Annotated in this window: 61 protein-coding genes, 1 tRNA gene, 1 other RNA gene, 2 pseudogenes and 1 riboswitch (2 of these 66 only partly in view); of the genes and pseudogenes, 29 read left to right on the plus strand and 36 right to left on the minus strand. The window is 40.4% G+C overall.

Features of this window, described 5'->3' with window-relative positions; translation table 11 throughout:
• The 4 genes in view from L5B71_RS02565 to L5B71_RS02580 are tightly spaced (at most 58 nt apart) and all read left to right on the plus strand, a layout consistent with a single transcriptional unit that may run on beyond the window.
• Positions 1–326, plus strand: the 3' portion of a protein-coding gene (locus tag L5B71_RS02565; protein ID WP_265756826.1) for a thermonuclease family protein. Its footprint begins 208 nt before the window's first position; 326 of the gene's 534 nt are visible here — the last part of the coding sequence; its start codon lies off the left edge, out of view; it ends in the stop codon at positions 324–326.
• Positions 316–1515, plus strand: a complete 1200-nt coding sequence (locus L5B71_RS02570; RefSeq protein ID WP_265756827.1) for an aminotransferase class V-fold PLP-dependent enzyme — start codon at positions 316–318, stop codon at positions 1513–1515. Before L5B71_RS02565 ends, L5B71_RS02570 begins: the two co-directional genes overlap by 11 nt.
• Positions 1516–1519: 4 nt before the next feature.
• Positions 1520–1909, plus strand: coding sequence for a SufE family protein (locus tag L5B71_RS02575; protein ID WP_265756828.1), 390 nt, complete (start codon positions 1520–1522; stop codon positions 1907–1909).
• 58 nt (positions 1910–1967) lie between these two features.
• Positions 1968–2576: a hypothetical protein gene (locus L5B71_RS02580; protein WP_265756829.1), complete on the plus strand. Its 609-nt coding sequence runs from the start codon at positions 1968–1970 to the stop codon at positions 2574–2576.
• Between the two features lie 54 nt (positions 2577–2630).
• Here the strand turns inward: L5B71_RS02580 and L5B71_RS02585 are convergent, their stop codons facing one another.
• The gene (locus tag L5B71_RS02585) at positions 2631–3557 is read right to left on the minus strand and encodes an ATP-grasp domain-containing protein (RefSeq protein WP_265756830.1); all 927 of its coding nucleotides are present in this window, start codon (positions 3555–3557) and stop codon (positions 2631–2633) included.
• Between the two features lie 201 nt (positions 3558–3758).
• Between L5B71_RS02585 and L5B71_RS02590 the strand changes: the two genes are divergently transcribed.
• Positions 3759–4022 carry a GrxA family glutaredoxin gene (locus L5B71_RS02590; RefSeq protein WP_265756831.1) on the plus strand — a complete coding sequence of 88 codons (264 nt, stop codon included), beginning with the start codon at positions 3759–3761 and terminating at the stop codon, positions 4020–4022.
• A 123-nt stretch (positions 4023–4145) separates the two neighbouring features.
• On the plus strand, positions 4146–5459 hold the full coding sequence (gene argA / locus L5B71_RS02595; RefSeq protein WP_265756832.1) for an amino-acid N-acetyltransferase: 1314 nt from the start codon (positions 4146–4148) through the stop codon (positions 5457–5459).
• Positions 5460–5514: 55 nt separating this feature from the next.
• On the opposite strand, the gene L5B71_RS02600 is transcribed toward argA, so the two are convergent.
• Positions 5515–6963: an NAD-dependent succinate-semialdehyde dehydrogenase gene (locus L5B71_RS02600; protein ID WP_265756833.1), complete on the minus strand. Its 1449-nt coding sequence runs from the start codon at positions 6961–6963 to the stop codon at positions 5515–5517.
• A 389-nt stretch (positions 6964–7352) separates the two neighbouring features.
• Between L5B71_RS02600 and dksA the strand changes: the two genes are divergently transcribed.
• From dksA to treR, 4 genes are all read left to right on the plus strand, one after another.
• Positions 7353–7790, plus strand: coding sequence for an RNA polymerase-binding protein DksA (gene dksA / locus L5B71_RS02605; protein ID WP_265756834.1), 438 nt, complete (start codon positions 7353–7355; stop codon positions 7788–7790).
• A 241-nt stretch (positions 7791–8031) separates the two neighbouring features.
• Entirely contained in the window at positions 8032–9408 is a 1377-nt protein-coding gene (pcnB, locus tag L5B71_RS02610) for a polynucleotide adenylyltransferase PcnB (RefSeq protein WP_265756835.1), read from the plus strand.
• Positions 9405–9902 carry a 2-amino-4-hydroxy-6-hydroxymethyldihydropteridine diphosphokinase gene (gene folK, locus L5B71_RS02615; protein ID WP_265756836.1) on the plus strand — a complete coding sequence of 166 codons (498 nt, stop codon included), beginning with the start codon at positions 9405–9407 and terminating at the stop codon, positions 9900–9902. The genes pcnB and folK overlap by 4 nt, the downstream gene beginning before the upstream one ends.
• A gap of 31 nt (positions 9903–9933) precedes the next feature.
• Positions 9934–10905: a trehalose operon repressor TreR gene (gene treR, locus L5B71_RS02620; RefSeq protein ID WP_265756837.1), complete on the plus strand. Its 972-nt coding sequence runs from the start codon at positions 9934–9936 to the stop codon at positions 10903–10905.
• Between the two features lie 391 nt (positions 10906–11296).
• Here the strand turns inward: treR and L5B71_RS10610 are convergent.
• The 3 genes and pseudogenes from L5B71_RS10610 to L5B71_RS02630 all read right to left on the minus strand — a co-directional run.
• Positions 11297–11362: pseudogene (locus L5B71_RS10610) on the minus strand (type I restriction-modification system subunit M N-terminal domain-containing protein); the annotation flags it as partial.
• Between the two features lie 62 nt (positions 11363–11424).
• Positions 11425–11910, minus strand: coding sequence for a hypothetical protein (locus tag L5B71_RS02625; protein WP_265756838.1), 486 nt, complete (start codon positions 11908–11910; stop codon positions 11425–11427).
• 332 nt (positions 11911–12242) lie between these two features.
• On the minus strand, positions 12243–13196 hold the full coding sequence (locus L5B71_RS02630) for a GlxA family transcriptional regulator (protein WP_265756839.1): 954 nt from the start codon (positions 13194–13196) through the stop codon (positions 12243–12245).
• Between the two features lie 151 nt (positions 13197–13347).
• On the opposite strand from L5B71_RS02630, the gene L5B71_RS02635 reads away from it, so the two are divergent.
• Positions 13348–14202 carry an MBL fold metallo-hydrolase gene (locus L5B71_RS02635; protein ID WP_265756840.1) on the plus strand — a complete coding sequence of 285 codons (855 nt, stop codon included), beginning with the start codon at positions 13348–13350 and terminating at the stop codon, positions 14200–14202.
• A gap of 150 nt (positions 14203–14352) precedes the next feature.
• On the opposite strand, the gene L5B71_RS02640 is transcribed toward L5B71_RS02635, so the two are convergent.
• Both L5B71_RS02640 and L5B71_RS02645 read right to left on the minus strand, forming a co-directional pair.
• A complete protein-coding gene (locus L5B71_RS02640; protein WP_265756841.1) occupies positions 14353–14781 on the minus strand; it encodes a hypothetical protein in 429 nt (142 codons plus the stop codon).
• Positions 14782–15012: 231 nt separating this feature from the next.
• Entirely contained in the window at positions 15013–15627 is a 615-nt protein-coding gene (locus L5B71_RS02645) for a cation diffusion facilitator family transporter (protein WP_265756842.1), read from the minus strand.
• 69 nt (positions 15628–15696) lie between these two features.
• On the opposite strand from L5B71_RS02645, the gene L5B71_RS02650 reads away from it, so the two are divergent.
• Positions 15697–16095, plus strand: a complete 399-nt coding sequence (locus L5B71_RS02650) for a MerR family transcriptional regulator (RefSeq protein WP_013746097.1) — start codon at positions 15697–15699, stop codon at positions 16093–16095.
• Between the two features lie 136 nt (positions 16096–16231).
• Here L5B71_RS02650 and L5B71_RS02655 read toward each other — a convergent pair.
• The 3 genes and pseudogenes from L5B71_RS02655 to L5B71_RS02665 form a co-directional block, all read right to left on the minus strand.
• A pseudogene (locus L5B71_RS02655) lies at positions 16232–16858 on the minus strand (IS1595 family transposase).
• A gap of 103 nt (positions 16859–16961) precedes the next feature.
• Entirely contained in the window at positions 16962–17621 is a 660-nt protein-coding gene (locus L5B71_RS02660) for an NAD(P)H-dependent oxidoreductase (RefSeq protein ID WP_265756843.1), read from the minus strand.
• Between the two features lie 95 nt (positions 17622–17716).
• Positions 17717–18778, minus strand: coding sequence for an NADH:flavin oxidoreductase/NADH oxidase (locus L5B71_RS02665; RefSeq protein ID WP_265756844.1), 1062 nt, complete (start codon positions 18776–18778; stop codon positions 17717–17719).
• 351 nt (positions 18779–19129) lie between these two features.
• On the opposite strand from L5B71_RS02665, the gene L5B71_RS02670 reads away from it, so the two are divergent.
• Positions 19130–20023, plus strand: a complete 894-nt coding sequence (locus L5B71_RS02670) for a LysR family transcriptional regulator (RefSeq protein ID WP_265756845.1) — start codon at positions 19130–19132, stop codon at positions 20021–20023.
• 55 nt (positions 20024–20078) lie between these two features.
• The gene (locus L5B71_RS02675) at positions 20079–20204 is read left to right on the plus strand and encodes a hypothetical protein (RefSeq protein WP_265756846.1); all 126 of its coding nucleotides are present in this window, start codon (positions 20079–20081) and stop codon (positions 20202–20204) included.
• A 673-nt stretch (positions 20205–20877) separates the two neighbouring features.
• On the opposite strand, the gene bioB is transcribed toward L5B71_RS02675, so the two are convergent.
• From bioB to thiB, 4 genes are all read right to left on the minus strand, one after another.
• Complete coding sequence (bioB, locus tag L5B71_RS02680; RefSeq protein WP_265756847.1) at positions 20878–21900, minus strand: biotin synthase BioB; 1023 nt, start codon at positions 21898–21900, stop codon at positions 20878–20880.
• A 39-nt stretch (positions 21901–21939) separates the two neighbouring features.
• Positions 21940–22593: a thiamine ABC transporter ATP-binding protein gene (gene thiQ / locus L5B71_RS02685; protein ID WP_265756848.1), complete on the minus strand. Its 654-nt coding sequence runs from the start codon at positions 22591–22593 to the stop codon at positions 21940–21942.
• 76 nt (positions 22594–22669) lie between these two features.
• Positions 22670–24241 (minus strand): thiamine/thiamine pyrophosphate ABC transporter permease ThiP, encoded by a 1572-nt coding sequence (thiP, locus tag L5B71_RS02690; protein WP_265757775.1) that lies wholly within the window; start codon positions 24239–24241, stop codon positions 22670–22672.
• A 35-nt stretch (positions 24242–24276) separates the two neighbouring features.
• Positions 24277–25281 (minus strand): thiamine ABC transporter substrate binding subunit, encoded by a 1005-nt coding sequence (gene thiB / locus L5B71_RS02695; protein WP_265756849.1) that lies wholly within the window; start codon positions 25279–25281, stop codon positions 24277–24279.
• A gap of 42 nt (positions 25282–25323) precedes the next feature.
• Positions 25324–25412, minus strand: a riboswitch (TPP riboswitch).
• Positions 25413–25529: 117 nt separating this feature from the next.
• Between thiB and glnE the strand changes: the two genes are divergently transcribed.
• The 5 genes from glnE to L5B71_RS02720 all read left to right on the plus strand — a co-directional run bounded on the left by glnE (position 25530) and on the right by L5B71_RS02720 (position 32579).
• The gene (gene glnE, locus L5B71_RS02700) at positions 25530–28511 is read left to right on the plus strand and encodes a bifunctional [glutamate--ammonia ligase]-adenylyl-L-tyrosine phosphorylase/[glutamate--ammonia-ligase] adenylyltransferase (RefSeq protein WP_265756850.1); all 2982 of its coding nucleotides are present in this window, start codon (positions 25530–25532) and stop codon (positions 28509–28511) included.
• A 125-nt stretch (positions 28512–28636) separates the two neighbouring features.
• Positions 28637–29752: a spermidine/putrescine ABC transporter ATP-binding protein PotA gene (gene potA, locus L5B71_RS02705; RefSeq protein WP_265756851.1), complete on the plus strand. Its 1116-nt coding sequence runs from the start codon at positions 28637–28639 to the stop codon at positions 29750–29752.
• Positions 29739–30599, plus strand: a complete 861-nt coding sequence (gene potB, locus L5B71_RS02710; RefSeq protein ID WP_103855555.1) for a spermidine/putrescine ABC transporter permease PotB — start codon at positions 29739–29741, stop codon at positions 30597–30599. Before potA ends, potB begins: the two co-directional genes overlap by 14 nt.
• Positions 30599–31366, plus strand: a complete 768-nt coding sequence (gene potC, locus L5B71_RS02715; protein ID WP_265756852.1) for a spermidine/putrescine ABC transporter permease PotC — start codon at positions 30599–30601, stop codon at positions 31364–31366. The genes potB and potC overlap by 1 nt, the downstream gene beginning before the upstream one ends.
• Positions 31367–31502: 136 nt before the next feature.
• Entirely contained in the window at positions 31503–32579 is a 1077-nt protein-coding gene (locus L5B71_RS02720) for an extracellular solute-binding protein (protein WP_265756853.1), read from the plus strand.
• 73 nt (positions 32580–32652) lie between these two features.
• On the opposite strand, the gene L5B71_RS02725 is transcribed toward L5B71_RS02720, so the two are convergent.
• From L5B71_RS02725 to L5B71_RS02735, 3 genes are all read right to left on the minus strand, one after another.
• The gene (locus L5B71_RS02725; RefSeq protein ID WP_442780732.1) at positions 32653–33228 is read right to left on the minus strand and encodes a 5-formyltetrahydrofolate cyclo-ligase; all 576 of its coding nucleotides are present in this window, start codon (positions 33226–33228) and stop codon (positions 32653–32655) included.
• A 15-nt stretch (positions 33229–33243) separates the two neighbouring features.
• Positions 33244–33438: non-coding RNA, 6S RNA (gene ssrS, locus L5B71_RS02730), on the minus strand.
• Between the two features lie 95 nt (positions 33439–33533).
• Positions 33534–33842 carry a cell division protein ZapA gene (locus L5B71_RS02735; RefSeq protein ID WP_265756855.1) on the minus strand — a complete coding sequence of 103 codons (309 nt, stop codon included), beginning with the start codon at positions 33840–33842 and terminating at the stop codon, positions 33534–33536.
• Positions 33843–34038: 196 nt separating this feature from the next.
• Between L5B71_RS02735 and L5B71_RS02740 the strand changes: the two genes are divergently transcribed.
• From L5B71_RS02740 to L5B71_RS02775, 8 genes are all read left to right on the plus strand, one after another.
• Positions 34039–34584 (plus strand): YecA/YgfB family protein, encoded by a 546-nt coding sequence (locus L5B71_RS02740; RefSeq protein WP_442780738.1) that lies wholly within the window; start codon positions 34039–34041, stop codon positions 34582–34584.
• Between the two features lie 11 nt (positions 34585–34595).
• The gene (pepP, locus tag L5B71_RS02745; protein ID WP_265756857.1) at positions 34596–35912 is read left to right on the plus strand and encodes a Xaa-Pro aminopeptidase; all 1317 of its coding nucleotides are present in this window, start codon (positions 34596–34598) and stop codon (positions 35910–35912) included.
• Positions 35913–35938: 26 nt separating this feature from the next.
• The gene (gene ubiH / locus L5B71_RS02750) at positions 35939–37150 is read left to right on the plus strand and encodes a 2-octaprenyl-6-methoxyphenyl hydroxylase (RefSeq protein WP_265756858.1); all 1212 of its coding nucleotides are present in this window, start codon (positions 35939–35941) and stop codon (positions 37148–37150) included.
• A complete protein-coding gene (locus L5B71_RS02755) occupies positions 37147–38316 on the plus strand; it encodes an FAD-dependent monooxygenase (protein ID WP_265756859.1) in 1170 nt (389 codons plus the stop codon). The genes ubiH and L5B71_RS02755 overlap by 4 nt, the downstream gene beginning before the upstream one ends.
• Before the next feature lie 230 nt (positions 38317–38546).
• Complete coding sequence (locus L5B71_RS02760) at positions 38547–38888, plus strand: autotransporter domain-containing protein (protein ID WP_265756860.1); 342 nt, start codon at positions 38547–38549, stop codon at positions 38886–38888.
• A 523-nt stretch (positions 38889–39411) separates the two neighbouring features.
• Positions 39412–39750 (plus strand): preprotein translocase subunit SecG, encoded by a 339-nt coding sequence (gene secG / locus L5B71_RS02765; protein WP_265756861.1) that lies wholly within the window; start codon positions 39412–39414, stop codon positions 39748–39750.
• A gap of 15 nt (positions 39751–39765) precedes the next feature.
• A tRNA-Leu gene (locus L5B71_RS02770) sits at positions 39766–39851 on the plus strand.
• 203 nt (positions 39852–40054) lie between these two features.
• Positions 40055–41263 (plus strand): integrase arm-type DNA-binding domain-containing protein, encoded by a 1209-nt coding sequence (locus L5B71_RS02775; protein ID WP_265756862.1) that lies wholly within the window; start codon positions 40055–40057, stop codon positions 41261–41263.
• Between the two features lie 150 nt (positions 41264–41413).
• Here L5B71_RS02775 and L5B71_RS02780 read toward each other — a convergent pair whose 3' ends face one another.
• From L5B71_RS02780 to gpU, 19 genes are all read right to left on the minus strand, one after another.
• Positions 41414–43234 carry a DNA primase family protein gene (locus L5B71_RS02780; protein WP_265756863.1) on the minus strand — a complete coding sequence of 607 codons (1821 nt, stop codon included), beginning with the start codon at positions 43232–43234 and terminating at the stop codon, positions 41414–41416.
• Positions 43218–43637 (minus strand): hypothetical protein, encoded by a 420-nt coding sequence (locus L5B71_RS02785; protein ID WP_265756864.1) that lies wholly within the window; start codon positions 43635–43637, stop codon positions 43218–43220. Before L5B71_RS02785 ends, L5B71_RS02780 begins: the two co-directional genes overlap by 17 nt.
• Positions 43630–43860, minus strand: a complete 231-nt coding sequence (locus L5B71_RS02790; protein ID WP_265756865.1) for a hypothetical protein — start codon at positions 43858–43860, stop codon at positions 43630–43632. The genes L5B71_RS02785 and L5B71_RS02790 overlap by 8 nt, the downstream gene beginning before the upstream one ends.
• Position 43861: 1 nt before the next feature.
• Positions 43862–44056 carry a hypothetical protein gene (locus L5B71_RS02795; RefSeq protein WP_265756866.1) on the minus strand — a complete coding sequence of 65 codons (195 nt, stop codon included), beginning with the start codon at positions 44054–44056 and terminating at the stop codon, positions 43862–43864.
• On the minus strand, positions 44049–44285 hold the full coding sequence (locus L5B71_RS02800; RefSeq protein WP_265756867.1) for a hypothetical protein: 237 nt from the start codon (positions 44283–44285) through the stop codon (positions 44049–44051). The genes L5B71_RS02795 and L5B71_RS02800 overlap by 8 nt, the downstream gene beginning before the upstream one ends.
• Complete coding sequence (locus tag L5B71_RS02805; protein WP_265756868.1) at positions 44278–44874, minus strand: host cell division inhibitor Icd-like protein; 597 nt, start codon at positions 44872–44874, stop codon at positions 44278–44280. Before L5B71_RS02805 ends, L5B71_RS02800 begins: the two co-directional genes overlap by 8 nt.
• A 169-nt stretch (positions 44875–45043) precedes the next feature.
• Positions 45044–45712 (minus strand): Rha family transcriptional regulator, encoded by a 669-nt coding sequence (locus tag L5B71_RS02810; RefSeq protein WP_265756869.1) that lies wholly within the window; start codon positions 45710–45712, stop codon positions 45044–45046.
• Complete coding sequence (locus tag L5B71_RS02815) at positions 45712–45918, minus strand: helix-turn-helix transcriptional regulator (protein WP_265756870.1); 207 nt, start codon at positions 45916–45918, stop codon at positions 45712–45714. Before L5B71_RS02815 ends, L5B71_RS02810 begins: the two co-directional genes overlap by 1 nt.
• A 188-nt stretch (positions 45919–46106) precedes the next feature.
• Positions 46107–46904 carry a DUF6387 family protein gene (locus L5B71_RS02820; protein ID WP_265756871.1) on the minus strand — a complete coding sequence of 266 codons (798 nt, stop codon included), beginning with the start codon at positions 46902–46904 and terminating at the stop codon, positions 46107–46109.
• A gap of 280 nt (positions 46905–47184) precedes the next feature.
• On the minus strand, positions 47185–47643 hold the full coding sequence (locus L5B71_RS02825; protein WP_265755476.1) for an HK97-gp10 family putative phage morphogenesis protein: 459 nt from the start codon (positions 47641–47643) through the stop codon (positions 47185–47187).
• Positions 47644–47719: 76 nt separating this feature from the next.
• Positions 47720–49384, minus strand: a complete 1665-nt coding sequence (locus tag L5B71_RS02830; RefSeq protein ID WP_265756872.1) for a terminase large subunit — start codon at positions 49382–49384, stop codon at positions 47720–47722.
• Entirely contained in the window at positions 49385–49753 is a 369-nt protein-coding gene (locus L5B71_RS02835; RefSeq protein WP_265756873.1) for a phage terminase small subunit P27 family, read from the minus strand.
• Between the two features lie 270 nt (positions 49754–50023).
• Complete coding sequence (locus L5B71_RS02840) at positions 50024–50386, minus strand: HNH endonuclease (protein WP_046098031.1); 363 nt, start codon at positions 50384–50386, stop codon at positions 50024–50026.
• A 9-nt stretch (positions 50387–50395) separates the two neighbouring features.
• Positions 50396–50719 (minus strand): head-tail connector protein, encoded by a 324-nt coding sequence (locus tag L5B71_RS02845; RefSeq protein WP_265756874.1) that lies wholly within the window; start codon positions 50717–50719, stop codon positions 50396–50398.
• Positions 50706–51062: a phage head closure protein gene (locus tag L5B71_RS02850; protein ID WP_265756875.1), complete on the minus strand. Its 357-nt coding sequence runs from the start codon at positions 51060–51062 to the stop codon at positions 50706–50708. The genes L5B71_RS02845 and L5B71_RS02850 overlap by 14 nt, the downstream gene beginning before the upstream one ends.
• A complete protein-coding gene (locus L5B71_RS02855) occupies positions 51046–52260 on the minus strand; it encodes a phage portal protein (RefSeq protein ID WP_265756876.1) in 1215 nt (404 codons plus the stop codon). The genes L5B71_RS02850 and L5B71_RS02855 overlap by 17 nt, the downstream gene beginning before the upstream one ends.
• A gap of 1 nt (position 52261) precedes the next feature.
• Positions 52262–52822, minus strand: coding sequence for an HK97 family phage prohead protease (locus L5B71_RS02860; protein ID WP_265756877.1), 561 nt, complete (start codon positions 52820–52822; stop codon positions 52262–52264).
• A gap of 45 nt (positions 52823–52867) precedes the next feature.
• Positions 52868–54055: a phage major capsid protein gene (locus L5B71_RS02865; RefSeq protein WP_265756878.1), complete on the minus strand. Its 1188-nt coding sequence runs from the start codon at positions 54053–54055 to the stop codon at positions 52868–52870.
• Positions 54056–54060: 5 nt separating this feature from the next.
• Complete coding sequence (gene gpU, locus L5B71_RS02870) at positions 54061–54480, minus strand: phage tail terminator protein (protein WP_265756879.1); 420 nt, start codon at positions 54478–54480, stop codon at positions 54061–54063.
• Between the two features lie 806 nt (positions 54481–55286).
• On the opposite strand from gpU, the gene msrP reads away from it, so the two are divergent.
• Both msrP and L5B71_RS02880 read left to right on the plus strand, forming a co-directional pair.
• Entirely contained in the window at positions 55287–56243 is a 957-nt protein-coding gene (msrP, locus tag L5B71_RS02875) for a protein-methionine-sulfoxide reductase catalytic subunit MsrP (protein WP_265756880.1), read from the plus strand.
• 19 nt (positions 56244–56262) lie between these two features.
• Positions 56263–56625: the 5' portion of a ferric reductase-like transmembrane domain-containing protein gene (locus L5B71_RS02880; RefSeq protein WP_265756881.1), read on the plus strand. The gene runs 246 nt beyond the window's last position; 363 of the gene's 609 nt are visible here — the first part of the coding sequence; its start codon is at positions 56263–56265; its stop codon lies beyond the right edge, outside the window.

Consider the following 56625-nt stretch of genomic DNA (forward strand, 5'->3'; position numbering starts at 1 on the left):
AAACCTTAGCAAACTTAATTCATAAGCAAGCGGTTCAGCTACAAATTGTGGGCTATGATCGCTATCAACGCACGCTTGCGACGGTATATAACCAACAAGGGCAAAATGTCAATCTTGCAATGGTAAAACTAGGAATGGCGTGGGTGTATGAACGTTATGCAAGGGATCAACGCTATTTTAGTGCACAGCAACAGGCACGCGCACAACGTGTCGGTTTATGGCAAGATCCGCAACCGATTTACCCTGAACAATGGCGAAAAATGCAAAGCGAACAACGTAAACAAAAACGCCAACAAAAAGAAAAAGGATCATTCTATGGCTTTTAACCCCGCTGAATTTCGGAAAAATTTCCCTTATTTTCAACAACCTAACGCAGCCGTTTATTTAGATAGCGCAGCCACCAGCTTAAAACCACAAGCCTTGATTGATGCTACCGTTGCCTTTTATCAATCCGCAGGATCGGTACATCGCAGCCAATATGATGAACAACAAACCGCACACTACGAACAAGCACGCACAAGAGTGAAAAAGCTGATCAATGCCGAAAGTGAACAAAGTATTATTTGGACATCAGGCACAACGCACGCCATTAATTTAGTGGCGAACGGTCTGCTGCCACAGCTTAGCCCACAAGATGAAATTATCATCAGTGAAGCAGAACACCACGCCAATTTTGTCAGCTGGCAGCAGCTAAGCCAAAAAACTGGAGCAAAATTGATCATCCTGCCATTGCAGACTAACGGCGTTATTGATGATCGTACATTAAAAAGTGCGGTACAAAAAAACTGCAAAATTGTTGCCTTGACTATGATGTCCAATGTAACGGGCGTGGTGCAGCCTTTGGCGGATTTAATCCCGATTATTCGCCGCCAAAGTGACGCACTCATCTTAGCCGATGCGGCACAAGCGATTAATCATCTTTCCATTGATTTACAACAGCTTGACGTCGATTTTCTCACCTTTTCCGCACACAAAATTTATGGTCCAACAGGGCTTGGCGTTTTAGCAGGAAAATTGACCGCACTTAACCCACTTCAGCCCTTATTATTCGGTGGTAAAATGGTGCAGAAAGTCAGTGCACAGCAAACAGAATTTGCCGAATTACCTTATAAACTTGAAGCTGGCACACCCAATATTGCTGGTGTAATCGGCTTTAATGCAGTGCTAGAATGGCTAGAAAAATGGGATAACAATGCCGCACATCAGTATGTCGCGCAATTAAGCAAAAAAATCACCGCTCGCCTGCAACAATACCCTGCCTGCCATCTTTTTGCTTATGGCGATCACAGCCCAATTATTAGCTTTTTATTTAAGCATATTGATCTTTCTGATCTCGCAACCCTGTTGAGCGAACAAAATATTGCCCTGCGCGCTGGCGAACATTGCGCTCAACCTTATTTGGCAAGGCTCGAACAACGTGGTACATTACGCCTTTCCCTTGCCCCTTACAATAATGAGCAAGATATTGAACACTTTTTTAACGCGTTGGATAACGCCTTAGCCTTGTTAGATTGACGCAATGAGAACAGAAATTAAAAACGCCCAAAATTGGGAAGATCGCTACCGTTTCATCATTCAAAGCGGAAAAAATCTCTCTCGCCCTGATGAACAAGCTCTCGCCCAAATGCAGCCTATTTCAGGTTGTGAAGCCAAGGTTTGGTTCAAATTTGAACCCAAAAACGACCGCACTTTTATGTTTAATGCCTTTAGCGAAGCACGCATTATTAACGGTTTACTTTGGCTAATTCTGCAAGAAATTAATGGCAAAACCGCAGAACAATTACAATCCTTTGATTTGACCAATTATTTTGATGAACTTGGCATTGCTCAACGATTAAGCAGCACCCGCTTAAATGGTTTAAAACAAATTGAGCAAATTGTGCGAAATTTATCAATTTGTACAAACTAAATCTGTCAAAAATAAAAAACTTGCTATAATCGCCACAAGCAATTTATCAGGAAGAAGAATGAAAAAAAAACTTGTCGCATTTTTAATTTCTACCTTATTTTCCACCGCACTTTGGGCGGATTGGGAAATGGTGGGCAATGCTGATTATAACTGGGGACCATTTCAAATTTACACCCTAAGTCTCTATTCAGAAACGGGGAATTATCAAGAAAATCAACGCCCTTTAATGCTCTCCTTCAACTTTGACAAGCCCGTAGAAGGCAAAAGTTTCGCCATTAGTTTAATCAAAGAAATGAAATCCCTTAACGTGGAAGGCGATACAGATAATTGGCTAGATGAACTACAAAAAATCTTTCCCGATTTCTCGCCTAAAGATGTGTTGAGCTATATTGCCTTACCCCAAAAAGGCTATTTTATTTTAAATGACACAGTATTAGACAAAGAATTTGGCGATGATTTTAACCGTGCTTTTATCAGCAGTGTGTTATCACCAAAAGGCAGTTACAGTAAAATCTTGCCACAGCTATTAGGCAAAGAAAAAAGCCCACATAGTGAGAATGAAAGGCTCTTACCAACCCCTGAGGTGGAAAAACTTAATGAGGATGAAATCAACCCTCAACTTCCGCCAACATTTGAGATGAATCCACAAATAAAAGAAAACAGCTAATATCGTCTAATCACAAAAAAGCACGCTCAAGCGTGCTTTAAAAACACCATTTTTTCACCGCGCTGTAGTATTATGATTAGGTTTTGTACGAATTTTTCTTTCTAAATACAAGATCATTTGTAACGCAATATCCAGACCGCTGGTTTTTTCGATCATTTCTAGTCCGGGGCTAGCATTCACTTCTAATACTAATAAGCCTTCACTTGAACGGATCAGATCCACACCTGCAACATCTAACCCTAGAGCTTGGCTCGCTGAAAGGGCAATTTGTTTTTCTTGCTTACTTAATCGCACTGGCACTGCGCTTCCTCCGCGATGAATATTAGCTCTAAACTCACCCGCTTGCCCTTTACGTTCCATTGTGGCAATAACCTCAGTACCAATAACAAAACACCGAATATCACCACCTTGTGCCTCACTAATAAATTTTTGCATTAGTACTGATACACCAGAATGATTGAGTGTCTCGATAATGCTACTAGCGCTACTTCTACTTTCCGCTAAGATCACACCAATGCCTTGCGAGCCACTTAACGTTTTCAAGATGGTCGGCGAGCCAATCAATTCAAGGCTTTCTTTCGCCCGCGTTTCACTGCCAGCCAGTAAAGAAGGCGGAACGCCAATACCGTGCTGAACTAAAATCTGCAAGCTCCGCCACTTATCACGCGCTTTAAGAAAAGGCTCAACGTCATTTAAGCAAGCCACACCTTTTGCCTGAAAATGCTGCAACACGGCACACCCCATTTGTGTACTCGCTGCTCCAAACCGTGGCAACACAGCATCATAATCTGGCAATAAATAAGGCTCAGCTTCGTGATTTGGCTGATAATATAAATCAAAGTGCGGTGGCTTTTCACTGAGTTTTAGCATAAAACGATTTGGATCGAGAATATCCATTTGATGCCCACAACTTTCTGCTGCTTCTTTTAAGCGCTGACAACTATAAAGGCGTGGTTCTCGGCATAACATTAATAATTTCATTTTTTATACTTCAACTAATCATATAAGGCTCTCAAATTGTCGTTTTGATATATTACACCAATTACAGCAATGCTAAAAAACTCCTTTATTCTTTTTGCCATAATCAGTACAATTTGCACAAATTTTTATCTCGCTAGGCATTTTGTCTATTTTGCATTTTTATTTAGCCAATATGCTTGGCCTCAACAAAAGGAAATGATTATGTTCGTTGTTATTTTTGGTCGCTCAGGCTGCCCTTACTGCGTGCGTGCGAAAGAGCTTGCAGAAAAATTAAAAACAACCCTATCTGATTTTGATTATCGCTATGTTGATATTGTCGAAGAAGGAATCAGCAAAGCTGACTTGTCTGCCTCTGTGGGCAAACCCGTTGAAACTGTGCCACAAATTTTCATTGATGAAAAACCAGTAGGCGGTTACACCGACTTCGCTGCGTTAATCAAAGAACAATTCAACGTGGTAAACTAATTGCTAACAACACAAAGTGCGGTGAAATTTCACCGCACTTTTTATATCCGCAAAATTTCCCTTGCACATTTTTAAAAATGAATATAAATTCATTTTAAAAGAATAATTATGGGAAAGAATATTATGCGAAGCACAGAACTAGTACAATGGTTTAGACAATCTAGCCCCTATGTGAATATGCACAGAGGCAAAACCTTTGTGATTATGCTTGATGGCGACACCATTGCCAGCCCAAATTTTATCAATATTATCAATGATATTAGCCTACTCCACAGCCTTGGCATTAAATTAGTCATTGTGTTTGGTGCAAGATTGCAAATCAATCATCTCCTTGAACAGCAAGGTATTACACCCACTTATCATAAAAATATTCGTATCACCGATCCTCATAGCCTTGATGTGGTGAAACAAGCGGTGGGCAAATTAAATTATGATATTATCGCACGCCTTTCTTTGCGCCTACCCCATTCTGCGGTTATTAATGTGGTAAGTAGCAATTTTATTTTGGCACAACCCATAGGCGTAGATGACGGGGTAGATTATCAACTCAGTGGAAAAATTCGCCGTATTGATAGCGAGAAAATTCAGCAACAATTAGATCAGGGATCGATAGTACTACTTGGGCCAATTGCTCCTTCTGTTACGGGAGAAACCTTTAATTTGCCTTTTGAAGAAGTGGCAACGCAGGTGGCGATCAAACTTAAGGCTGAGAAATTGATCGCCTTTTCTAATACGCAAGGGATTTTAAATGATCAGCAAGAAACCATTACCGATTTATTGCCACAAGATGCCGAGCTATATTTACATCGCTTTATTTCACAAGATCAATACCACAGCTCACAAGCCCGTTTCTTGCAGGCTGCTATTGAAGTGTGTCGTGCCGGCGTGAAACGTTCTCACTTATTAAGTTATCAAGAAGATGGCTCATTGCTACAAGAGCTCTTCACTCGAGATGGCGTGGGAACACAGCTCTCAATGGAAAATTCAGAAAGCATTCGTCTTGCAAATGTGGCTGACATTCCAGCCTTGTTGGAACTCATTCATCCATTGGAACAGCAAGGAATTTTGGTCAAACGTTCTCGCGAACAGCTAGAAATGGACATCGCCAACTACACTATTATTGATCGTGATGGCGTGATCATTGCTTGTGCTGCGCTTAACCTTTATCCACAAGAAAAAATGGCAGAAATGGCGTGCGTTGCCGTTCACCCAGATTATCGTAATTCTTCCCGTGGTGATATTTTATTAGAAACTATTGAAAAACGTGCAAAAGAACAGCAGATTAAGCAACTATTCGTACTGACCACGCGCACCGTACATTGGTTTCAAGAGCGTGGATTTTCTTTAGCGCAAGTAGAAGATCTCCCCGTAGAAAAAAGAGAAAAATACAATTACCAGCGTCGTTCTAAGATTTTGATTAAAGATCTAACGGTATAGCAAAATAACAAAGGGGCCACACAGCCCCTTATTTTTTATTTTATCTTTAGCCTATTTATTTTATGCCTAAGCAAAGGTATTTTAGCTCTAAAAACTCATCAATGCCGTAGTGTGAGCCTTCGCGCCCAATGCCAGATTCTTTCACGCCGCCAAATGGGGCAAATTCGTTGGTCACCAAGCCTTCGTTAATGCCTACAATGCCATATTCTAAGGCTTCTGACACGCGCCAAATGCGGTTAATATTTTGCGTGAAGAAATAAGCCGCCAAGCCGAATTCCGTGTCATTTGCCATTGCAATGGCTTGTTCTTCCGTTTCAAATTTAAAAATCGGAGCTAAAGGCGCAAAGGTTTCTTCTTTAGCGACTAACATTGTCTGATTAACATCTTTTAAAACAGTAGGTTGGAAAAATGTCCCACCAAGATCTGATGGTTTACCACCAAGCACCAGTTTAGCACCTTTTTGTAGGGCGTCATCAATGTGACGTTGTACTTTCTCCACAGCACTTTTGCTGATTAAAGGCCCCATTGTGACATCTGGTTGATTGGCTTCACCCAGTTTAATTTGTTGTATTTTTTCACAAAATTTTTGCACAAAGGCTTCATAAATTCCTGCTTGAACATAAATACGATTGGTGCAAATACAGGTCTGCCCTGCGTTACGGAATTTAGAGGCAAACACCCCCTCCACCGCACTGTCTAAATCTGCATCATCAAACACCAAAGCAGGCGCATTGCCTCCTAGTTCTAAGGATAATTTTTTCACCGTACTCGCCGATTGTGCCATTAATAATTTGCCCACTTTGGTTGAGCCAGTAAAGGTCAATTTGCGAATAATTGGGCTTTCTGTCAGCACTCTGCCCACTTCCACCGCTTGTGTAGTAGGAATGACATTCAGCAAGCCTTTTGGCAATCCTGCTTGGGTGGCTAATTCTGCTAAAGCTAAGGCAGATAATGGCGTTTCTGGCGCAGGTTTTAACACCACGGCACAGCCAGCTGCTAAGGCGGGTGCAGCTTTTCGTGTAATCATCGCATTTGGGAAATTCCAAGGCGTAATGGCTGCCACCACACCAACAGGCTGTTTCATTGCCATTAAGCGATGATTGCTTTTATCTGAAGGCAACATATCCCCTTGAATTCGCTTCGCTTCTTCCGCAAACCATTGAATAAAACTTGCCCCATAAAGTACTTCACCACGGCTTTCGGCAATAGGTTTTCCCTGTTCTAAACTAATAATTTGTGCAAGTTCTTCTTGATGCTGTAACACCAGTTCATACCAACGGGTTAAAATATTGGCTCGCTCTTTCGGTAATCCCTTTTTCCATTGTTTTTGCGCTTGTTCCGCCGCTAAAATGGCTTGTTCCGTTTCTGCAACGCTTAAATCTGCCACTTGGCAAATTTCTTGTTGCGTTGCCGGATTCAACACCGCAAAAGTTTTCCCATTTATATTTTCTACATATTCACCATTAATATAACCTTTTGTTTTTATCAATGAAAATTTTTGCATTTTTGCCCTCTCTTTTTATTAAAAAGATCATTCTTAAAAGATACTCGCCTAACTCAAAAGTTGTCTAGTCTTTTTATGTTTTCGCTGACAATAAACCATTTTGCACATTTGCACATATATATTTTGTTAACTAGGTCTCAAAATTGAGATTTATTTTGTAAAAATTTTTTATCTTGCGTAAATTTATTTGCTAATTTCTCAAAGTTTTGATATTTATACCGCTCTTTAAAAAAGAGACTGATTTTGAAATGGGATTAGGCTTTCCTCAAAAAGTCTTAACTTGACGCAAAAGTGCGGTCAAAAATATAGCTGAATTTTGCTATTCCTATGGCGATAATAGGGTCAGTTATACTAAGTTAAAATGGATGAATTACGATTAGGAGAAACGAATGGCTCAATCCTCTTTAAGTTTATTAGCCTTAGCTGGAGTGGAATCTTATCAGCCCAAAAAAGATGAAGAATATATGAATGATGAGCAGATTCTTCATTTCAAAAAAATTCTTGAAGCTTGGAAAAAGCAAATTCAAGAAGAAACCTCTAGAACCGTTGCTCATATGCAAGATGAGGCTTCTAACTTTCCAGATCCAGCGGATCGAGCAACGCAAGAAGAAGAGTTTAGTTTAGAATTACGCACTCGTGATCGTGAGCGTAAATTAATGAAAAAAATTGAACATACACTAAAAAAAATTGATACTGGCGATTTTGGTTATTGCGATTCTTGCGGGATCGAAATTGGTATACGCCGCTTAGAAGCTCGTCCAACTGCCGATCTTTGCATTGATTGCAAAACCTTATCTGAAATTCGTGAAAAACAAATGGTAGGCTAATTGCCTATATAGATAATTTTGTCGAACTAAAAAGTGCGGTAATTTTTAACCGCACTTTTGATTAATATCATTTTCACTTTTACTTAAGGGGTTCGCTATTTTAACCTTAATCAAAAATCTGTTTAAGAAAAAAGCAGATAACACAACGAAAGAAGTCGCTATTAAAGCACGTTCTGGTAAACCGACGCATAAAAAAAATACCTCATCCTATCATAGCGAAACAGGAGCTTCTCCAGCTTTAATGGAAAAGGCTATACCTGCTAAAAATAAATCACAAGACAAATCTTCTCGTCGTTATCCAAAGCACATTATCAAAGCCTCACAGTATGGTATTCACCCTAGAATGATCAATAAAAATGCCCTTACGGTGGTGCAAAAACTACAACGTAATGGTTATGAGGCCTATGTCGTAGGTGGTTGTTTGCGGGATTTGTTGCTCGATAAAAAACCAAAAGATTTTGATGTTGCCACCAATGCCCGTCCTGAACAAATTCAAGCGATTTTTCAACGCCAATGCCGTTTGATCGGGAGACGTTTCCGTTTGGCACACGTTTTATTTGGACGTGATATTATTGAAGTGGCAACTTTTCGCGCTAGCCATTCTGAGCATAATAACGAACGCCAATCCAAACAAAGTGGTGAAGGAATGTTGTTACGTGATAATGTGTACGGCACGCTAGAACAAGATGCAGAACGCCGTGATTTTAGTGTAAATGCCCTTTATTACAATCCGCAAGATAACACTTTGCGTGATTTCTACCACGGTATTGAAGATATCAACGCAGGCAAATTGCGTTTAATTGGTGATCCCGTCATTCGTTATCAAGAAGATCCCGTGCGTATGCTACGCGCCATTCGCTTTATGGCAAAATTAGATATGTTTTTGGAAAAACCAACCGAAGCCCCAATCAAGCAAATGGCACACCTATTGCGCAATATTCCGCCTGCTCGCTTATATGATGAAGTACAAAAATTATTGCAAACAGGTAATGGCGTAAAAACCTATCATTTGCTACGTCAATACGGTTTGTTTGAACAGCTTTTCCCAACGCTAATACCTTATTTCACGGAAAAACACGATAGCTTTGCAGAGCGAATGATTTTGACTGCGCTCACTTCAACAGATGAACGTATTGCTGACAAACTACGCATTAATCCCGCCTTTTTGTTTGCTTGTTTCTTCTGGTATCCATTAAGAGAAAAAGTAGAAGTGCTGAAAAACGAGGGCGGCTTAAATAATCACGATGCCTATGCTTTAGCCAGTAATGATGTGCTCGATCAGTTTGCAATAAGTCTTGCCGCACCGCGCCGCCATACTGGGGTGATTCGTGATATTTGGTTCTTACAATTACAACTACTAAAACGTAATGGCAACGCGCCAATGCGTGTAATGACACACTCCAAATTCCGTGCCGCCTTTGATTTGCTCGCAATGCGCGCACAAGTGGAGGGAGGCGAATCCATTGAGCTCGCAGCTTGGTGGCACGAATACCAATTTAGTAATGAAGAACAGCGTAACGCCTTGATGAAAAGCTATCAAAAACTTCACCCAACGCCAAAGAAAAAACGTTATCGCCCAAGAAAACGTAAAACGCAGAAAGAGTCAACCGTACAATGAAACAAGTTTATATCGCTTTAGGCAGCAATTTAGCCACCCCTGTGCAACAACTAGAAAATGCACTACAAGCGTTACAGCAACTGCCCCATTCGCAACTGCTGGCAGTTAGCCATTTTTATCAAAGTAAGCCACTCGGGCCACAGGATCAGCCTGATTATGTCAATGCGGTCGCTTGCTTAGCTACTGCATTAGCACCATTAGATTTGCTCGATCAATTACAACGTATTGAGCAAGAACAAGGGCGTGTGCGCCTGCGCCGTTGGGGCGAACGCACGTTAGATTTGGATATTCTGCTTTACGGTGATCAAATTATTCAGTCTGAACGCTTAACCGTTCCCCATTATGATATGCAAAATCGGGAATTTGTTATCGTACCATTGTATGATATTGCGCCTAACTTAACCTTGCCCGACGGCAAAAACGTGGTGGATTTAGTACAACAATTTCACCATCACGAAATGAAAATTCTGCAAAAAAGCTCCGCACTTGAATAGTTAGGATATTCCCTATTAACAGGATCGAATAATGGCAAAAAAACTCACGATTAAAGATATTGCTACCTTGGCCGGCGTAGGAAAATCAACGGTTTCCCGCGTGTTAAACCAAGATAGTAAAGTGAGTGCAGAAACCCGAGCGAAAATTCAAGCCATTATTCAAGCAAACAACTTTACCCCTTCACAATCCGCGCGGGCAATGCGTGGGCAAGGTAATCCAATGATTGGCATTATCGTCACGCGTTTAAGTTCCAATGCGGAAAACCAAGCCCTTTCAGCAATGCTGCCCCTACTCTACGCAGCAAATTGCGAGCCGATTATTGTAGAAAGTCAAATGGAAATGCACCGTCTGCAAGAACATCTCAAGTTCTTTCAGCAACGTCGTGTTGATGGCGTAATTTTATTTGCGTTTTCAGGACTGGAAGAACAAGATCTGCAAGGTTGGCAAAAAAATTTAGTGGTCATCGCACGCCACTACCCGAAATTTTCTTGCGTATACTATGACGAACAACGTGCCGTCACCTTGTTGCTAGAAAAACTGCTTCAACAAGGTCATCAAAAAATTGCTTATCTTGGTGTACAAGAAAGTGATATGACCACGGGTTACTTGCGTTACCAAGCCTATCTTAGGTTTTGCCAAACCCATCAGCTTTCGCCTTATGCGGTGCTAGGTGAATTGAGCTATGACAGTGCTTATCAATTAGCAAGTGCGGTAGATTTTTCACAAGTTTCTGCCATAGTCTGTGCTACCGATACACTAGCAATAGGGGTTGTAAAATGGTTACAAGAAAACAATACCACAAACATTGCTGTGGCTGGTATTGGTAACAATCCTCTACTACGCTTTTTATTTCCCGAAATTCTAAGCATAGATCTCGGTTTTACCATCGCAGGAAAACAGGCGATTGCACAGTTATTTAATTTGTTGAACAAAGGAAAAATTGAAGTCAATTGTATTGAGTGTAAATTGGTCAATAATCATTCATTTAATAATGATCATTAACACATTAACAATTGAAGCGTTTTATCATATATCTACTGGGTAATTTTTATCAGCCACCGGTACTGCTTAGAATTCCCCCCCCAATTTCTTTAAATTTCTCCACAAGTGCCACAAGTTTTTGAAATGCCATTTACTTTTTGGTGTGGTATTTGGGCTTTAGTAGGCTAAGTTTTGGCAAAATGTCGTTTAACTCGGTGCCATTTTCGCTGGCGTATTCGTGTTTTAACGAGGTTTTTGGGTAGCATCTACTAGCTTCTTCGTTAAGCACTTCGCTGGCTATCCGTTCTTCCACCTTTTCCTGTTGTACTTCCCTAGTATAGCTGAAAACCTGCCCAATCATAGTTACTTTAATGAAAAGAACCTGTCAAGGACTATTATTTTAATGAATCACTACAACATACTGCTTAAAATCCCAGCCGTCTACTGAACCGCGGACATCATTAGCAATCTGCCAGATTCGGCGTTGGAGTTCGGCGCGTTGTTAGGTTTGGGTCATTATTTAATACCTTAATTTAAAATTTAAGTTGGGCTATGTGCAATGGCTTGTGGCAATGCACAGCCTTTGTAGCTTTTGTTGCCATAGCGAATCTTGGCGGTGAAGGGATACGCTTTGCCTTGTTCGATGCATTTTTGGGTGCGGATGTTTAACACAACCTCTTTGCCTTGCACATTGCCATAAAATTCTACACCACGGGCATAGGCTAAACGCCGTGCCTCAATCTGACTAACCGGTAAATCGCCTTCTAGTGATAAGGTGTTGCCGTTTTCCTCTGCATTGCCAACTACTACAGCACGCCAAGGGGCTGGGCTATTGCCAAAGGCGGTAAAGGATTTGACCGGGCCATCATAGGCTTTGGTGGCGATTTCGGTTTGCGTGGCGGTGGGTGCGGTGGTAGCCGAAATAGTGGGCGATGATGGTGTTGATGGACTGGCTGTTTGGCTAGGTGCGTTGTGATAACAAGCGCTTAGGCATAAAGTGATAGCAGTTAAGATAAGGGGTTTCATCGATTTTCCTCCAAGTGATTATCTGCAAGATGCACCAACTTGTGATGAGATGGTGGGGATTGTAGCAAGTCGGGTTAAGTTTAAAATTGTTATTCATCTATATGAAAATAAAGGCATAATATCGTTATCATTATAATAGCATTTTTAAATACCAACAATGTATACATCGCTAGCAAATGTAACACTATATTAATAACATTGATCATTTCTGAAATTAGACAAGGCAAATAATAAGAAAATATAACGACATTGTTCGACAATTTTCCCCTTTTGTTAAAGGGTAGGATTCTTTCTGTATGGTCTCACTGTATGGTCTCAAAATACTATACAGATTATCCTCCTCTCCCAAACCTCTTTCGCCACACTCGTGGGCTAAGCTGGTGTTTGTGTTTAAAATGCTGGCGAAAGGCGGTGTCAGAGTGAAAGCCAATTTGTTGGGCAATTTGCTCAATGCTTAAGTCGGTGCTTTCTAATAATTCTCGTCCTCGTTGTAGCCGAGTTTCAATCAGCCATTGTGTGAACGCCATTCCTGTCGCTTGACGAAAATGACGCGTAAAGGTGCTACGGCTCATATTTAGACGCGTGGCAAGGGTATCTATATGATAATTTTCTGCCAAATGTTGTTGTATTTCAGCCAGCAATTGATTGATGTTTTCACTGGCTGATACGCGGGCTACTGGGCGTTCAATGAATTGTGCTTGTCCGCCTTCACGGTGGGGTGAAACCACGAGCATTCGAGCAATTTGGTTGGCGATTTTCACGCCATATTGACGGCGAACAATCGCCAAACAGCAATCTAGCCCAGCCGCCGTGCCAGCAGAGGTCATCACATTGCCATCTTCTACATAAATGGCTTGAATATCCAGACGCACTTGAGGGAAACGCTGCCTGAAATCCGCTTCACCAAGCCAATGGGTCGTGGCTTTTTTGCCGTTTAAAATGCCACTATATGCCAACGGATAAGCGCCATAACACAAGCCAACCATCAAGGCACCACGCTGATAGGCTACCTGAAAAGCTTGCTGCATTGCCAAGCTAGGGGCTTCGGCCACATTGTGCCAGCCAAAATGGATAATAATATCCGCCGTTTCCAATAAGCTTAAATCCCCCTCTGCGGGTACATAAATCCCGCCTTCGCCATAACAACTTGTTTTATCTTCGGCAATAATTTTTAGTTCAAATAAGGGTTTTTCAGCGATTTTCATTGAAAATACCATATTCGGAATTGCAAATTGAAAGGGGCTAAAATTTGGGTGCAACACCAAAGCTACGCTTGGAATGGGCATCGGATATTCCTTTTTATGTCAATGCCATAAAAGTGCGGTGGTTTTTTGTCAAATTGAGCCAATTTTTATGATTTTTGACAAATAAGTCAATATTTTTGTTTTGTTGGGCAGGGCATAATATCGTTTCTATTTTGAACACAGAGGAACTATTATGTCTTTTAAAAAAATCATCTTTTCAGCAATCATCAGCACAGCGCTTGCCACACAAGCCTATGCTGCTGATGTCTATCAACATATTCGTAACGCCACTGCCAAAGTGGATTACGCTGGCGAAACTTTTTTAATTGACCCGATGTTGGGAAAAAAAGGGGCGTATGAAGGCTTTGCGCAAACGCTCAATAGCCAGCTTCGCAACCCATTGATTGAACTACCAATGCCTGCTAAAGAAGCTTGGAAAGGCGTGGATGCGGTGGTAGTAACCCACACTCATCTAGACCATTGGGATCCTGCGGCGCAAAAATTATTGCCTAAAAACCTACCCATCATTGTGCAAAATGAAGCTGATGCCAAACTGATTCGCGAACAAGGCTTTAAAGATGTACGCGTCATCGGCGAAAGCACCACCATCGGTAAAGTAACCCTACACAAAGCAGGCGGTGCACACGGTACGCCAGAGATGTATGCCGTAGCACCTTTAGGCAAACTATTGGGTGATGCAATGGGCGTGGTGTTTACAGCCCCACAACATAAAACCCTGTATGTGATGGGCGATACTTTATGGACGGCTGATGTGAATAAAGCGTTAATCAACCACAATCCAGAAGTATTGGTGATGAATACAGGTTCAGCACGCACGAATGCCTTCCCAAATGACGGCATTATTATGGGTAAAGAAGATGTTGCTCACGCCTATCAGGCAGCCCCTAATGCCAAAATCATCACGGTGCATATGGACGCAGTTAATCACGGTGCGGTCAGCCGCCACGATATGCGCGAGTATGTGAAACAGCATCAATTTGGCGACCGCGTCAGCGTGCCAAATGATGGCGAGAAGATAGCGTTTTAATCGTTAGCTTTGATAAAAACCGTCTGAATTTTGGACGGTTTTTTGCTATTAGAAATTGACTTTCAGGCAGTCTGAAAACTACGCCATTGACTATGCATATCGATAACAAAATGACTTAGCACTCACCGCCTTAATTACTTATCACCTCTCCTATTTTTGCGCAGATGGTAAGCTATTAAACACCGACTCCACAAACCGCTCTGGGCTAATTAGCTGATTGGTATAGACGCTGTCCCACTGTGCGATGGGTTTGCTGGCTTGGATTTGAGCGAGGGTTTTGCCTTGTGCTTTTTGTTTTTGCACTGCATCACGCACTGAAACCAGCATATTTAGATACTCTTTTAAGCCAGCTTGATTGGTGGTTTTGCCGTGTCCTGCAATAATTTTTGTCTGTTCATCTGCCAAAGCAATCCCGCGCTGCACACCCTCAATCATTCCATTGATGCCACCACCTGCATTTACATCAATGTAGGGATAACGCTCATTAAACAAAATATCGCCCATATGAATCACATTGGATTTAGGCAGATAGACCAGCACATCTGATTGGCTGTGGGCATTAGGAATATACTCTAGCAATATCGGCTCTTGTGCGTCGTGCAGGGTAAATTTGTCGCTAAAAGTTAAAGTTGGCAACGGTGGTGGGCGTGTTGGTTGAAGTGCCTGTGATGTTGTCGCTGGTGTGGTGGATAAACCGAAAATCGCTGGAAAATAAAGGGATGTAGGTTTTTCAGGCTGCCTGAAAGTTATTTTGCAAAATTCTCAAACAAAAACACCGCTTGAAAATCAAATTCAAACGGTGTTTATAAATTAACTGACTTTTACTTCCACCCAAGCCCTTTTGATGATTTCTTGACTGGCTTGTAATGCTAAAAATGCCAAAATAAACGCCACAATTAAATCAGGATATTTTGATTGAAAAAAATAAACTGCTATGCCAGCCAAAATCACCGCCACATTACCAATCGCATCATTGCGAGAACATACCCATACACTTCGGACATTACTGTCGCCATCACGGAATTTTAATAATATCAACAATGCCGACACATTCACCAATAACGCCAAAAATCCCACAATACTCATTTCGCTATAACTGGGAATTTCCCCATAAAACGCACGATAAATGGTTGTAATTAAAATAAATAAGCCAAAAACGCCCATCGTTAGTCCCTTAACCATAGATGCTTTGGCACGGTAACTTAATGCCATTGGCAAAACAATCAAACTTATCAAATAATTGGCACTATCGCCCAAGAAATCCAAGCTGTCCGACAACAGCGAAGTTGAACCCGATTTAATCCCCATTACAATTTCCACAAAGAACATTGATAAATTTAATATCAAGGCAATCCACAAGGCTTTTTTGTACTTGGGTGATTGATGAATGGGCTGATTTGAACTGCAACAACTTTGGCACGCCATAACAAACTCCGAAAGATGATTGAAATTTGCTATAATATAAACTCCGTAGTTATTACAGAGTCAAGTACAATGTCAAAAATTTTTCAAATTAAACAAGCCAGTGAACAAACAGGCGTGCATTTAGAAACCATTCGTTATTATGAAAAACAAGGCTTAATCAAGCCAACTTTTCAAGCTAATGGCTACCGAGTTTTTGATGAAAATCAGCTAGAACAATTACGCTTTATTAAAACTTGTCGCAATATCGGTTTTTCTTTAAATGACATTCAGGTCTTATTGACATTTCAAACAACTCCCAATCATCAATGTGATGATGTTGATGAATTAACCCAAAAACATTTATCACATATCAACGAACAAATTAAGCAATTACAAGAAGTTAAATCATTTTTGGAACAAATTATTGGTTGTCAAAATAAAGAAATTGAAAATTGTCAAATCATTAAAAGTATTAAAGATAAAGGATAATGTTTTTCAGGCAGCCTGAAAGTTCATTTTTGCAAAATTTCCACACAAAAACACCGCTTGAATTGCTCCAAACGGTGTTTTAAACAAATATTTAAGGGGCTGTACTAGATAACTAGGATAAATTCTGCTTTACTAATTATTTTAAAATAGAAAACTGAACTTTTATCTCGCTGTTATTGAAACGCCACTCGCACTCTTTCAAATACAGCTCAAAATGCTCTTTAGGTATGCCATTAAACTTACGCAAATGCCGTTTCACTTGATTCCAAAAGTTCTCAATTCCGTTAATGTGATTTTGTTTTTCACCAAAATGGGTACGGTGATTAATCCGATAATGGGCAAATTCACTCACATCAAGTACGTCATAACTGCGGTAGCAATCGGTGTAAACAATACTGTCCGGCTTAACCTGTTCACGAATAATTGGCAACAAAGTAGCAGTTTGAGTGTTCGGTACGGAAACTGTATAAACCTTGCCGTTTCGTTTCAAAAGCCCAAATACTGCGATCTTTGCTACTGCCCCACGACCGCGTCTGCCTTTTCTGTGTCCGCCAAAATAGCTTTCATCGACTTCAACCTCACCATCAAACATTTCTAGATGTGAACTATTTTGAAAGATGAGTAAACCTAAACAATGAAAATAATAAGCTGCGGTGTTTTTGTTTACATCAACTCATTCTGCTGCTGTACGGGCAGTTACACCTGCTACGAAAAGTTCAATGAGTTTATTTTGTTTGTACTGACTTAGACGACTTTTTCTCATAAGGGAAATTCTAACCTAAAGTTTAATTCCCTTGTTATCTAGGACAGCCCCTTTTAATTTCATCTTTTATTACTCCTAAATCATTTTTTAATTATTAAGTTTATTACTCTACAAACTTCACGACTTCTTCAAAATCTTTACGGGCTTTTTTACGGATTTCTTTATCACGGTAACCAAAAGTTACCATCACAGATACCGCCCATTCACTCGGGTCAAACAGACCGCTCTTAGCCAAAATCTCATTCACTTTTTGATAATCAAAGCCTTCAATCGGACAAGAGTCCACCCCAATCATCGCAGCGCCCGTCATCATATTGGCTAATGCTATGTAGGTTTGTTTACTCGCCCAATCAAATAGACTGCGTTCGCTGTCCAAAATGGCTATATCTTGCTCTTGGAATTTTTGATATATCGCTAATGCTTTTGCCTTGGCTTCACTCTCCAGTCCACGGCGAGACATTATTTCAGCAAAATAGGGGCTGTCATAACGGGCATTTTTCTTAGCTAAAATCACCACCAAATGACTGGCGGTTTCCATTGTGGGAATGCCCCAGCAGTAAGGTTTGATTTTTTGGCGAATATCGGCATTTTGCAATACCAAAAACTGCCACGGTTCTGACCCCACCGAACTTGGGCTTAACCGCCCCAGCTCCAAAATGTAGCGAAAATCTTCATCACTGATTTTTTTAGTGCCATCATAAGAGCGAGTAGAAGCTCGATAGTGAAAGGCATTTAACACATCGTCTTTATTAAAAAATTGCATATAAGCTCCAGAAATAAAAATTGGTCTATAAATAACTTAGAAACACACCGCCCAATCTATACAAGCGGTATGTTTTTTCCTTATTTTGCAAATGGTTATGCAAACCCACGCTCATATTGTCTTGGCACAAACTGCATTTCACTGCCATCTACCGCATTTTGCTGATATTGTGCGTTTAGCACCCAGTAAGGATCTCGCAATAAACCGCGTCCGACTGCCACCAAATCCGCATCGTCCACGCCTAACACGTGATCTGCCACCGCAGGATTATCCAGCATCCCAACCGCAATCACAGGCTTGCCTGTTGCCTCTTTCACTTTTCTGGCAAACGCCACCTGATAACCTGCATAAAATTCAGGGTGATTACCCTTATGCAACACGCCATCGCCACCGCCACTCACATCTAGCACATCAGCCCCCGCGTCCGCAAAGCGTTTTGCCACTTGCACGCCGTAATCAATATCAAAGCCGTTTTCGCCATATTCTTGGGCAGAAATTCGCACAATCAGTGGCATATTCTCAGGCATCACCGCACGGGCAGCCTGAATCACCTCCACCCCAAAAAGCGCTTTGTCTTGACCGTATTCATCGGTGCGTTGATTGGATTTTGGTGAATAAAATTGATGAATCAAATAGCCGTGCGCGCCGTGAATTTCAATGGTATCAAAACCAGCATCTACCGCTCTTTTCACTGAATTTTGAAAGGCCTGTACCAAGTCTTTAACTTCTTCGGTGCTTAACTCTTTTGGCGTCACCAAATTCTGCCCAGCATAATCCAATTCACCATAATGAATGGCACTTGGCGCAACCGCATTGGGTTCATCTTGAGCCTTACGCCCAGCGTGAGCAATCTGTACACCGATTTTTGCTCCGTGTTTGTGGACGCTATCGGTCAGTTTTTTAAACGCCGCTTGCTGCTCATCATTCCACAACCCCAAGCAGTGCTGCGTAATCCGACCGTTGGGCGCAACATTGGTCATCTCCACAATAATCAAGCCAACACCGCCGACCGCACGGCTGCTGTAATGCAATAAATGCCAATCATTGGGCACGCCGTCCACCGCTGAATATTGACACATTGGCGGCATCACCACGCGGTTTTTTAGTTCAAGATTTTTGATTTTAAAAGGGGTTAATAGTTTTCTAAACTTTGCCATCACACACTCCTTACAGGTAAGTAAAAATAAGTGACGCTTATGATAAAGCGCCCCTACTATTTATTCAAATCGATTATTTTATATACTGTTATAAGAATGAATGATATTAGAATCCTTGATTTTCGCTTCATTGACTGGGATATATAGCGACTGAGTTACCAAACAAGGCTTGTAAAAAAGTCAATAGCACTAAAATAATAAACATCAGGCTACCTCAAAAAATATATTTCCCTTTTTAATCATCAAACCATTTCCCCATCACGGCAACATACCCCCACACACCACTTGAATTCCATCATTGGCAAATGCTACTATTTGCTAAATTAATTGTATTGATGCTTAGTTATAATAATGACTGATATTAGAACCCTTGACTTCAACCTACTCAAAGCCTTTGTTGTGTTGCTTGACGAATGCAATGTCAGTCGAGCAGCAAAGCGCCTATCCATCACCCAACCTGCGATGAGCGGTATCTTAAACCGCCTACGAGAAAGCTTTGACGACCCCTTGTTCGTGCGAGTACAGCACGGTATGCAGCCAACCGACAGAGCCTTACAGCTTGGACAAAGTGCCAAAAAAATCCTTCAAGAAATCAGTGCAATGCTTCAGCCCCCCGTCTTAAAGCCTGAACATCTCACGATGACTTTACGCATTGCCGCGATGGATTATGTTCAGCAAATCATCGCCTTGCCCCTGATTTTGCGGTTAAGACGGCTTGCCCCAAAAGTCAAAATAGCCCTACTGCCCGTACAAGGACAAAACATCAACAGATTGTTTGAAGAAAATAAAATTGACCTTGCCCTCGTCAGCCAGCAACATCTCTGTGCCAATCTCCCCCAAATGATGCTCTATGAAGAGCGTTATGTCTGCGCGATGAGCAAAACCCACCCTGTTGCCAATCAAACCCTGTCTTTAGAGCAATTTTGTCAATTGCCTTTTGCGATGCTGTCTTATAACGGCGGAGAATTTAGTGGCGCCACTGACCTTGCCCTGCAAAAACTCGGACGGCAACGCAAAGTGATGGTATCCGTCAACCACATTTCCCTACTGCCCCAACTACTGCAAGATTCAGACTTAGTGGCGGTGTTGCCCGAACACCTCGCCCAAACCCTGCCCAATGTTCACCTGCAAGCCCCGCCCATTGAGGTGCAAGGCTTCACAATGATGATGGCGTGGCACGAACGCACCGAGCAAGACATCGCGCATCAATGGTTGAGAGAAGTGTTGGTGGAGATGGTGGGATAAGTTTTTTAACAAGGCTAATGATTTTGTCTAAACAGGATATCTATCTGATTTTTCTATGATTAAACAGTTTGGCTTATTTATCTTTGGCTTGGGTATGAAATCAAATAGCCAATCATTATTGGATTCTGGCGAGCAGAGAACGGACTTGCTTAGCCCTTATCATAAGCATCAATTAACTTGAGACCTTTGCAAAATTCCATTTTACACGAATTTTTACTATACTCGTTCAAGTTTGAAATAAGACTAGGCACGCCGACGAAGACTACAGCAACCAAGCCAACCGTAAGCGCCTGCAAGAAAGAAGCTTAAAAGCAAATTGTAAAATAAAGTAATACATAGGAAATTCTGATTAATCTCTCCAAAATATTAAGAGACAATCAGCATTGCCTAGTAAATAATGCTTATCCTGTAACTTTGCCAATAGGATTTATGATGACTGATAAAAATAAGGATAAATATATCCAAGATAAAAATAAGATTAAATACATTCAAGAACTGGTTGAAAGTTATTTAAATTCTATGTGATACGAAGAGAAATAAAAAGAACATCAATTAAATAATTTCGCTAGAATGGCTAGTTTTTAATGTTAGCTTCATTTGCTAATTTAATGTTAGTTGGCCGAAATGTTTAACGTTATACTTCGGATTTATTCAGTCGCATTCCTCAAATAATATTGTCACTATTATAATGACTTTTTAATGATACATTGAGCTTTCAGGATATGCGCAAGTTTTTGAAATAGCATCAGTTTGGAGACCTTGTCGGCGTATCAAATGATGGCGAAAATATTGCACGGTCCCCCAAATAAGGGGCAGATTAAATTAGCCCCTCTATTTCATTTATAATTACCAGATTACTGTTCGCTAACCTTCTCTTTCAGAAAACGAGTTTCTTCCGTTTCTGGCTCAAGATCGAGTTTTGCCATAAGCAGTTGATCGCCGTCTTCTTCTGGATTTTCGGTAACCAATAATTTATCACCGTAGAAAATGGAGTTTGCACCCGCCATAAAGCACATTGCTTGCATTTCTTCCGACATACCCTGACGTCCTGCGGATAAACGCACATAGCTTTTTGGCATTACAATACGCGCAACGGCGATGGTGCGAACAAACTCTGTCCAATCTAATTCTGCGGCTTCTGCTAATGGCGTACCTTCGACTTTAACTAATTGGTTAATTGGCACAGATTCTGGTTGTGGGTCAAGGTTGGCAAGGCTGGCAATAAAGGCTGCACGCTCTTTGCGAGTTTCGTCCATTCCCACAATCCCTCCACAACATACTTTTAAGCCTGCTTTACGCACTTTGCCAAGTGTGTTTATGCGATCATCAAATTGGCGTGTGCCAATGATTTTTTCGTAATGTTCTGGCGCAGTGTCGATATTATGGTTGTAATAATCTAGTCCGGCTTTTTTCAGATCTTCTGCCATTCCATCTTGCAATAAGCCAAATGTGCCACAAGTTTCTAAGCCAAGATCTTTCACTGCTTTAATGATGGTGGTAATTTTTTCAATGTCTTTTGGTTTTGGTCCACGCCACGCCGCCCCCATACAGAAACGGCTTGCACCACGGGATTTCGCCACCTTCGCCTTTTCTACAATTTCATCAACATCAATCAGTTGCTGATTTTGCACGCCGGTTTGATAACGCGCCGATTGCGGACAATAACCACAATCCTCTGGGCAACCACCTGTTTTAATTGACATTAAGGTGGAAAGTTGGATCGCGCGTGGATTGAAATTCTCACGATGAACCTGTGCAGCACGGTACACAAGCTCTAAAAAAGGCGTTTCAAATAAAGCTTCCACTTTACACACTGACCAGTATTCTAGCGTTGGATGCGGTGTTAAAGAGGGAATTTGAATGTTTGTGGTTGTCATAAATTATCCTTGTTGTAAAAAGTGCGGTCTATTTTAGACTTAAATTTTTAATTCGGGTAATGGTTTATCACTAATCCTACCATTTTCAACCATCAAAAGGCGATCAATTTTTCCTGTTAATTCATCAGGTTGATGCGTCACAATAAGCAAGGTCAAATTTTTCTGCTGGCATAACTTATCCAATAAATACAGCATTTCTTGGCGTAAATGGGGATCAAGGGCGGAAAAAGGTTCATCAAGCAATAAAATGGGTTTATCGCGCAACAGACAACGCGCCAAGGCGACACGTTGTTTTTGTCCACCTGAAAGGGCGTTGGGCAAACGTTCTAAAAAATCCCCTAATCCCACCGCACTTGCGACTTCCGCCACTTGTTTTTTTTCTAACTCGCTAAGATTTAGGCTTGGCTTTAGCCCTAAAGCAATGTTCTGCGCTACCGTCAAATGGGTGAACAAATTATTCTCTTGGAACAACATTGAAACAGGGCGTTGATGGGGTGCGCTAAAGGTGTGATTTTGCCCATCAAGCCAAATCTCCCCTTTGTCCGCCAATTCAAATCCTGCAATAAGGTTGAGCAAGGTACTTTTGCCTGCTCCACTCGCCCCCACAATGGCTGCCCGTTGTCCTGTGGGAATATGCAGCTTAAAGTGCATCGCTTGATTGGGGTAATGAAAATAAGTATCCAGTTTAATCATCGTGTTGCCTAAATCATAAAACGAAAGAATGCGGTAAACATACCAAAATGCAAAGATAAAGTGCGGTGCAATTTTTTCAAATTTTATCTTTGCCCTGCTTTTGTGAACGCTCAATCAGCACAAATAACGCGCCACATAACAATAATAAAAGCAAGGCGGTTACGCTCGCTTCTTGCATACGATATGAGCCTAATTGCTGATAGAGCAAATACGGCAGAGAAATAAAATCTTGATTACCAAATAAAGCAATGGCGGTGAAATCCCCCAAAGATAAAGCACAAGCCAAGGCGAAAGCATATCGCATTGGCGCATTGAGGGCTTGCCATTCCACCCATTTCCAGCGTTGCCAACCTTGCACGCCAAGAGATTGGCAAAGGCGATCATATTGCCTATTTTGATACATTGGCACAGAAAGCGTGCGGATCACAAAAGGCATCGCCAAAATGCCATTACAAAATGCCACAATCAGCAATAAATGCCACGGCTGAAAATCTATTTCTCGTAAACGAATAAACAACCCTAGCGCCACCACCAAGGTGGGGATCGCAAGCACGATCATTCCCATATTGCTAATTAAATTGGCACAATAACGGTGATGTTGCCAAGCTAAACGGCGAGCCAAAAAGAGCAATGCCATTGAAAATAAAATCGCAAATAACGCAGAACATAGGGCGATACTTAAAGAATACCCCAAGGCGCGCCATAACTGGGGATTGACAGCCACTTTCTGCCACGCCTGCCAATCTAAGCCAGCCACTACCATATAAAGTAGCGGAGAAAAGAGAAAAATCAGCACACTGCTCACACAAAAAACTTGCCAAATTTGCACCGCACTTGTTTGTTTTTCTCGCCAAAAATGACGCAAATTAAGCTGGCTCGGATCTTTGCTGTTAAACAAACTGCTGAGCGCAAGCAACAGTACGCAAAACCCACATTGTAATAACGCGAGCATTGCGGCTTTCGCTAAATCAAATTCAAACAAAATCGCTTGATAAATTGCCACTTCTAAGGTGGTGTAAGCTGGCCCGCCGCCAAGGGTTAGCACAATGGCAAAACTGGTGAAGCACAGCATAAAAATTAAAGTAAACGCCGGCAAAAACTGTTGGCGTAAATAAGGTAATTCGATCAAACGGATAAACTGCCAACCGCGAATATTCAGTTGTGAACTGAGCTGCCGTTGCTGATTGGGAATGCTTGAGAGCGCCTGCAAAAATAAACGACTTGCCAGAGGAATATTAAAAAATAAATGGGCGATTAAAATACCACTCAAACCGTAAATATTGGGTTTCCAATCAATCTCAAGAGCGGAAAATAAAGTTGCCAGCCAGCCTGAATGTCCGTAAATTCCAAGCAAGCCTAGCACAGCCACCAAGGCAGGCAACACGAAAGTGAGAGAAAATAATTTTAAAATCAGTGGTTTGCCACGGAAATCTTGGTAAAAAAACGCGCGGGCAAAAAACACGCCAACCAGTACAGATAAAAACGCCGATAAAAAAGCTTGCCCAAAACTAAACGCGATAACGTGGCGCACATAGCTATCTTGCCAAAGTGTCGTCCATTGATGATCATTGCCAAGATTTAACACCGCACTTAAGGCAAACAGATAAAATGCACCTAACAGCAAAATCACACTAATTCCCCCAGCCATTGAAGACAGGGGGAATTTTTGCAAGTTACGGCGAATTATTTTGTTAAGCTGGCTTGCCAAGTGTTCGTCCATTGTTTTAATTGTTCTGCATTGACGCCACTACCCAAGGTGGTTTTGCTTTGCTGCGCTTGTTTTAAGGCATCAAAGTGCGGTTCAATTTTTTCATCAATCACGGCAAACATCACATTTTTTTGTGAAATTTGGCTTTGTGCCTGTGGTGAGATCAAAAATTGCATAAAGGCATCTGCACAAGCATTCGGGTGATTTGCCATTCGTGCAGCGGTTTCAATTTGTAACACTTGCCCTTCAGCAAAATCTGTGGCGGCGTAATTGGCATCTTTATCATTTAATAAGTGATAAAGCGGTGACGTGTTATAGCTAAATACTAAATCCGCTTCGCCTTTTAAAAATGCGCCATAGGTTTCCGACCAACCTTTGCCCACGGTAACAGTATGGCTAGCCAGTTTTTTCCACGCAGCGCCCACATCATCACCATAAACTTCATTCATTAAGATCACTAACCCACGTCCTACGCCACTGGTGCGCGGATCTTGGTAAATGACGCGAAGTTGTTGGTTATCCACTAATTCTTTTAGGTTTTTTGGTGGATTTGGTAATTTTTCTTTATGATAAACAAAGGCATAAGCGCCAAAATCATAAGGTAAGAATACCTTGTCTTGCCACTTCACTGGCAAAGACAGTTGTTCCGTTGGCACGTTATTTTCAGCAAATAATTGTGTTTTTCTTGCTTCATCAAGCATTGTTTGATCTAAGCCTAGCACAATATCTGCTTTACTTTTTTTCCCTTCAAGGCGAATGCGGTTAAACATCACGCCAGTACTATCAAAAGGCACATAATTTACCCGACATTGCGGGTGGGTCTGCTCAAACAATGCTTTCACTTTGGGACCTGCGCCCCAATCTGCGCTAAAGCTATCATAAGTGTAAACTTGCACATTTTCAGGGCTTTGTGCCGCCACAAGGTGAGTACTAAAAAGTGCGGTAAGAAAAGTAAGAGAAAAAGATTTTTTGAATTGCATAGTGTTTCCTTCCATAAAAAACGACCAGCAATATTGACGCAAACAGCAAAGAAATTAGTTTCCTACGTCAGTATTAACTGTATCAGGTTCACGGGTATGATCTCAGCTATCAAGCACCCCGACTAATCTGAGCTTTTAGCTCGGCTTTCAGTGTAGTAATTTTCCGTTGCTAATGCAATCTATGTGTTTAAAAATTATCAAAATTTCTTTATAGTTAGCAATAAGTTAATTATTCATAAGGATAGGCTATGGTATTTTCTGTTCCCCACCTTGACGATACCTTGCAAGCACTGGCAGCGAGTTTAATTCAACATTACCCCGAACACTACAATGAAGAAATTTACACGCAACTTGCTATGCAGAAAAATGATCCCACAAGTTCCATTGGCAAGTTGGCGCAAGGCATTGCAATGTCTGATTTTGTGGCAGAAACCTTAAAAAAACAACCGCACTTTTTGCACCAATGCTGGCAGCAGATCCCAACCTTAGAAGATTGGGACTATTATCGTCAAGCCTTGCGTGATTTGCTTGAAAGCGTCAATGATGATGCACAACTGTATCGCCAGCTGCGTCTTTTTCGCCACCGTGAAATGGCGAAACTTAGCCTGTGCCAAAGCCTAAATCTTGCTACAGTAGAAGAGATCTTTATTCGCCTTTCTCAACTGGCAGAAACCATTATTATTGCCACACGGGATTGGCTTTATCAGCGCGCTTGTGCGGAAATGGGAACGCCAATGGACGCGCACGGCAACCCGCAACAACTTTATATTTTAGGAATGGGGAAATTAGGTGGATTTGAGCTAAATTTTTCTTCTGATATTGATCTCATTTTCACCTACCCTGCCAATGGGGAAACCCAAGGAGCAAGGCGTTCGATTGAAAATAGCGTGTTTTTCACTCGTCTTGGACAGCGCCTTATCAACGCCCTTGATCAATATACCCCCGATGGTTTTGTGTATCGCACGGATATGCGTCTGCGCCCTTTTGGTGAAGCGGGTGCATTAGCGCTGAGCTTTACCGCGATGGAACAATATTATCAAGAACAAGGGCGAGATTGGGAACGCTATGCGATGATTAAGGGGCGAATTTTAGGTGCTGATCCGCAAGATCTGAATGTGAAAAACTTGCAAAATTTGCTCCGCCCTTTTGTTTATCGCCGCTATATTGACTTCAGTGTGATTCAAGCGCTACGCGAAATGAAAGGCAAAATTGAGCGAGAAGTGCGCCGCCGTGGTTTAGTGGATAACATCAAACTTGGCGCAGGGGGAATTCGTGAAATTGAATTTATCGTACAAGTTTTCCAACTTATTCGAGGTGGACGTGAAATCTGCTTACAGCAACATTCTCTGCTTAATCTCTTGCCAGAATTAGAAAAATTAGACTTGCTTAGCCAAAATGAAAAACAAGATTTGCAGCAGGCCTATGTATTTTTACGCCGTATAGAAAATGTGTTGCAAGCCATTGATGATAAACAAACACAGCTTTTACCTGAAAAAGATCTAGATCGTCAACGTCTTATCTTTGCCATACAACGTTACACTCAATGGGACGATGAAAGACAACCTGTTGTAATGGAAAATAAAGTAACCAGCTGGGCTGATTTTTATGCCTTATTAGAATCTCAGCAAAACAAAGTGCGGTCAGTTTTTTCGCAATTAATTGGTGAGGAAAATCTCACTTCCATACAAGAAAATAGTCAATGGGATGATCTTTTAGAACCCGATCTCAATGATGAAAACATTCAGCTCATTTTGCAACAAAACGGTATAAAACTAACCGAAAACACACCGCACTTACAACGGCTAACTCAATTCTGTAATGAACTACCTCGCCGTGCTATTGGTACAAGAGGGCGTGGTGTATTGGTAAAATTAATACCTATGCTACTTGCACAAATTTTCCAGCATCAAGCCTGTGAAACCTTACTACCAAGAATGTTAGATATTGTAGATAAAATTCTTACACGCACCACTTATTTGGAATTATTAGTAGAAAATCCGCAAGTGCTAAATCAGCTCATTGAGCTATGTTCTCAATCGCAACTGATAGCACAACAAGTAGCACGCCACCCGATTTTGCTTGATGAATTGTTAGATCGTAACGCGTTACTAAATCCTACACATTTCAGCGAATATGCCAACGAACTAAAGCAATATCTGCTCCGTTTACCGCAAGATGATGAAGAACAATTCATTGATGCACTGCGCCAATTTAAACAAAGTACCTTGTTACGCGTGGCGGCGGCAGATATTCTAGGGGTATTACCTGTAATGAAAGTGAGCGACCACCTTACTTATTTAGCTGAAGCTATTATCGAAGCCGTAGTTAATTTAGCTTGGCAACAGATTTCTACTCGCTTTGGCGTGCCTGAATTTCTTGCACCTAATGAAAAAGGCTTTTTAGTGATTGGTTATGGCAAACTGGGGGGCATTGAGCTGGGCTATAAATCGGATTTGGATTTAGTATTCTTATTTGACGGCAGCCGAACAGGACAAACCCAAGGTGGCAAAAAAGCGATTGATAGCAATCAGTTTTATCTTAAACTGGCCCAAAAAATCATCAGCATTTTTAGTATGAATACCAGCGCTGGTGTACTTTATGATGTGGATATTCGCCTACGCCCTTCTGGCGATGCAGGCTTGCTTGGCTGTTCATTAAGTGCTTTTGAAAATTACCAGCTGAATGAAGCTTGGACGTGGGAAAAACAAGCCTTGGTTCGTAGTCGCGCGGTTTATGGCGATCCAGCCCTGCGCCAACGCTTTGAGCAGATTCGCCACAAGGTGCTGGCTGCACCACGAGATCTTGTGCAACTCAAGGAAGATGTGAAAGCAATGCGCGAGAAAATGTATCAACATCTTGCCAATAGCAATCCTGATGAATTTAACATTAAAACCGATAAAGGCGGAATTACGGATATTGAATTTATCGCGCAATATTTGATGCTAGCTTATGCCCCACAATATCCCAACTTAACCACTTGGTCGGATAACGTGCGGATTTTTGAATCAATGGCAGATATCAAAAATGTGGAAAATCAAAGTATAAAAAACAAAAGTGCAGTGATAATAAGTTGTGACGTTTCTAAACAATTAAAAAATGCCTACACCAGCCTGCGCAACCGTATTCATCAGTTAAATTTACTTGGTATGCCAGCAGTGGTAAGCAAACAAGAATTTCAAGCAGAACGGAAGTTTATTGAAGAAATTTGGCTCGAGTTATTCAACAAATAATTTTGCATAAATTTTATCGAAAATGTGATTATTTACTTTTAATTACAAGGCGATCGCTATATCATTAACACTTATTTTTATAGGTTAATTGTTCAACCAATTTGTTAGGGAGAAAACCAAAGCTAGTGGAAAATCCAGTTCAAACCAAGCCGATTATTGAGCTTCGTTCTTTAACCAAATCTTATGGCGATAAAACGATTATTAATGGTTTAAATCTTACCATTAACAATGGCGAATTTTTGACAATTTTAGGGCCTTCAGGCTGTGGTAAAACCACTGTTTTACGCTTGATTGCAGGATTAGAAGATCCTAACGGCGGTAAGATTATTCTGGATGGTCAGGATATTACTGACGTACCAGCAGAACGCCGTTTTGTGAATACGGTATTCCAAAGTTATGCTCTGTTCCCGCATATGACGATTTTTGAAAACGTGGCTTTCGGTTTGCGTATGCAGAAAGTGCCAAATGCGGAAATTAAACCGCGTGTAATGGAAGCCTTGCGTATGGTTCGTTTGGAAGAAATGGCAGATCGCAAACCAAATCAGCTTTCTGGTGGTCAGCAACAACGTATTGCCATTGCAAGAGCGGTGGTAAATAAGCCAAAAGTGCTGTTATTAGACGAATCGCTTTCTGCATTGGATTATAAATTGCGTAAAGAAATGCAAAATGAACTGAAAGCCTTGCAACGCCAATTAGGCATTACCTTTATTTTCGTTACCCACGATCAAGAAGAAGCCTTAACAATGTCTGATCGTATTATCGTGATGAATAAAGGTAACATTGAGCAAGATGGTACACCACGCGAAATTTACGAAGAGCCGAAGAATTTATTCGTGGCGCGTTTCATTGGCGAAATTAATGTTTTCAACGCCAAAGTGATTGAACGCGTAAGCGAAAAAACCGTAAAAGCTAATGTAGAAGGACGTATTTGTGAAATCTATACGGATTTACTGGTTCAACCTGATCAGCATTTGAAAGTGCTTTTACGCCCTGAAGATATTGTGATTGAAGAATTAGACGAAAACGAACAATCCAAGGCGATTATCGGACACGTTTCTGATCGTAACTATAAAGGTATGACGTTGGAATCGAGCATTATTCTTGATCATAACAATATGAAAGTGTTAGTTAGCGAATTCTTCAATGAAGATGATCCACACATTGATCACTCCGTAGGACAAAAAGTTGCCCTAACTTGGCACGAAGGCTGGGAGGTTGTGTTAGACGATGAAGACAGCTAATTCTGGATTTCAAAAAATCACCATTACTACCATTTTTGCGTGGTTAATTTTCTTTGTACTTGCACCAAACTTATTAGTGCTTGCGGTGAGTTTTTTAACCCGTGATAGCAGTGATTTTTATGCCTTACCATTTACCATTGAGAACTATACACGGCTATTTGAACCGCTTTATGCACAAGTGGTGTGGAATTCTCTTTATATGTCAGGCATTGCGACCATTATTTGTTTAATCATTGGCTACCCTTTTGCCTTTATGATTAGCAAAATTAAAGAAAAATATCGCCCGATTTTGCTCTTTTTAGTGGTATTGCCATTCTGGACGAACTCACTAATTCGTATTTATGGAATGAAAATTTTCCTTGGTGTAAAAGGGATTTTAAACAGTACCTTGCTTACACTTGGCATTATCAATGAGCCAATTCGTATTCTTAATACGGAAGCGGCGGTGATTATTGGTTTAGTCTATCTGTTATTGCCATTTATGATTTTGCCATTATACGCTGCTATCGAAAAATTAGATTACCGTTTATTAGAAGCGGCTAAAGATTTAGGTGCGAACAGTTTCCAACGCTTTGTGAAGGTAATTATTCCACTCACAATGCCGGGCATTATTGCGGGCTGTTTATTAGTGTTATTACCGGCAATGGGAATGTTCTATGTGGCAGACTTGCTCGGCGGAGCGAAAGTATTGCTTGTGGGTAACGTGATTAAGAGCGAATTCTTGATTTCGCGTAACTGGCCATTTGGTTCTGCAATTAGTATCGGTTTGACCATTTTAATGGCATTACTCATCTTTGTTTATTACAAAGCAAGTAAATTAATGAATAAGAAAATGGAGTTGGAATAATGAGTCGTTTACTGCGTAATGTATTTATGTTGGTGGTGTACGCTTATTTGTATATCCCAATTATCATTTTGGTAACCAATTCGTTTAACGCTGATCGCTACGGCTTAAGCTGGAAAGGCTTTAGCTGGAATTGGTATGAGCGTTTATTTAATAATGACACCCTAATCCAAGCCGCGTTTCACTCTGTGACTATTGCCTTTTTTGCGGCAACTCTTGCAACCATTGTAGGTGGATTAACAGCAATTGCGTTATATCGCTATCGTTTCCGCGGTAAACAGGCTGTAAGCGGAATGTTATTTATCGTTATGATGTCGCCTGATATTGTAATGGCAGTGTCTTTTCTCGCATTATTTATGATCGTAGGAATTTCGCTTGGGTTTTGGTCATTATTATTAGCGCATATTACTTTCTGTTTGCCTTATGTAGTAGTAACCGTGTTCTCTCGCCTGAAAGGATTTGACGCTAAAATGCTTGAAGCGGCGAAAGATTTAGGCGCAAGTGAAGTGACCATTTTGCGTAAAATCATTTTGCCACTTGCACTTCCTGCGATTGTTTCAGGCTGGTTATTGAGCTTTACCATTTCCCTTGATGATGTGGTGGTATCTTCTTTTGTAAGTGGCGTAAGCTACGAAATTTTACCACTGAAAATTTTCTCATTGGTAAAAACAGGGGTAACGCCAGAAGTGAATGCCCTTGCCACCATTATGATTATCTTCTCGCTTGCTTTAGTGATATTAAGCCAAGTTGTGGCGAAAAAAGATAAATAGCCCAAAAGGTAAAATAATACTTCACAAATAAGAATAGACAAAATAGAATACGCCTTGACGCTGTCAGGGCGTTTTTTATTCATATTTTGTTTAAACAAAATATACCACTAACCCTCTTAACAGGAGAATGATAGAAATGAAAAAATTTGCAGGTCTTTTCACAGCCGGAATGATCGCAGTTACTTTAACAGCTTGTAATGATAAAGAAACAAAGAATGCGGACACTAAAGCACCAGCTAACGACACCGTATATCTTTACACTTGGACAGAATATGTTCCAGATGGTCTATTAGACGAATTTACCAAAGAAACTGGCATCAAAGTCATTGTTTCAAGCCTTGAGTCTAACGAAACAATGTACGCTAAATTAAAAACACAAGGTGAAGCTGGCGGTTACGATGTTATCGCACCTTCAAACTACTTTGTGTCAAAAATGGCACGTGAAGGCATGTTAATGCCATTAGATCACAGCAAATTACCTGTTATTAAAGAATTAAACCCAGATTGGTTAGACAAACCTTACGATAAAGGTAACAAATATTCTTTACCACAATTATTAGGCGCACCAGGTATTGCTTATAACACCAATGATTACAAAGGTTCTGACTTCACCTCTTGGGGGGATTTATGGAAACCTGAATTCGCAGGTAAAGTACAATTACTTGATGATGCGCGTGAAGTGTTCAACATTGCCCTATTAAAATTAGGTCAAGATCCAAATACTCAAGATCCAGCGATCATCAAACAAGCCTATGAAGAGTTATTGAAATTGCGTCCAAACGTGCTTTCATTCAATTCTGATAATCCAGCCAATTCATTTATTTCTGGTGAAGTCAATATAGGTCAGCTATGGAATGGTTCTGTACGTATTGCGAAAAAAGAAAATGCACCTTTAGATATGGTATTCCCGAAAGAAGGCCCGGTGCTTTGGGTTGATACACTTGCGATTCCCGCAACATCTAAAAATCCAGATGGTGCGCATAAACTCATTAACTATATGTTAGGTGCGAAAACTGCTGCGAAGTTAACGGAAGAAATCGGCTACCCAACATCAAATGTTGAAGCATTAAAATTACTTCCAGATGAGATCACTAAAGATCCTGCTATCTACCCAACTGCTGAAATACTACAAAACAGCCACTGGCAAGATGATGTAGGTGATGCAGTTCAATACTACGAAGAGTATTACCAAAAACTAAAAGCAGCGAAATAATTCACTACCGATGAGAACTGCACAAAAGTGCGGTTCTTTTTTATGCTTTATTTTTTAGTTTACATCTAAGGAGTTAAGCGGAAAGAATGGTAAATAGAGGGATATCCCAGCTTTCTGTCGGCAACGCATCAACTTGTTGGCATTGGTGTGCCAGTCCCACAGGAACAAAATTTTTCTGTTGCCAATTTTGTAATGTACGATCATAAAAACCACCGCCCATTCCCAGACGATTTCCTTGCTTATCAAAGGCTACTAAAGGCGTAAAAATAATATCTAATTTTTCAGTTGGCAGCACATTTCGCACATCTAATTTCGGTTCAAGAATCCCAAATTTATTTTTTACTAAGTTCGTATTTTCTTGATAACGCAAAAATAGCAAATGATGTGGTGAAAATGGGTGCAACAAGGGCAGATAGACTTCACTCTCGTGTTGCCACAATTTCTCAATAAGCTGTTTTGTTGAAATTTCACCATCAAAAGAAAGATATAGACCAATCCGTCTGGCTTTTTTTTGCATAATAAAATGAAGAGCTTGCTGTGTAATGTTCTTTTCTGCTTCAAATTGTTGTTGGGGACTTAAATTCTGCCGCACTTGGCGGATATGCTTGCGAATGGCTTTTCGTTGTTGAGAAATCAAGCAATCATTCATAACTGATAAGAAAAAGAGAAACCCAAGATGCCGTTGCGAGTGGTAGTCCTTGAACCCGAAGGCTCAAGGGAATCAGTTATATTGTTTTTAGGCTTCTTACATCAGGGTAAAAACCAAGGTAAGCTTGCTCACCAACAAAAGGAAACCGATTCATCAGATTGTAGTTATCGGCTCAGGGACATAACCCGCTGACGAACATCTCAGGTAATACTAAAATTAGTTTTATACTACTCTAATTTATCTTGCTTGACCAGTTTATTTTTCTATCAACTGGACAAAATACCATTCTTTCTCCAATTTAACGATCAATCATTCAATTTCTGCGCTAACACAGTTTGTAATGAACTGCCTAACTGCTTAATTTGAGTACTTACTGCATTTTCAATCATCAGCGTTTTTTGTTCTTGTTGTAAAAGCTCATAGCTTAAATTTAATGCCACAATAGAAAGTACTTTATCTAATTGTAAAATACCTGTCCGTTCTTTCATTTCTGAAACTCTTTGATCTAATGCACGAGCAGCTTGACGCAAAGCATCTTGCTGTTCCACTGGGCAATTCAAACGTAAAATTTGCCCTAATACAGATAATTCAATGCTGTTATTTTGAGATGACATAATTCCTCGCTTAATCAATTTGGCTTATAACAAATAAAGAGCGGTGATTTTTCTGGCATTTTAGCCAATCATATTTCTGTGCTATTATGCCATAGCAAATATTTTTCGTCATAAAAATCCGCCTGATTGTGGAGAGCTTAATCTAACAGTGCTAAACTACGCCTATCTTTAGCAAAAGGAAAAAATTATGTCTGATATTCTCTGTTATGACGAATTAGAACAAAAACTCCGTCAAGCCACCATTCCTGTTACCGCAGCGGAATTGCACGGCTTTCTCACTGGCTTAATTTGTGGCGGCGCGAATGAACAAAAATGGCCGATTTTTATGAATGAATTTACCAATAATGGGGAAGCCTACCCCACTGCTTTATTAAAAGAAGTATCGGCACTTTACCACGATGTTCAGCATAGCTTAGAAGATATTGATAGCTTCAATTTTCAACTTTTCTTGCCCGAAAATAGTGATGTTTTTAACGAAATTGATGCCCTTTCAGAATGGACAAGCAACTTTTTGCTCGGTTTAGGCTTAGTGCAAGCAAAAATGGATAAAGAGACGGGTGAAATTGGCGAAGCCTTAGATGATCTGCAAAATATTGCCGTGTTGGCTTATGAAGAAGATGACGATCCTGAAGAGCTGGCGGAATCCTTAGAACAAGTAGCGGAATATGTTCGCACGCTGGTGGCTGTGCTTTATGCCCATTATCGTCCTTATCAAGTCACACAAAAAACCGTATTACATTAAGGAGAACAAAAATGGATCTTGCTTATTTAGCCCAAATCCCCGAGCAAGAATTTGTGCAACGCCGTGAAAAATTGCTAGCACAAATGACAGATAACAGTTTGACAATCATTTTCTCAGCGCAAGAACAAATACGTAATAAAGATAACTATCATCCATTCCGCCAAGATAGCTATTTTTGGTATTTGACCGGTTTTAATGAGCCTGATGCCATATTAGTATTAACCAAAACCGCACAACAATCTCGCACAATATTATTTTTACGCCCTCGCGATCCCCTAATGGAAACGTGGAATGGTCGCCGTCTGGGGGTAGAAAAGGCGGTCGCTAAATTAAACGTAGACGAAGCCTATTCCATTGAAGATTTTTCTACACAATGGCAAAAAATCAGCCAAAATTTTACCGCACTTTACCATAACCCTGAAGCCCAGCCTTGGGGTAATAAATTGTTGGAAAAAAGTGCGGTGCAATTTTCACAAGTTTTTGATTGGGCTGATATAGTAGATGAAATGCGTTTAATCAAATCTGCCAATGAAATTACGCTTTTACAACAAGCGGGACAAATCTCAGCACTTGGGCATTTACGTGCGATGAAACAAACCCGTCCAAACCGCTTAGAATTTGAAATTGAAGGGGAATTACTACACGAATTTAACCGCTTTGGCGCACGTTTTCCGTCCTTTAATTGCATTGTCGCAGGCGGTGAAAACGGCTGTATTCTGCATTACAACGAAAATGATCAGCCTTTGAAAGATGGCGAATTGGTATTGGTGGACGCTGGCTGTGAATTTGCTTACTACGCTGGTGATATTACGCGCACTTATCCCGTTAATGGCAAATTCAGCCAAGCTCAGCGTGAAATTTATGAAATCGTGTTAAATGCACAAAAGCACGCCATAAAATCCTTAGTAGTAGGAAGTAATATTCAGCAAGTGAATCAAGAAGTGATCCGCATTAAAGTGGAAGGCTTGGTACGCTTAGGTATTTTGCAAGGCGAAGTCGATCAGCTGATCGCCGATGAAGCCTACAAAGCCTTTTATATGCACGGTTTAGGCCATTGGCTTGGCATTGATGTCCACGATGTAGGACGTTATAGCCTTGAAAAAGACAGCAAATTACGCGATCGTCCATTAGAAGTGGGTATGGTGCTGACGGTTGAACCGGGCTTGTATATTCCAACCAATGCCGATGTGCCAGAGCAATATAAAGGGATTGGCGTGCGTATTGAAGATGATATTGTGATCACCGAATATGGCAACAAAGTGCTAACCAGTGCCGTACCAAAAGAAATTGATGAAATTGAACAAGTGATGGCAGCACATAACGCTTAATAACAATGAAGTAAAACGGGGCAATAATGGAACAAATTGAGCATTATGATGTGATTATCGTGGGCGGCGCAATGGTGGGCTGTACCCTTGCTTTAGCGTTAAGTGCGCAAACCCAAGGTAAAATGCGCATTGCGTTATTAGAAAAACAAGCGCCACAGCAACATCAGCAAAGCGGTTTTGATGCCCGTTGTATTGCCCTTTCAGCAGGTTCTTGCCAACAACTTGCGCAGCTCAATTTACCCAACCAACAATCATTATGGCAACAAATTTCGCCCCTTGCCTGCCCCATTGAGCATATTCACGTTTCTGATAAAGGTCATAGTGGCTTAATAGAATTTCACGCTGATGAGTTTCAGCTAAAACAACTGGGGGCGGTGGTCGCATTACAACCAGTGGGAGAAATCTTGCTGACCGCAATCAAGCAATACGCCAACATTGATTATTTTTCCCCAGTGGAAATTGAGCAGATCCAATTTGATCAAGTGCGGGTGAAAATTTCGTTAAAAAATCACCGCACTTTATCTTGTCAGCTGATTATCGGTGCAGACGGCACGCAATCTTTGGTGGCGAAATCTGCCAACATTGCTATCAACAAACTTCGCGATTATCAGCAAACCGCCATTATCACCAATATTCAGCCGCAACAGCCACATCAGCAACGTGCCTTTGAGCGTTTCACTACGGAAGGCCCGCTGGCGTTGCTGCCATTGCAAGAGAATTTAATGTCTTTGGTATGGTGCGTAAAATCGCCCGATGAGCTAATAGCATTGCCTGATGAAGCATTTCTCGCTCGTCTACAACAACAATTCGGCTGGCGGCTTGGCAAGTTGCAACAATGCGGCAAGCGTTTTGCTTATCCTTTGGCGTTATATCAAGCCAGCCAGCATATTCATCACCGCACCGCGTTAGTCGGCAATGCCGCACAAACCTTACACCCCATTGCAGGGCAAGGGTTTAATCTTGGTATGCGTGATGTGATTTGCTTGGCTAAATTGTTAAGCCAAGCCTTTATTCAAGGGCAAGATCTCGGTACTTATTCTTTATTAAGCCAATATGAAAATGCACGCCAAGGGGATCAAACAAGGCTCATCAACTTAACCAACGGCTTGGTTTCTCTCTTTTCCAATGAATTATTGCCACTACAAATTGGACGAAATTTAGGACTAATGGCAATGGCACAATCTCATTTACTCAAACAACAATTTATCAAACCAACATTGGGGTGGTTAGCAGAATGAAAAATTTTGATCTGATTATTATCGGCGGTGGAATGGTTGGGCTTGCGATTACCGCCAAATTAAAAAATACCGCAATGCGTATTGCTCTGATCGAACCTAATCCGCCACATTTTTCTTTAGCGAATATTGCTTATCGTGTCAGTGCGTTAAATCTTGCAAGCGAACATTTATTGCAAGAGCTCAATGCGTGGCAAACCATTCAAGCTGAACGTGCCACCGCCTACGATAAAATGCTGGTGTGGGAAAAAGACAGTTTCGCCAAAATTGAATTTGACACCAAAGGCCTAGGCATTCCGCATCTTGGGCATATTGTGGAAAATCAGCTCATTCAGCATAGTCTGTGGCAACAAGTGGCTACACAAGAAAATGTGGACATTTTCAACGCAACAGCGCAACATTTGGGCATTAACGAGAGCACCGCCATCCTCACCTTAACAGACGGGCAAATGTTGGTGGGCAAACTGGTTGTGGGGGCTGATGGGGCTAATTCTTGGTTACGCCAAAAAGCCAACATTCCATTGATTTTCCGCGATTATGGACAATATGCCTTAGTGTGTAACGTGAAAACCGCAGAGCCACATCAACACTGCGCCAGACAGATTTTTGCTCCAGATAGCATTTTGGCATTCTTGCCATTACATCAAGAAAATCTGTGTTCTATCGTGTGGTCGCTTCCACCAGAACAAGCCAAACAGCTTAGCCGCTGTGAACAAGCAGAATTCAACAAACAGCTGAGCATCGCCTTTGATAATCAGCTGGGATTATGTGAAGTCCAAAGCGAACGCCAAGCCATTCCGCTTACTGCGCGCTATGCACGCAACTTCGCCCAACCCCGTATCGCTCTAATTGGCGATGCCGCACACACCATTCACCCACTGGCAGGGCAAGGGGTAAATCTCGGCTTGCAAGATGCCCGACTACTCGCCCAAGAAATTGAAAAATATTTTGCCCTAGGTTTAGACATCGGTGAATACCGCAACCTACGTTATTACGAACGTACTCGCAAAGCCGAAGCAGTGAAAATGCTGATTGCAATGCAAGGGTTAAAAGATATTTTCTCAGGCAATACCGCATTAAAAAAACTCATCCGAGGAATTGGACTAAACTCACTCAACCAATTAGGCTTATTAAAAGAACAACTCATTCGACAAGGTTTAGGTGTATAGCCCTATATATTTGACAAATAGAATATCGATAAACGTACCGTTTTTATTATCAAAAATAGGGCTGTCCTAGATAACTAACTTACAGATAACAACACTTACCACAAACCGCTTAATGACTTTATTCTGACTTAGACAACTTTTTCTCATAGAGATCATTTTACCTAAATAGCGCATTTAATCTTTATTTAACAACAAATCTAAAACTTATATGTTCGTCATAATAACACTTAATGCTAAAAAGCAAAGCTTTCTTGATAGTCAATCTCAAGTTGGACTTCGCATCAAAGGGAAAGCCTCCTTTATATAAAGAGAATAATATTCACTTATCTTCTGAAATATCTTGGTTGCATCAATTAAACAATGGTGAAATAAACTACCATTTATATTTTGATAATAGTGAACAAAGTTTTATTTCTAAAACTGTAAAACGAGATAAAAATTCTTTATCCATAAAGCTAAATGCTGATCTAGATATCACAAAAAATTCTCAATTATATTTGAATTATGGTAATATTCGTTCTAGCCCTTACTCAAACAATGTAATTAATGCAGGATGGAAGTTTGATCTTTAAATCATTTTCAGAATAAAAATCGTCTCCAATTCATTGCTATAAAAAAGAGCGTTTTCCGTTTAGAATACTCATATCAGAATTCGATCTAAACAAAAGTAAAACGCTCATCTTTTATTCAATAAAGCTACTCATTAAACATAAAGTAGCTTTATTGAAGCTCAGCGGAAAACTGGCAATATAACGCCTAAAAACGTTAGAAAGCTTAGATCTTGAAAATAAAAATAAAATTTTAAATAAGCTATTTTTAACCAAAATATAGTAACGTCAAAAAATAGGATAATGATTTACAAAATCTCACTGGCATGGGTTAAAGACATCGAGAGTCCAAGATTTGAAAGAAGCTAATAAAATGTAAGAAAAAATCATAAATTCCTCCTCCTCTTTGCTCAGAATAAGGAAACTTGCTTAAAATTAACACAACTAACGATTTTTTGCAAAAAAATCCCTTGCGTGCAGTTATAATATTCGTTAACATTCGCACGTTAGATTTTCTATTGAAGACCAAAAAATAAGAGAATAAATAATGTATCAAGCCCTGTTAATTATCTATTTAGTAGTATCCATTGTACTTATTGGTTTCATTTTGATCCAACAAGGGAAAGGTGCAAATGCAGGAGCATCATTTGGTGGGGGTGCTTCAGGTACAGTTTTTGGTGCAAGTGGCGCTGGCAATTTTTTAACTAAAACCACTGCTATTTTAGCTACTATTTTCTTTGTCGTGAGTATTGCTATTGCTAATATTAATTCTCACAAAAATAATATTCAAACAGGGAAATTTGATAATCTTTCACAAGTTGCAGAAAAAATTCAACAACAGCAACCAAAAGTAGAACAAAAACAGAATTCAGATATCCCACAATAATTTAAACCAAGTTTTGCTCTGATGGTGGAATTGGTAGACACGCTATCTTGAGGGGGTAGTATCCATAGGATGTGCGAGTTCAAGTCTCGCTCAGAGCACCAAAACACTTAACTAAGCCTTTCGTAACCGCTCGAAAGGCTTTTTTAATGCCTGTAATTTCAAGGATTTATCGCATTTCACCTATCGCAACTAATCGTAGCTAATTGAGTTAAGGCGCGGATTTTAGTAACAAGTTTAGTAACAAGATGCTACACTTTAAAATATTTCCCAAAAAATCTTGTTACTACAACTACGAGGAATGCTTATGCCACGCATCACGAAGCCACTCACCAACACAGAAATAGATAAGGCTAAAATCAAAAATAAAGAGTATAACTTAACCGACGGTAACGGGCTTATTTTAAGAGTTAAGCCCACTGGCGCTAAGGCTTGGCTATTTAATTATTATCATCCAGTTACGAAAAAGAGAACTACTTTTACGATTGGAGTTTACCCAAGCATTACCCTAGCCCAGGCTCGCGCTAAGCGTGAAGAATTTCGTGCGTTACTTGCCCAAGGTATCGATCCGCAAGAGAACGCCAAGGAAGAAGAACAGGCTATCAATGAGCAAATAGAGAACAGTTTTTTGTCTGTAGCTGAAAAGTGGAAAGAGAAAAAAGCATTAGAAATTGAGCCTATCACCTTGAAGAAGAATTGGCGACGCTTGGAAACTTATGTTTTCCCTTTGCTCGGACATTTCCCCGTTGCTGAAGTGCTGCCTAATGTGGTGATCAAATCCCTTGAACCATTAAACCACCAAGGCAAAGGCGACACACTAAAGCGCACTATTCGCTTAATAAACGAGATTTTAAATTATGCCGTAAACTATGGCTTACTGCCTTTTAATCCTTGCGCTAACGTTAATGCAGTGTTTAATTTTGGCAAAAATGAGCATAACCCCACTATTCGCCCTGAAGAATTGCCAGAGCTGCTTTATAAGCTACAAAATTCAAAGATGACGCTATTTACTCGCTGCTTAATCAAATTCCAGCTTTTAACGATGACGCGGCCAATTGAAGCCAGTAGCGCAGAATGGACTGAAATTGATTTGGCTAAATCGTTGTGGGCTATCCCTGCAGAAAAAATGAAAACTAGAAAGCCGCACATCGTGCCACTTTCCACCCAAGCCCAGCAGGTGCTGAATGTAATGCAAGAATTTACGGGCAATGCGCAGTATGTTTTCCAAAGTGCCAGAGTGCCAAACAAGCCAATGAATAGCCAAACTGTGAATAAAGCGCTTGTTGATTTGGGATATAAAGACAAACTGACAGGCCACGGATTGCGCTCAATTGGTAGCACTTATCTGAATGAGTATGAGCCGATGATTTCGCCTGATGTCATTGAGGCTTGTCTCTCTCACGGCATTAAAGATCAAGTTCGACGTGCTTATAATCGTTCTGATTATCTTGAACAGCGTAAACCAGTGATGCAACTTTGGGGCGATTATGTGGAAGCGTGCGAAAAGAAATTTTAATAGAAGAAAATTTTTTTTGTTTTGGGTGTTCACCTCGCCAATTCCCCTGTTTTTCTTTTATATTTCAATAGGTTAAGGGGTGAATACCCATATTCACCCGGTGATCACCCTTTTAGGCAATAAAAAAAGGGCATTTCTGCCCTTAACTCATTATTTTAAAAAGGTTTTTATGAACTCGTCCACGTCTTTAAAGTGAATGTTCGTTCTAACCCCTGCTTTCGTTTTTTGTTTGTTATAATCAAATTCATTGCGCTGTTGCTTGATACCTTGCCTAAGTGAAATGGCAAAATTATTTAGGTTCAGCTCTTTTATTCCACTTGCGCCCGTGAAAGCAAGATAAGCGGGATAAAGATGCGTTCTTTCTCGCCCAAACATTCTTGCATTGCCAATAAAAAGCCCATCGCACTTATCACTTGTCAGTAAGTACCCGCAAAATTCCGTGATATGGTCAGTTTGCGATTTCACTTCTAATGCTTCTGCGCTGGTCTGCTGATTATGCAAAGCCCGCTTTGCGTCCATTGGGTCTTTAAATCGCTGAATAAGCTGATAAACCACGCCGCTAATTTCTTGTTCTATCTTTGCCAGCAAGTGCGGATCGCGTTGCTCATCAGGGACAACCCTGTCAAAGTGATAGATCACTCGACGGCGGTCAATTCCCCCGCAACGTTCAGTAAATCGGGTGGCTTCGTTATTGACTATCATCACCATAGCTTGAATAACGGCGTTAAACTCATCTTTATATTTTGGATCAATGCTCACGGCATCGCCCCCCGTAATACTTTTTAATCCTGCCCCATCACCGCCATAGCGTGATTGTTCAGCACAAATGATCAAGTTCTTATTTGCTAAATTTGCCCGCCCTCTTGGGGTGTCCATATCTTCCAAGCGTCCTTGTGTAGTGCTTTTGTTGCCTACTAGCATTGTCGCAATCTTGGCAAAAACTGATTTACCGCTTCCGCCATCGCCTGTAATTTCAAGAAATAACTGCCAATCGTAGCGGTTGGTTAAAACAGCATAAAGCCCCGCTAGAATGTTAGTTTTCTTCTGTTCGTTGCCGTTAGCAATAAAGTTCAACCAGCTATCAAAATGCGGCGTTAGCTCGGGCTTGCCTGTATAATCGCAATCAAGGTGAGAAATAACAAAATCTTCCCGCTTAATAGGCTCAAAAGTTAAATCATTGCGGTTTAACGTGCCATTTTTAAAGTAAATCAGAGTAGAAGACGGCTTACACATTTTAGGTAATTGCATTTTTAGCGTGTTGATTAGTCTCAATACAGTGACGTCGCTATAGGCAAGTTTTTTTTCTTCAAGAAAGAACACTGCTTTATCTTCTAGCGTTTCATCATCTAACCGTTGCCATATTGTTTCGCTGTAAGCATAAACTTCACAGCTTCCACGTTGGACTGCTAGATCCAGCCCTAGCCATTGTTTGAAAGCTCTGGCTTTCTCGTTAGCGGGTGAACGGTCTTTAATCGTGATTTCTTCACCTTGCGCCACCTGTGCAATAATTTCCGCAGTTTCTGGGGCTTTTCGCATTTCACGGTAAAGATTAATGTCTTTGTTCAAGTTTTGGTTTAGTGTGAGCGTGGCGCAATCATACAAGCCCGCAATTTCCGCTTTCGTTTCCGTGGCTAACTTTAAGCAAAGTGCGGTGATATTTTCCTGAGAAAGTTCGCCGCATTGAATAAATTTTATTGCACGTTGATCAGGGGTCGCAATCCTAATATTACCAAGGTTTGCTAGCTGTTTTTCACCTAAAATAACAGGCTTTTGATCATAGCGGGAAATTTCTCCCCCGCTGGTTTTAAAGGGTGGAATTTGCAATGCGTCCGCAATATTCTGCCATTCTATGCCTGCTCCCTTGTTCCACACTTCCCACGCCCGAGAGCCGGCGAGAATAATCAAATCATCAAAAGGGCAATTATTCCACGGCTGTTTTAAGTGCGGTGCGTTTTTAGTGAATTTTTCCATTATTTCCCCCGCATTTTACTTTTTCTAATTGTGTGAGAACTTTCGTTACCATTTGTTGAAGTTGCCCAGCCAAGAAGCCACAGATCACTGAATTAAGTAAATGTTCTGCAATTTCTTCATTACTGAATAATTTCATTAATTCCTTGTAGTCTTTTGTTGGTGCTTTAGGGGCGAGCTCAAGCAATCTTTGAGAAATGACACTCGCTTCTTTGGCAAATTGTATTGATGAAAGCGGATCAATCTCGGCAATCCCAGCCAACACATCAGCCAATTCATCAAAAGCAACGGCTAAATAAGGAAATTCAGGGTTATTTGTGCCATTGATAAAATTACCGTTTCTAATGCCTATTGCTTGTAATTCGGTTTCATTCAATTTATCAAAATTGACTTCATCGTTATTCATTGCTTCCCCCTTTCTTAACTTTTAATCCTTTTGTTGCACTGTTTTTGATAGATTTCAGCGCATCTACTGCCCCTTTTAAATGCCCGTTATGTAAGTAGTTTTTCGCAAAGTTAAGGTAAAGTTCCGCGTCCTTAATGGCTTTTACTAACTGTTCCCAATTCGGCAATGTTTCAGGTTCAAAAGGTTTAATTTTTGTTCTGCGTGAACGTATTGCTTTGGCCATTCTATACCTCCCCTAAATGCTCTAAACCTTGATCCATTAATACCAATGCACCACGCAAAGCGGTTTGCATATCAATGATATTTACTTCTTTTTCATTTGCATTGGCTGCCATTAAAACGATGGTATAGGCTTCCCATAAGCGGGATTGTGCTTGCAAATAATGTTGGTCTTGTGTGGTTTTAGTTGGTTTAGTCATTGCTCACCCCCAATTTTTCTTTAATAAAATTCAGACGGTGATTTAATGAATTAATATGGTTATAAAGTGCCGTATTAATACCTTTTAACGCTTCTTCTAACTCACAATAGTCAAATTTGTCTAAATCTGAATAGTGAGCTAATGCGTGAATAAGTGTTGCTGGTTGATGAAGATTTTCAATATCACGCTCTAAAAGCCCTAGTTGAAAGGCTAAATCTTTGTTATCCATTCTGCACCTCCGCCATAGCTGAAGTGAGTACGATAGGGGATAAAGCGCGGTCGTTTTTTGCTAAGTTTTTAACGTTAATGCAACCGGCAAAAATAAGAACGAATTGCTTAGCTAATTTTGCTCTTGCTTGCATTTCAGTTTCAGCAAAAATGCGGATTTTATAAATTTTGTTGGTTAAGTCTGTGCGACGAATTGCCGCAAAAATGAAGAGTTTCATTGCGTTTGCTCCACAAGTAAATAGTTTTCGTGAAGTTACCGAGAAAGTTCTGAGGCTTGGGCGGTAACGTGTTACGGGCTCAGAAACTGCGACTTGTGGAACACAGCAAAGGGCGAAACCTTTCCCATAACACGCTACCATAGAAGAAGACGCCATTTCTAGGCGTTCTTTGGGTGTGTTTGTGCTACGCATAAAAAAACACGCATTAATAGGCGTGTTACTATACGCCACAAGTTTATCGTTCGAGTTCTGAGGCTCGGCTACAGATTTTGCTGTAGCGATAAAAATACTAAAAAAATCACCGCACTTTGTAAAGTGTTTTTGTTGTGAATTATTTTCATATTTGATAGAATTATTTTCAATTAAATTCATAGAATATCCTTTGAGTTTAGTTCGGAAAGATACACGGCAGTGAGCTGTATCGGGTTCTTTTCTGTAAAATCGTCGTAATGGGTAAAGCATTCACTTCTTGGGCGATCCTTGAAGTGGGAACTAACGCCGCTAGGGTGAACCTTGTGGCGTTTTTTCTTGCCTGCGTTTTTTAGCTATGTTGCCCTCTTAGATAATTAAGTGCGGTTGCTGTAAGCTGTGCTTTGCGTTGTGAATAGCTAAGCCCAAGTTTTATCATTACGGCATTTTCAGAAAGTAACTCGTCCACCAGCATTAGCTGGTTTTCTGTGAGAAATTGACGAATGTCCGCGTCTTTTAGGTGGTCGTGCATTTCTAGCCATTTCTTTTTGCTCATTCCTAACGCTACGCAATAAACAAGGTTATTCTCTCGGCTGTAGGCGTGAGGGTCGTCTTTGCCTTGTTTCTCAATGCTAAATTTGATTGCGTCATTAAGTCGGCGCTGGTCATTTTTCAGGTTGGCCCGTGAAGTAATCCAACTTTTCATCTGGTTGAATTTTTTAATGTAGGCTTCTTTAAATTGCATTGCTTTCTTGCCAGTAAATCCCATTGCCAGCAAAGTAAAACCGTCTTGGGTCATTAAGTAGATTGGTTGCTTTTTGCCACGCTCATCGATGTAATTTGACGGCTTAAAATTGAGCCGCCAAAATTCAGGTGAACAATTCAATTCTTTAATGGATTTCAGTACGTTTTTATGTTGCTTTCCAAAATATTCCGCCACTTTCAAACTGTCGGTCATTGCCACAGTTTCACTATGAAAGAGTTTAGGGAATACGGCGTTTTCTAATTGGTTCATATTCATTATTGCCCCCTTGCTGATTTCTGTTCTTCAATCCACGCATTCACTTCATCTAAATCCCAGCGGATAAAATTTTGTGAAAAGCGGATCGGCTGCGGGAATTGATTTGCTTTAACTAGTTCATTCAATTTCGTGCGGCCAAAGCAAACAACGGCACAAACTTCTTTGCCTGAAATGAGTTTTTTAGATTGGGTTTGTGATTGGTTCATAAAAAATACCTCTCGTTAGTTTAACTATTTATTCGGTTCGTAACGTTACGAGGGGTATTAGAAGGGATTTTGGAATTACTTTCGAGATTCGGAAGTCATAAGAAAATTTACAAATAAAATAACCTATTTTAAAGTTGCTAATACAAAAAAAGCGTAAAATCTTATTAGTAATTTTACGCTTAAGCTTTTTATATGAACTTTGGGGAAGAATGTGAAAGTAGTTTTAATGCCTTCTTCTTTACTGTTTGTCTGACTGTGTCTATCCTTGATATATCATATTCATCAGGAAATAAAACATCAGCGATTTCTTGATCTCGTATTTTTTTACCTGTTATCATTCCCCACAACATTAGATCTATATAAGGTATAACTTTGTATTCAATTAAACTTTTTATTTCACTTTCAGATATAATTTTTCCATTTTCTCTTCTTTTTTTTCGATATGATGATAATATTTCTTTAAATTGTTTGAAAATAGCCTCGTCTGAAAAATGAGTGTCAATTGAAATAATAAGCCCCAAATGCTTATTAATTTCCTCCATCATTTTAGAATTATCTAGCTCTAATTCTTCATAATCAGATATAGAAACTTCATCCCAAATATCCTCTATGTTTTCTTTTTTTTCTTTTTTTTCTTTAGATTCTTCTACATATTTCCCTACATCATCTAAGACCTTTATGAATTCATCATTTCCCCAAATCTTAGCCAGTTCATATATAAAAAATATGAAAAAATCACCAAGCTCATGTATTGAATCGTCGCTAGATATTAGATCATCTCTAAATACATTATTTTTAATGTCTAGTGGAAACTCAGATATAGTTTCTTGATTAACTGAAAAAAAGTTCTCTTTACCATTCTTTAAATATTCATAAGCATGAAGTCTATATAACCAAACTAAGCGCCATTGGTTACGGTTCATATACTTAAGATTTTCATAATCATCTAAACTAAACCATTCAGGAATGCTTGTTTTTAGTTTCATAAATGCCCCTTTAGCATTTGCCCTTATGAATGGAAACACGCCAGCAAGCTAAGGGGGCTTGTTTTCGGTGATCAGCCTAGGCGTATTTGATTGAATGCAATTTATCGCTAAAAGTTGAATGGCGATTGATTGCGGTGAGTTTATTTATTGAGTAGGTATGATATAATAACTTCGTTATTTTTGGAAAGAAATAACGCCCGTAGATTTGCAATGACAAATATGCAATACGGTATAGGTGTCCCAACCTAAAACGCCCTCAGAATTGAGGGCGTACTCCTATCTAGCGCATAAACTTTTTCATTTCTTCAAAGTATTTATTTTTCGCTGCTTCTAACGCACGTTTTTCACCTAATCGCTTTCCTTGTTCCATAAAGTTTGCCCCTCTCATTTTGCTTGTTCCGCGATCAACAAGAAACCAGTAGAACGGATCTGTTTTATCCCTTGTGTTAGCGTGAATGCTTGCCATTTTTCGCCCTTTTGTTCGTCTGATCCTGATGATAGCCTTTCCGCTTTCTTTATCTCTGGCAATCGTTGTTTTATGTCTTAAGTTATTTTTTAAGGTGTTCTTTCTGCGGAAATCCGTGCTTTTACTTAATACGGGAATAATCGGCTTAACAATATCTTTATAAACCTTTGCCCCTGCATTTAATCCTTTCCGCATTGCTTTGCCGTTCTCATTATTTAAGGCATTTTTTGCTTTACGCATAAACTTTTCAATTTCTTTGCTAAAATTTCCCATTCTATTTACTCCAATAATAAAAGAAATAATACATTGTACTGCTGTACATCAGCAGGTAAATTAATTCATTGTTCATCTATAAATCTATTCCGTTAAAGTGTTCTAATGCCTGTTGATGTTCGTTGGATAATTCAAAAATCACATCGCCATATTCAAGCTGATATGTGCCAAAAGACATCAAGAAGGCAATCGCCGGGTCAATTTTATTGGCTGCCTTTTTCTTGTTTGGTTTAATATTGGCGTTTGCGTCGGTTTCCATTACCACGTTAGACAATGCCCAAGCAAGCACGGGATCGCCGTTGTGTTCTATCACTTGGCGGTTGATTAAGACTTCCGTTGATTTTGCCACAGGGCTAAAGCGTTGATAGGTTTGCGGGAATGGCTCAACTTCTAGCCCTGCCGCTTGTAGCTGGGTTCTTAGGTGTGTGGCATTCCAAACATCAAAGCCAATCATTTTGATATTAAATTGCTCTGCGTCTTTCAAAATATCATCGCGGATTTTGTCATAATCGATACAATCCCCTTCTGTTACTTTTAGCCAACCTTGGCGCACCCATTGGCGATAGATGGCGCGGTTTTTGTTGGCCACATTGTTAAGCTGATATTCAGGCAAATAATGACGCGTTATCAACCGCACTTTCTTTTCTTGTGGGAAGGTGTAGCAAATGCTGGTTAAATCGTTGGTTGAAGAGAGATCCAAGCCCATATAGCAATCTTGGTGAAGTAAATCTTGTTCGCTGTAATCACGCTTGCACTGCGCCCAGCTGCCTTCACTTAGCCACGGCGTTTGTCCTTGGCACCAAACATTAAAGCGTTTAGTGAGCATTTCCACCCATTCGGACGGTATGCCACGGGCTTTTTTGATGGTGTTTTCAAAATCAAGTTGCGGGATAGATTTGTTAATATTGGGGTTCGCTTTGATCCAGTTTTCAGGCTGGTCAATTTCGCTTTCGTCGTCCAATTCAAAAATCAGAATAAACAAACTATCATTCTGTTCATTGCCTGCCAGAATTTGGGCGCAATAGTCATAATGCTGTTTGCACGCTGAAATGGTGTTACTGCCTGCGGTGGTGATGGCAAATAATAGCCCTTCTGGTCTTGCTCCTTGCCCAAGTTCTAACGCGCTGTAAACGCTGTTGTCTGCGTGTAGGTGATATTCATCAACAATCGCAAGGCTTGGGTTAGTTCCTTCAATGGTGCTAGATTTCGCTGCCAGTGGGCGCATTAAGCTATTGTTCTTGGGGTTGATCAGTTTATGCTGTTGAATGCTGATCCGCTTTTTCAATGGTGCAGAAAGCAAGCACATTTGGCGTGCGTCATCAAAAACAATACGCGCCTGATCACGACTTACGGCCGCAGTATAAATGTCTTGTTGCCCTTTTTCCATAATCAGAAACCAATTTGCCAACACAGCGGCTATGGTTGATTTCGCATTTTTCCTTGCCACTTGCACATAGGCGGATCGGTATTTTCGCAAGCCGGTTTCTTTGCGCTTGAAGCCAAGCAAATTAGCAAAAAGAAAGATTTGCCAATCAGATAATTCTATCGGCTGTCCCCTTAAATGCCCTTTAACGTGCGGGCATAAGCGAGAGAAAGCAAGGAATTTTTGCACCGCACTTTCATCAAAGAAATAATCAGGGTTGCTTAAATCCGCAAAATAACGGGCTACAGCTTGTTTTATTTTCTGGCAAGCGATAATTTCCCCGTTCTGCACTTGCTCAGCATAACAACGCCAAGGCATTTACATTCCCATAATATCGTCAATGGCGTCGTTTTCTTCCGTTTCCACTGGATTTTTACGGCGACTAACGGGATCGAAACCAAGCAAGGAAGACATTTTTATGATAATCTTTTCCGCCTCACTTTTTGCTGTTAAAGCTGGATTGCGTGATTCTGTACCTTGGCTATTGGTGATACTAAACCCACGCTTAGCAATATCTTCTATAGCTGAACGATAAAGCGAATAATTAACGCAATAAAGTTCTAAATTGGTGTAATCTTCTTCGGTTATATCGCCACGCTCTGCCAGAACTTTTATTTTTTTATTCCATTGGTCTTTGGCGATTTTATCGAGGTAACTCGGGGCTTTTGGTATGTTTTTCTTGTTCATCTTCTAACCTTTTCTATAACTATATTTTCTAAAAAATTGCTGTGCGTAAAAATTTGAGGGGGCGGGCGGTTCTACGGCTTTCGGCTTTTCTTTTCAAAACTCCCCCTACCTTGTCTATCTCATTGATTTTAAAGCAAAGCTCAAAATTGAGCTGGTTCAGTTGTTTCGATATCGAAACAGTTGGCTTGCAGTTGTGGTCATATGGTAACAACTGAATGAACTGTGGGCATATGGCCACAGTTGAAATAGTTATGGCTACATCACCACAACTTACTTCTTCGCCCCAAATCCGCGCTTATCTATCACCCTTGTCTTGTAGCTATGACAATCACGGCATAAGGCTTGATGATTACTTGCTACCCAAAAGAGCGGATCAGCTTGCCCATTCTCTACGGGCTTAATATGGTCTATCACTGTTGCAGGCGTATGTAATCCCTTTGTTAAACACATCACGCACAAAGGATTATGCTTTAGGTATTGTGCGCGGTATTTGCTCCATTTATGGTCATAGCCTCTTGCGCTACTGCTTGGGCGGTTGTCCTTTGGTTTAGTCTGATGTTCTTCGCATCTGCCAGATTTCACACGATTACGGCAACCAGGGAAAGAACAACGCTTTAAAGGTTGATAAGGCATAACATCACCTTAATAGATACAGGGTTCGCGGTACACTTCCCACAGGGATTTGATTGTCATTGGCACAATCGTTTGATTAATATCCGTGGTTATTTCCCTGTTAGTGTAAAGGTGCGCAATATACATCAAGCAACCTACTTTAATAGTTGGGTAAAAAGGGATTGTTGTTGCGGTTTCTTCTTCCGCAAAAGTTTTCCCTATATGACGTTGTGCCACTTCGATTGATACCACGGCATAGCGTTCTAACAAGTCATCATCAAGATGAAAATCTTCCATAATGTTCAAGTGTGCTTTGATTTCCTCTAGCGAAATAACAAGATCAACGTTCGCCATAAGCTTCCCCTTCTTTACACATTAACTGCAGTTCTCTGTGTTCGTCCTTGCTGTCGATTACTGAATAAATATCCCAATGCTGATCGCCATATTTCACCCGCATTTTTCTTGTTACATTGGGAAAATAACGAATGCGCACGCGGATAATATTTTCACCTAATTGAAATGGCCCACTAAAATATTCGCGCCCTTGCAAGGGTTCAATGCTTGCCCGCACCGTTGCCACATCTTCCCAAAATGTTTTATTGCCACCATAAGGATTGAGCTGCTTTTCTTTCTCGTGATTACGTGCTTGTAAGGTGATCACTTTGTTATATTTTCCGGCTCTAATCATTCTCGCCATTTTTACCACCTTTTTTCACTTCTACGGTCTGTTTCCACGCTTGGCTAAATTCATCACCGCCAACATAAGGCGAAAGCCCTTCACGTCTGCGCACTTCATTAGGGTTCATAATGCCGGCTTTAATTGCCGTGTCGTAACTATTGAAGCGATCGTTTTGACTGGTTCGTAATAAATCACTGGTATCAAATTCAATCAAATAACGTTGCTTGCTTTGGCGGCTAACGTCCACCATCAACGCATCTTTTAACTGTTGTTCAAAGTTAGTCAGCCACGGGCGCAAGGTTTGCGATAAAAAAGCACGGCTTGCTTCGCTAAAATTGGAATAGCTACTATTGGAATAATCTTGCAAAAAGATCGGGCTGATATTGTAAATACGCGCAATATCGGAAATCGTAAACGTACGGCTTGCCAACCATTCCGCATCTTGGTTCGTCATTCCTAACTGCTTATATTCCATTGAACCTTCAAGCACCGGTGTTTTACCTGCATTTTTTGCCCCTTTGTAACGTTCCAAGGCTTTCAATGCTTTCTTGCCTTTGGCTTCGTCTAACCATTCTGCCGTTGTAATTAGCCCGCTGGCCATCAAGCCATTCTTCATCACTGCTGCGCCGTGTTTTTGCTGTGCCATTCCTAAGCCTACGGTTTCACGACAAATCGCAATCGGAGAACGCCCCATAAAGCCATCAAGTGAAGAATGGCGCAAATGCAACACTTCATCTTGCAAATAATTCTTTGTCTTGCCGTCTAAATCGGTGATTTGATAAATATGCTCACCTTTTGGCGTGCGCAAAATATTCACCGCACTAGGCTGATAAGGTGTAAGGCTGACTGGCTCACCCTGCTTATTCCATTCAATCACGGCATACGCATTCCCATTTAGTAAACAATGGCGCATTAGGGTATATTTGAATTGATACGGTGTTTGATTGCGGTTCGGCATTTCATTCAATAAATAATCAACAGGATGATCGAAAACACGCTCACGCCCATCTTGCTTTAATTGATATAAATAACACGGCATTGAAGCCACCGCTTCCGCAATCACGGTAACGGCATTCATTACTGCAGGTAAGGCTTCCGCTGTCTGTGGGCTAACAAATTCGCCTGCTGACGTATTTGATACGCCTAAATAAGAAATTAACTCATCAATTCCCAAAGGCTGGCTACGTTGTTCTGTCTTACGTTTAAATGGCCACATCTTATAACCCCGCTAAATCAACCCAATAAGATAAAAGTGCGGTGCTTTTCTGCTGCATTTTTGCTTTGGCTTGTGTCATTGAGCGCTGAGCAATCTGCACATTACTTTCAGGATAAGCGGGAATGCTAGTTACAGTGATTTCCACCAATTCCGCACTATTGACCGTTCTCAAGCACGGCGTGGCTTCAAAATCCCACGCTTCCGCCTTGGCATAAAAGCCAAAAGACATTCCTGAAATATCGCCACGTTCTACGCTGACGAATAAATCACGCCCTAACGTGGTGTCTGGCGGAGTAAGCTCAAAGCGTAGCCCTATGCTGTCTTCTTCCAGTTTCAATGTGCCGGCACTGGTTCGCCCAAGTAGCTTAGTGTGATCGTGTTCAAATAACGCCCGTACATCTTGGCCACTGGCTAAACTCGCTGCAAAAGCATTCGGTGCAAACTGTTCAACAAAATCCCCCCAGATTAATTCACTTGGGCTATTCCATTGCACCACATAGCCAACCAGCTTTTTATCTTGCGCTTGAATATCAGATGAACGAATTTCAAAATCTTTATTCATATTCTACCTACTGACAAAAAAGGGGCTGAAAGCCCCTCTGATTGGTTATGCTGTTGTTTCAATAAACTTAATGGCGTTACTATCCACCACGCCACCGCCCAAATATTTATCCGTGTGAACTTTATAAAAGCCCGGTTCGGTGATATTGTCAGGACGAGTGCGCACGCCTGTTTCGTGATCGATAATGTAATAACCACGTTTAAAATCACCAAAAGCAAGCACCGCTTGATTTGCGCCACCGGTTGGCATTGTTTCCAAATAATAAACAGGGCGACCTAATAACGTGCTTGGCGCGTCAACCGTTAAACCATCACGCCAAATAAAATCACCGTTTTTGTTTTTCAATTTCTGCAATGTAGCCGCAATGCTTGAACTCATCACCCAAACCGCATTTTTACGGTATTTGCTATGCAAGGTGTAGAATAAATCAATCAGCGTGTCCGCTGTGATTTTGTCCGTGTTGGTAACTTCTAATTTTTGCAATTCGCCAAAAGTGCGAGTTTTGTCATTCGCAGTAGAACGCGTATAAGCTAATAGCCCTTTTGCTTTTTTGTCCCCATCACCAGAAGTCAAATCAACTTCTTCCGTCTCGGTGAAGCTCTCGCTAATTTCTTCAGTCAACCAGCCCAACACATCAATAGAAGAAAAGTCTAAAATTTCTTGGGTGGTTTTCGGGTAAGCATAGATTGGATTTAATGCGATAGTAACTTCATTTAATTTCGGGGTGTTCGTGCCTGTGCGCGCTTGACCTTCTTCACCGTGGTTCACTACCGCACCGCCAGCAGAAACCAATTTCTTATATTCTTTCGCACCAACAGGCAAACGCACCACATTAGCAATCTGACGCATTACACTATCATCTGTTAAGCGTTTCATCACTTGCTTGTCTAATTGTGGAATAACGGAATAACCGCCATCATCATTTGCTGTAGTGGAAAGATTAGAACGCAATTCACCCGTTTTAATATAATGGCGCAACTCATCATTGCTAAACTGAGCTTTATTACGGGTTTCTACTGGCTCACCTTTTTGACTGCGTTCTTCATCTGCTACAGTTTCATAGCGGGCGATTTCATCAGACATCTGTTTAACTAAATCTTTCAGCTTATCAAACTGACCGCTTTCTTCTTCGTTTAATGAACGATTTTCTTTTTCTGCTTTTTCCAACAAAGCGCGCATTTCTGCTGTGTGTTGTGCTTTTTGTTGGCGAAGTTCTAATAGCTTTTTAAACATAGTTTTTATTCCTTAAAATTATTAATTTGTTCAAATTTATATGTAATATCAAAAGCAATAGCTGAAGAAATCCATACATTGCTGGTAGTATCAAAATCATAGTCATAACTACGAGCAAATTTTATTGAAAGATTTTCAAAAGCGTGCTTTAAGATAAGGTTATAAATTTTTTCAGAAAGTGTATCTAGCCCATCTTCACCGGCCTCAAAGGGTAAGTAAGAAACAATGTTTAAACCGGCGTGCCATTCTTGATAGCCTATTACACTTTGATCTGCATTCGCATCATCAATAAATACAGCCACCAATGGCAAATCAGCATCTAAATCAGCAATTCTAGGTACGCCATTAGAATAACGACCAATCCCTTCTAGATTATTTTCCAAAAGGGAAAGCACCTCTTTTCTAATATCATTATGAATATTCATTTTTTGCCTCAAATTTCTTCTTAATTAAGAAGGCTACAATTAGCCCATATCACAAGATAAACAGATATTTAGGAAAGTAAATAGCTTATTTTTTAGGCGATTAGATACGGTAAGTTATGAAAAGTTAATAAAGTTTAAGTGATTGTTTTTTAACCAAAGAAAGGAAAGAAAAACAGGATTTTTAAAGGGTGAACACTGGTGAACACCGGTGAACACTAGTGTTCACCCTAAAAAGAGAATATAAGATATTAATATATAAGTATTTTTTCTTTAAAATTTTAAAAGGTGAACACGGTGAACACAGTTATAAAAAAATATATTTGATTTAATAAAAAGTAAGAATAGAATATCTGAAGCAATCAATGAATTTTGTGTGATTTTTGTTTTTAGTAACAAGGATAGTAACAAGAAATCAAACAAACGTAAAAATATCATTATATATCAATAAATTAAAATTAAGTTCAAGTCTCGCTCAGGCACCAAAACACTTAACTAAGCCTTTCGTAACCGCTCGAAAGGCTTTTTTAATGCCTGTAATTTCAAGGGTTTATCGCATTTCACCTATCGCAACTAATCGTAGCTAATTGAGTTAAGGCGTGGATTTTTGTTACACGTTTAGTAACACACCGCTTAATGTGCTACTCTCTGCCTAAATAGCGTGTTATAAAAACTAAATACATTGTAAAAACTTTAAATAGATAAAACTGTCAAACAAAAGAATTAATGTAAAAATGCTGGTGATACTTGATATAAATCAAGTAATGTATGCGAGCAAGATTCAACGATAAAAAAGGAAGTAAACACAAATGGTAAAACTCAGTGAAAATCAAGTTACACCAGAACATATTTTTAAACAACGTCGTCAGCTAATTATGGGCTTGGGAGCTGGCAGTGCAATGGCCTTTATGCCAAAAATTTCGTTAGCAGAACAAACAGAGGACAACCGCAAAGCATTAACCTTTAATGCGCAAGCAGATAATCAGCTTGTATTGACACCTGAAGATAAAGTGATTGGCTATAATAATTTCTATGAATTTGGCACAGATAAAGGTGCACCCGCACAGTATGCCAAAAATTTCAAAACCGATCCGTGGAAACTGGAGATTGGTGGTGAAGTTGAAAATCAAGTTGTATTAGATTTAGATGATTTACGCAATAAATTTCCTTTAGAAGAACGAATCTACCGTTTTCGCTGTGTTGAGGCTTGGTCGATGGTAATCCCTTGGATTGGTTTTGAATTGAATAAGTTACTAGCGTTAGTGAAACCAACTTCTAAAGGAAAATATGTTGTATTTCATACACTACACGATCCAGAACAGATGCCTGGGCAGAAAAATTATTTCTTTGGTGGCGGTATTGATTACCCCTATGTTGAAGGCTTAACTATTGATGAGGCGATGAATAGTTTAACCTTGATGTCAGTCGGCTTGTATGGCAAAACGCTTGCACCACAAAATGGTGCACCAATTCGTTTGGTTGTGCCTTGGAAATACGGTTTTAAAAACATTAAATCTATTGTTAAAATTACCTTACAAGAGGAGCGTCCATTAACGACTTGGCATAAACTCGCCCCACACGAGTATGGTTTTTATGCGAATGTAAACCCAGAGGTGGATCATCCTCGTTGGTCGCAAGCATCTGAGAGAGTAATTGGCGCTGGTGGTTTGCTAAGCATTAAACGCCAACCAACATTAATGTTTAACGGCTATGCAGAGCAAGTTGCACACTTATATGCTAATTTAGATTTACGTAAGAATTATTAATAAGTCAAAGACAATCCCAATGAAAATTACCGCATTTACTGTATTACGCTATATTATTCACCTCACCGCGGGGCTACCATTAATTTGGTTAGGGTATAACCTTTATACTGATAATTTGAGCTATTTTGGCAGTGATCCTATCAAGGAAATCATTCATTTTTTAGGCTGGGGCGCTATTCTTGCTATTATTGTATTATTTGGTTTTCGCTTAATTGTCCAACTGAGTAATAATAAAATGCTTTTGAGTTTACACCGCCCTTTGGGTTTGTGGGGTCTGTGTTGGGGAACATTGCATATTATTAGCTATCTTGCGTTTGAGCTAGCATTTGATTTTTCGCTATTCTTATCTGAGTTATTACAGCGTTTCTATTTACAACTAGGG

The organism is Avibacterium sp. 21-586, from assembly GCF_026226775.1.
Taxonomy (GTDB): Bacteria; Pseudomonadota; Gammaproteobacteria; order Enterobacterales; family Pasteurellaceae; genus Avibacterium.

Excerpts from the sequence above, each read along its gene's own strand:
- L5B71_RS02660 (WP_265756843.1), bottom strand. The coding sequence starts at position 17,621 with ATGCAATTTTTTAATAAAGACGATGTGTTAAATGCCTTTCACTATCGA.
- L5B71_RS02780 (WP_265756863.1), bottom strand. The coding sequence starts at position 43,234 with ATGGAAAAATTCACTAAAAACGCACCGCACTTAAAACAGCCGTGGAAT.
- L5B71_RS02725 (WP_442780732.1), bottom strand. The coding sequence starts at position 33,228 with ATGAATGATTGCTTGATTTCTCAACAACGAAAAGCCATTCGCAAGCAT.
- L5B71_RS02800 (WP_265756867.1), bottom strand. The coding sequence starts at position 44,285 with ATGGATAACAAAGATTTAGCCTTTCAACTAGGGCTTTTAGAGCGTGAT.
- L5B71_RS02820 (WP_265756871.1), bottom strand. The coding sequence starts at position 46,904 with ATGAAACTAAAAACAAGCATTCCTGAATGGTTTAGTTTAGATGATTAT.
- L5B71_RS02670 (WP_265756845.1), top strand. The coding sequence starts at position 19,130 with ATGACTGATATTAGAACCCTTGACTTCAACCTACTCAAAGCCTTTGTT.
- glnE (WP_265756850.1), top strand. The coding sequence starts at position 25,530 with ATGGTATTTTCTGTTCCCCACCTTGACGATACCTTGCAAGCACTGGCA.
- L5B71_RS02835 (WP_265756873.1), bottom strand. The coding sequence starts at position 49,753 with ATGAACAAGAAAAACATACCAAAAGCCCCGAGTTACCTCGATAAAATC.
- L5B71_RS02625 (WP_265756838.1), bottom strand. The coding sequence starts at position 11,910 with ATGAAACCCCTTATCTTAACTGCTATCACTTTATGCCTAAGCGCTTGT.
- bioB (WP_265756847.1), bottom strand. The coding sequence starts at position 21,900 with ATGACAACCACAAACATTCAAATTCCCTCTTTAACACCGCATCCAACG.
- L5B71_RS02570 (WP_265756827.1), top strand. The coding sequence starts at position 316 with ATGGCTTTTAACCCCGCTGAATTTCGGAAAAATTTCCCTTATTTTCAA.
- ubiH (WP_265756858.1), top strand. The coding sequence starts at position 35,939 with ATGGAACAAATTGAGCATTATGATGTGATTATCGTGGGCGGCGCAATG.
- L5B71_RS02650 (WP_013746097.1), top strand. The coding sequence starts at position 15,697 with ATGTCAAAAATTTTTCAAATTAAACAAGCCAGTGAACAAACAGGCGTG.
- L5B71_RS02720 (WP_265756853.1), top strand. The coding sequence starts at position 31,503 with ATGAAAAAATTTGCAGGTCTTTTCACAGCCGGAATGATCGCAGTTACT.
- L5B71_RS02805 (WP_265756868.1), bottom strand. The coding sequence starts at position 44,874 with ATGAATTTAATTGAAAATAATTCTATCAAATATGAAAATAATTCACAA.
- L5B71_RS02795 (WP_265756866.1), bottom strand. The coding sequence starts at position 44,056 with ATGACTAAACCAACTAAAACCACACAAGACCAACATTATTTGCAAGCA.
- thiP (WP_265757775.1), bottom strand. The coding sequence starts at position 24,241 with ATGGCTGGGGGAATTAGTGTGATTTTGCTGTTAGGTGCATTTTATCTG.
- L5B71_RS02675 (WP_265756846.1), top strand. The coding sequence starts at position 20,079 with ATGATTAAACAGTTTGGCTTATTTATCTTTGGCTTGGGTATGAAATCA.
- pcnB (WP_265756835.1), top strand. The coding sequence starts at position 8,032 with ATGGAAAAGGCTATACCTGCTAAAAATAAATCACAAGACAAATCTTCT.
- msrP (WP_265756880.1), top strand. The coding sequence starts at position 55,287 with ATGGTAAAACTCAGTGAAAATCAAGTTACACCAGAACATATTTTTAAA.
- folK (WP_265756836.1), top strand. The coding sequence starts at position 9,405 with ATGAAACAAGTTTATATCGCTTTAGGCAGCAATTTAGCCACCCCTGTG.
- L5B71_RS02810 (WP_265756869.1), bottom strand. The coding sequence starts at position 45,712 with ATGAATATGAACCAATTAGAAAACGCCGTATTCCCTAAACTCTTTCAT.
- L5B71_RS02575 (WP_265756828.1), top strand. The coding sequence starts at position 1,520 with ATGAGAACAGAAATTAAAAACGCCCAAAATTGGGAAGATCGCTACCGT.
- L5B71_RS02755 (WP_265756859.1), top strand. The coding sequence starts at position 37,147 with ATGAAAAATTTTGATCTGATTATTATCGGCGGTGGAATGGTTGGGCTT.
- L5B71_RS02645 (WP_265756842.1), bottom strand. The coding sequence starts at position 15,627 with ATGGCGTGCCAAAGTTGTTGCAGTTCAAATCAGCCCATTCATCAATCA.
- thiQ (WP_265756848.1), bottom strand. The coding sequence starts at position 22,593 with ATGATTAAACTGGATACTTATTTTCATTACCCCAATCAAGCGATGCAC.
- L5B71_RS02785 (WP_265756864.1), bottom strand. The coding sequence starts at position 43,637 with ATGAATAACGATGAAGTCAATTTTGATAAATTGAATGAAACCGAATTA.
- L5B71_RS02590 (WP_265756831.1), top strand. The coding sequence starts at position 3,759 with ATGTTCGTTGTTATTTTTGGTCGCTCAGGCTGCCCTTACTGCGTGCGT.
- L5B71_RS02830 (WP_265756872.1), bottom strand. The coding sequence starts at position 49,384 with ATGCCTTGGCGTTGTTATGCTGAGCAAGTGCAGAACGGGGAAATTATC.
- L5B71_RS02790 (WP_265756865.1), bottom strand. The coding sequence starts at position 43,860 with ATGGCCAAAGCAATACGTTCACGCAGAACAAAAATTAAACCTTTTGAA.
- L5B71_RS02580 (WP_265756829.1), top strand. The coding sequence starts at position 1,968 with ATGAAAAAAAAACTTGTCGCATTTTTAATTTCTACCTTATTTTCCACC.
- L5B71_RS02840 (WP_046098031.1), bottom strand. The coding sequence starts at position 50,386 with ATGCCTTATCAACCTTTAAAGCGTTGTTCTTTCCCTGGTTGCCGTAAT.
- L5B71_RS02860 (WP_265756877.1), bottom strand. The coding sequence starts at position 52,822 with ATGAATAAAGATTTTGAAATTCGTTCATCTGATATTCAAGCGCAAGAT.
- L5B71_RS02855 (WP_265756876.1), bottom strand. The coding sequence starts at position 52,260 with ATGTGGCCATTTAAACGTAAGACAGAACAACGTAGCCAGCCTTTGGGA.
- dksA (WP_265756834.1), top strand. The coding sequence starts at position 7,353 with ATGGCTCAATCCTCTTTAAGTTTATTAGCCTTAGCTGGAGTGGAATCT.
- L5B71_RS02600 (WP_265756833.1), bottom strand. The coding sequence starts at position 6,963 with ATGCAAAAATTTTCATTGATAAAAACAAAAGGTTATATTAATGGTGAA.
- L5B71_RS02635 (WP_265756840.1), top strand. The coding sequence starts at position 13,348 with ATGTCTTTTAAAAAAATCATCTTTTCAGCAATCATCAGCACAGCGCTT.
- L5B71_RS02585 (WP_265756830.1), bottom strand. The coding sequence starts at position 3,557 with ATGAAATTATTAATGTTATGCCGAGAACCACGCCTTTATAGTTGTCAG.
- L5B71_RS02845 (WP_265756874.1), bottom strand. The coding sequence starts at position 50,719 with ATGGCGAACGTTGATCTTGTTATTTCGCTAGAGGAAATCAAAGCACAC.
- thiB (WP_265756849.1), bottom strand. The coding sequence starts at position 25,281 with ATGCAATTCAAAAAATCTTTTTCTCTTACTTTTCTTACCGCACTTTTT.
- treR (WP_265756837.1), top strand. The coding sequence starts at position 9,934 with ATGGCAAAAAAACTCACGATTAAAGATATTGCTACCTTGGCCGGCGTA.
- L5B71_RS02735 (WP_265756855.1), bottom strand. The coding sequence starts at position 33,842 with ATGTCATCTCAAAATAACAGCATTGAATTATCTGTATTAGGGCAAATT.
- L5B71_RS02775 (WP_265756862.1), top strand. The coding sequence starts at position 40,055 with ATGCCACGCATCACGAAGCCACTCACCAACACAGAAATAGATAAGGCT.
- L5B71_RS02815 (WP_265756870.1), bottom strand. The coding sequence starts at position 45,918 with ATGAACCAATCACAAACCCAATCTAAAAAACTCATTTCAGGCAAAGAA.
- gpU (WP_265756879.1), bottom strand. The coding sequence starts at position 54,480 with ATGAATATTCATAATGATATTAGAAAAGAGGTGCTTTCCCTTTTGGAA.
- argA (WP_265756832.1), top strand. The coding sequence starts at position 4,146 with ATGCGAAGCACAGAACTAGTACAATGGTTTAGACAATCTAGCCCCTAT.
- L5B71_RS02630 (WP_265756839.1), bottom strand. The coding sequence starts at position 13,196 with ATGCCCATTCCAAGCGTAGCTTTGGTGTTGCACCCAAATTTTAGCCCC.
- L5B71_RS02850 (WP_265756875.1), bottom strand. The coding sequence starts at position 51,062 with ATGGCGAGAATGATTAGAGCCGGAAAATATAACAAAGTGATCACCTTA.
- potC (WP_265756852.1), top strand. The coding sequence starts at position 30,599 with ATGAGTCGTTTACTGCGTAATGTATTTATGTTGGTGGTGTACGCTTAT.
- L5B71_RS02665 (WP_265756844.1), bottom strand. The coding sequence starts at position 18,778 with ATGGCAAAGTTTAGAAAACTATTAACCCCTTTTAAAATCAAAAATCTT.
- secG (WP_265756861.1), top strand. The coding sequence starts at position 39,412 with ATGTATCAAGCCCTGTTAATTATCTATTTAGTAGTATCCATTGTACTT.
- potB (WP_103855555.1), top strand. The coding sequence starts at position 29,739 with ATGAAGACAGCTAATTCTGGATTTCAAAAAATCACCATTACTACCATT.
- L5B71_RS02825 (WP_265755476.1), bottom strand. The coding sequence starts at position 47,643 with ATGGGAAATTTTAGCAAAGAAATTGAAAAGTTTATGCGTAAAGCAAAA.
- L5B71_RS02760 (WP_265756860.1), top strand. The coding sequence starts at position 38,547 with ATGCTAAAAAGCAAAGCTTTCTTGATAGTCAATCTCAAGTTGGACTTC.
- pepP (WP_265756857.1), top strand. The coding sequence starts at position 34,596 with ATGGATCTTGCTTATTTAGCCCAAATCCCCGAGCAAGAATTTGTGCAA.
- L5B71_RS02865 (WP_265756878.1), bottom strand. The coding sequence starts at position 54,055 with ATGTTTAAAAAGCTATTAGAACTTCGCCAACAAAAAGCACAACACACA.